52 protein-coding genes (1 of these 52 cut by a window edge) are annotated in these 56167 nt (G+C 65.9%); 21 read left to right on the top strand and 31 right to left on the bottom strand.

All coding sequences use genetic code 11. The annotated features are described in order from the left end of the window. Together capA and ACFW0B_RS03615 are read left to right on the top strand one after the other, a co-directional pair. On the top strand, nt 1-888 hold the 3' portion of the coding sequence (gene capA / locus ACFW0B_RS03620; RefSeq protein ID WP_449146586.1) for a caprolactamase subunit alpha. Its footprint begins 1197 nt before the window's first position; only the last 888 of its 2085 coding nucleotides appear in the window; the start codon falls outside the window, past its left edge; the stop codon is at nt 886-888. A gap of 146 nt (nt 889-1034) precedes the next feature. Continuing rightward, a complete protein-coding gene (locus tag ACFW0B_RS03615) occupies nt 1035-1991 on the top strand; it encodes an AraC-like ligand-binding domain-containing protein (protein ID WP_449146585.1) in 957 nt (318 codons plus the stop codon). Between the two features lie 30 nt (nt 1992-2021). On the opposite strand, the gene ACFW0B_RS03610 is transcribed toward ACFW0B_RS03615, so the two are convergent. After that, nucleotides 2022-3254, bottom strand: coding sequence for a multidrug effflux MFS transporter (locus ACFW0B_RS03610; RefSeq protein WP_449146584.1), 1233 nt, complete (start codon nt 3252-3254; stop codon nt 2022-2024). Next, nucleotides 3251-3391: a hypothetical protein gene (locus tag ACFW0B_RS03605; RefSeq protein WP_449146583.1), complete on the bottom strand. Its 141-nt coding sequence runs from the start codon at nt 3389-3391 to the stop codon at nt 3251-3253. The genes ACFW0B_RS03610 and ACFW0B_RS03605 overlap by 4 nt, the downstream gene beginning before the upstream one ends. Before the next feature lie 140 nt (nt 3392-3531). Here ACFW0B_RS03605 and ACFW0B_RS03600 point away from each other — a divergent pair, with 140 nt between their 5' ends. Continuing rightward, nucleotides 3532-4629, top strand: a complete 1098-nt coding sequence (locus ACFW0B_RS03600; protein ID WP_449146582.1) for an efflux RND transporter periplasmic adaptor subunit — start codon at nt 3532-3534, stop codon at nt 4627-4629. Between the two features lies 1 nt (nt 4630). Further along, the gene (locus ACFW0B_RS03595) at nt 4631-7714 is read left to right on the top strand and encodes an efflux RND transporter permease subunit (protein ID WP_449146581.1); all 3084 of its coding nucleotides are present in this window, start codon (nt 4631-4633) and stop codon (nt 7712-7714) included. A 481-nt stretch (nt 7715-8195) separates the two neighbouring features. On the opposite strand, the gene ACFW0B_RS03590 is transcribed toward ACFW0B_RS03595, so the two are convergent. Together ACFW0B_RS03590 and ACFW0B_RS03585 are read right to left on the bottom strand one after the other, a co-directional pair. After that, nucleotides 8196-8936 (bottom strand): DUF899 domain-containing protein, encoded by a 741-nt coding sequence (locus tag ACFW0B_RS03590; RefSeq protein WP_190827757.1) that lies wholly within the window; start codon nt 8934-8936, stop codon nt 8196-8198. Nucleotides 8937-9044: 108 nt separating this feature from the next. After that, complete coding sequence (locus tag ACFW0B_RS03585) at nt 9045-10055, bottom strand: AraC family transcriptional regulator (protein ID WP_449146580.1); 1011 nt, start codon at nt 10053-10055, stop codon at nt 9045-9047. Between the two features lie 454 nt (nt 10056-10509). Here ACFW0B_RS03585 and ACFW0B_RS03580 point away from each other — a divergent pair, with 454 nt between their 5' ends. From ACFW0B_RS03580 to ACFW0B_RS03535, 10 genes are all read left to right on the top strand, one after another. Continuing rightward, complete coding sequence (locus ACFW0B_RS03580; protein ID WP_449146579.1) at nt 10510-10767, top strand: hypothetical protein; 258 nt, start codon at nt 10510-10512, stop codon at nt 10765-10767. Beyond that, nucleotides 10751-12145, top strand: coding sequence for an anthranilate 1,2-dioxygenase large subunit (gene antA, locus ACFW0B_RS03575; RefSeq protein ID WP_449146578.1), 1395 nt, complete (start codon nt 10751-10753; stop codon nt 12143-12145). Before ACFW0B_RS03580 ends, antA begins: the two co-directional genes overlap by 17 nt. Further along, the gene (gene antB, locus ACFW0B_RS03570) at nt 12142-12633 is read left to right on the top strand and encodes an anthranilate 1,2-dioxygenase small subunit (RefSeq protein WP_449146577.1); all 492 of its coding nucleotides are present in this window, start codon (nt 12142-12144) and stop codon (nt 12631-12633) included. The genes antA and antB overlap by 4 nt, the downstream gene beginning before the upstream one ends. A gap of 19 nt (nt 12634-12652) precedes the next feature. Next, nucleotides 12653-13678 carry an anthranilate 1,2-dioxygenase electron transfer component AntC gene (gene antC, locus ACFW0B_RS03565; protein ID WP_449146576.1) on the top strand — a complete coding sequence of 342 codons (1026 nt, stop codon included), beginning with the start codon at nt 12653-12655 and terminating at the stop codon, nt 13676-13678. A 216-nt stretch (nt 13679-13894) separates the two neighbouring features. Further along, complete coding sequence (locus tag ACFW0B_RS03560) at nt 13895-15058, top strand: ABC transporter substrate-binding protein (protein ID WP_449146575.1); 1164 nt, start codon at nt 13895-13897, stop codon at nt 15056-15058. Nucleotides 15059-15119: 61 nt separating this feature from the next. Beyond that, nucleotides 15120-16031 carry a branched-chain amino acid ABC transporter permease gene (locus ACFW0B_RS03555; protein ID WP_449146574.1) on the top strand — a complete coding sequence of 304 codons (912 nt, stop codon included), beginning with the start codon at nt 15120-15122 and terminating at the stop codon, nt 16029-16031. A gap of 10 nt (nt 16032-16041) precedes the next feature. Continuing rightward, complete coding sequence (locus ACFW0B_RS03550) at nt 16042-17061, top strand: branched-chain amino acid ABC transporter permease (protein WP_449146573.1); 1020 nt, start codon at nt 16042-16044, stop codon at nt 17059-17061. Continuing rightward, nucleotides 17058-17807, top strand: a complete 750-nt coding sequence (locus ACFW0B_RS03545) for an ABC transporter ATP-binding protein (RefSeq protein ID WP_449146572.1) — start codon at nt 17058-17060, stop codon at nt 17805-17807. The genes ACFW0B_RS03550 and ACFW0B_RS03545 overlap by 4 nt, the downstream gene beginning before the upstream one ends. Continuing rightward, entirely contained in the window at nt 17800-18489 is a 690-nt protein-coding gene (locus ACFW0B_RS03540; protein ID WP_449146571.1) for an ABC transporter ATP-binding protein, read from the top strand. The genes ACFW0B_RS03545 and ACFW0B_RS03540 overlap by 8 nt, the downstream gene beginning before the upstream one ends. 132 nt (nt 18490-18621) lie before the next feature. Continuing rightward, complete coding sequence (locus ACFW0B_RS03535) at nt 18622-19875, top strand: OprD family porin (RefSeq protein ID WP_449146570.1); 1254 nt, start codon at nt 18622-18624, stop codon at nt 19873-19875. A gap of 147 nt (nt 19876-20022) precedes the next feature. Here ACFW0B_RS03535 and ACFW0B_RS03530 read toward each other — a convergent pair whose 3' ends face one another. From ACFW0B_RS03530 to ACFW0B_RS03515, 4 genes are all read right to left on the bottom strand, one after another. Beyond that, complete coding sequence (locus ACFW0B_RS03530) at nt 20023-20886, bottom strand: alpha/beta hydrolase (RefSeq protein WP_449146569.1); 864 nt, start codon at nt 20884-20886, stop codon at nt 20023-20025. A gap of 357 nt (nt 20887-21243) precedes the next feature. Then, on the bottom strand, nt 21244-22170 hold the full coding sequence (gene catA, locus ACFW0B_RS03525) for a catechol 1,2-dioxygenase (protein ID WP_449146568.1): 927 nt from the start codon (nt 22168-22170) through the stop codon (nt 21244-21246). A gap of 39 nt (nt 22171-22209) precedes the next feature. Beyond that, entirely contained in the window at nt 22210-22500 is a 291-nt protein-coding gene (gene catC / locus ACFW0B_RS03520) for a muconolactone Delta-isomerase (protein WP_003449325.1), read from the bottom strand. Between the two features lie 13 nt (nt 22501-22513). Continuing rightward, the gene (locus ACFW0B_RS03515; RefSeq protein ID WP_449146567.1) at nt 22514-23635 is read right to left on the bottom strand and encodes a muconate cycloisomerase family protein; all 1122 of its coding nucleotides are present in this window, start codon (nt 23633-23635) and stop codon (nt 22514-22516) included. A gap of 135 nt (nt 23636-23770) precedes the next feature. On the opposite strand from ACFW0B_RS03515, the gene ACFW0B_RS03510 reads away from it, so the two are divergent. Further along, complete coding sequence (locus ACFW0B_RS03510) at nt 23771-24655, top strand: LysR family transcriptional regulator (RefSeq protein WP_449146566.1); 885 nt, start codon at nt 23771-23773, stop codon at nt 24653-24655. Nucleotides 24656-24855: 200 nt separating this feature from the next. On the opposite strand, the gene ACFW0B_RS03505 is transcribed toward ACFW0B_RS03510, so the two are convergent. From ACFW0B_RS03505 to ACFW0B_RS03455, 11 genes are all read right to left on the bottom strand, one after another. Continuing rightward, entirely contained in the window at nt 24856-25479 is a 624-nt protein-coding gene (locus ACFW0B_RS03505) for an NIPSNAP family protein (protein ID WP_449146565.1), read from the bottom strand. Nucleotides 25480-25539: 60 nt separating this feature from the next. Then, the gene (locus ACFW0B_RS03500; RefSeq protein WP_449146564.1) at nt 25540-26817 is read right to left on the bottom strand and encodes an OprD family porin; all 1278 of its coding nucleotides are present in this window, start codon (nt 26815-26817) and stop codon (nt 25540-25542) included. Between the two features lie 385 nt (nt 26818-27202). Continuing rightward, the gene (locus ACFW0B_RS03495) at nt 27203-27703 is read right to left on the bottom strand and encodes a flavin reductase (protein WP_449146563.1); all 501 of its coding nucleotides are present in this window, start codon (nt 27701-27703) and stop codon (nt 27203-27205) included. 18 nt (nt 27704-27721) lie between these two features. Beyond that, nucleotides 27722-28681 carry a PDR/VanB family oxidoreductase gene (locus tag ACFW0B_RS03490; protein WP_449146562.1) on the bottom strand — a complete coding sequence of 320 codons (960 nt, stop codon included), beginning with the start codon at nt 28679-28681 and terminating at the stop codon, nt 27722-27724. Nucleotides 28682-28765: 84 nt separating this feature from the next. Further along, nucleotides 28766-29506, bottom strand: a complete 741-nt coding sequence (locus tag ACFW0B_RS03485; protein ID WP_449146561.1) for an SDR family NAD(P)-dependent oxidoreductase — start codon at nt 29504-29506, stop codon at nt 28766-28768. A gap of 10 nt (nt 29507-29516) precedes the next feature. Next, a complete protein-coding gene (locus ACFW0B_RS03480; RefSeq protein ID WP_449146560.1) occupies nt 29517-29993 on the bottom strand; it encodes an aromatic-ring-hydroxylating dioxygenase subunit beta in 477 nt (158 codons plus the stop codon). A 13-nt stretch (nt 29994-30006) separates the two neighbouring features. Next, nucleotides 30007-31281, bottom strand: a complete 1275-nt coding sequence (locus ACFW0B_RS03475; RefSeq protein WP_449146559.1) for an aromatic ring-hydroxylating oxygenase subunit alpha — start codon at nt 31279-31281, stop codon at nt 30007-30009. A gap of 61 nt (nt 31282-31342) precedes the next feature. Further along, nucleotides 31343-31849, bottom strand: coding sequence for a nuclear transport factor 2 family protein (locus tag ACFW0B_RS03470; RefSeq protein ID WP_449146558.1), 507 nt, complete (start codon nt 31847-31849; stop codon nt 31343-31345). Between the two features lie 5 nt (nt 31850-31854). After that, the gene (locus ACFW0B_RS03465; protein ID WP_449146557.1) at nt 31855-32217 is read right to left on the bottom strand and encodes an IacB protein; all 363 of its coding nucleotides are present in this window, start codon (nt 32215-32217) and stop codon (nt 31855-31857) included. A gap of 27 nt (nt 32218-32244) precedes the next feature. Beyond that, nucleotides 32245-33417, bottom strand: coding sequence for an acyl-CoA dehydrogenase family protein (locus tag ACFW0B_RS03460; RefSeq protein ID WP_449146556.1), 1173 nt, complete (start codon nt 33415-33417; stop codon nt 32245-32247). Between the two features lie 25 nt (nt 33418-33442). Beyond that, nucleotides 33443-34555, bottom strand: coding sequence for an amidase (locus ACFW0B_RS03455; RefSeq protein ID WP_449146793.1), 1113 nt, complete (start codon nt 34553-34555; stop codon nt 33443-33445). A gap of 737 nt (nt 34556-35292) precedes the next feature. On the opposite strand from ACFW0B_RS03455, the gene ACFW0B_RS03450 reads away from it, so the two are divergent. The 5 genes from ACFW0B_RS03450 (at nt 35293) to ACFW0B_RS03430 (ending at nt 40824) form a co-directional block, all read left to right on the top strand. Next, nucleotides 35293-36444: an ABC transporter substrate-binding protein gene (locus ACFW0B_RS03450; RefSeq protein WP_449146555.1), complete on the top strand. Its 1152-nt coding sequence runs from the start codon at nt 35293-35295 to the stop codon at nt 36442-36444. A 146-nt stretch (nt 36445-36590) separates the two neighbouring features. Beyond that, nucleotides 36591-37628 (top strand): branched-chain amino acid ABC transporter permease, encoded by a 1038-nt coding sequence (locus tag ACFW0B_RS03445; RefSeq protein ID WP_449146554.1) that lies wholly within the window; start codon nt 36591-36593, stop codon nt 37626-37628. Beyond that, nucleotides 37625-39424, top strand: coding sequence for a branched-chain amino acid ABC transporter ATP-binding protein/permease (locus ACFW0B_RS03440; RefSeq protein ID WP_449146553.1), 1800 nt, complete (start codon nt 37625-37627; stop codon nt 39422-39424). The genes ACFW0B_RS03445 and ACFW0B_RS03440 overlap by 4 nt, the downstream gene beginning before the upstream one ends. Beyond that, complete coding sequence (locus ACFW0B_RS03435) at nt 39424-40215, top strand: ABC transporter ATP-binding protein (protein ID WP_449146552.1); 792 nt, start codon at nt 39424-39426, stop codon at nt 40213-40215. The genes ACFW0B_RS03440 and ACFW0B_RS03435 overlap by 1 nt, the downstream gene beginning before the upstream one ends. Before the next feature lie 132 nt (nt 40216-40347). Then, a complete protein-coding gene (locus ACFW0B_RS03430; protein ID WP_449146551.1) occupies nt 40348-40824 on the top strand; it encodes a MarR family winged helix-turn-helix transcriptional regulator in 477 nt (158 codons plus the stop codon). A gap of 160 nt (nt 40825-40984) precedes the next feature. Here ACFW0B_RS03430 and ACFW0B_RS03425 read toward each other — a convergent pair whose 3' ends face one another. The 4 genes from ACFW0B_RS03425 to zwf form a co-directional block, all read right to left on the bottom strand. Then, a complete protein-coding gene (locus tag ACFW0B_RS03425; protein ID WP_449146550.1) occupies nt 40985-42607 on the bottom strand; it encodes an NADP-dependent glyceraldehyde-3-phosphate dehydrogenase in 1623 nt (540 codons plus the stop codon). 276 nt (nt 42608-42883) lie between these two features. Then, nucleotides 42884-43570 (bottom strand): bifunctional 4-hydroxy-2-oxoglutarate aldolase/2-dehydro-3-deoxy-phosphogluconate aldolase, encoded by a 687-nt coding sequence (locus ACFW0B_RS03420; RefSeq protein WP_449146549.1) that lies wholly within the window; start codon nt 43568-43570, stop codon nt 42884-42886. 16 nt (nt 43571-43586) lie between these two features. Continuing rightward, nucleotides 43587-44300: a 6-phosphogluconolactonase gene (gene pgl / locus ACFW0B_RS03415; RefSeq protein WP_449146548.1), complete on the bottom strand. Its 714-nt coding sequence runs from the start codon at nt 44298-44300 to the stop codon at nt 43587-43589. Continuing rightward, nucleotides 44287-45756, bottom strand: a complete 1470-nt coding sequence (zwf, locus tag ACFW0B_RS03410; RefSeq protein WP_449146547.1) for a glucose-6-phosphate dehydrogenase — start codon at nt 45754-45756, stop codon at nt 44287-44289. The genes pgl and zwf overlap by 14 nt, the downstream gene beginning before the upstream one ends. Nucleotides 45757-45929: 173 nt before the next feature. Here zwf and ACFW0B_RS03405 point away from each other — a divergent pair, with 173 nt between their 5' ends. After that, nucleotides 45930-46799 (top strand): MurR/RpiR family transcriptional regulator, encoded by an 870-nt coding sequence (locus ACFW0B_RS03405; protein ID WP_459251682.1) that lies wholly within the window; start codon nt 45930-45932, stop codon nt 46797-46799. A gap of 138 nt (nt 46800-46937) precedes the next feature. Here ACFW0B_RS03405 and ACFW0B_RS03400 read toward each other — a convergent pair whose 3' ends face one another. The 8 genes from ACFW0B_RS03400 to ACFW0B_RS03365 all read right to left on the bottom strand — a co-directional run bounded on the left by ACFW0B_RS03400 (nt 46938) and on the right by ACFW0B_RS03365 (nt 56021). After that, complete coding sequence (locus ACFW0B_RS03400) at nt 46938-48161, bottom strand: maltoporin (RefSeq protein WP_449146546.1); 1224 nt, start codon at nt 48159-48161, stop codon at nt 46938-46940. 90 nt (nt 48162-48251) lie between these two features. Further along, the gene (locus ACFW0B_RS03395) at nt 48252-49400 is read right to left on the bottom strand and encodes an ABC transporter ATP-binding protein (protein WP_449146545.1); all 1149 of its coding nucleotides are present in this window, start codon (nt 49398-49400) and stop codon (nt 48252-48254) included. A 24-nt stretch (nt 49401-49424) separates the two neighbouring features. Continuing rightward, complete coding sequence (locus ACFW0B_RS03390; RefSeq protein ID WP_449146544.1) at nt 49425-50270, bottom strand: carbohydrate ABC transporter permease; 846 nt, start codon at nt 50268-50270, stop codon at nt 49425-49427. Beyond that, complete coding sequence (locus ACFW0B_RS03385; RefSeq protein ID WP_449146543.1) at nt 50263-51171, bottom strand: carbohydrate ABC transporter permease; 909 nt, start codon at nt 51169-51171, stop codon at nt 50263-50265. Before ACFW0B_RS03385 ends, ACFW0B_RS03390 begins: the two co-directional genes overlap by 8 nt. A gap of 135 nt (nt 51172-51306) precedes the next feature. Next, on the bottom strand, nt 51307-52560 hold the full coding sequence (locus ACFW0B_RS03380; RefSeq protein ID WP_449146542.1) for an ABC transporter substrate-binding protein: 1254 nt from the start codon (nt 52558-52560) through the stop codon (nt 51307-51309). 253 nt (nt 52561-52813) lie between these two features. After that, complete coding sequence (locus ACFW0B_RS03375) at nt 52814-54253, bottom strand: ATP-binding protein (RefSeq protein WP_449146541.1); 1440 nt, start codon at nt 54251-54253, stop codon at nt 52814-52816. Then, the gene (locus ACFW0B_RS03370; protein WP_449146540.1) at nt 54246-54977 is read right to left on the bottom strand and encodes a response regulator; all 732 of its coding nucleotides are present in this window, start codon (nt 54975-54977) and stop codon (nt 54246-54248) included. Before ACFW0B_RS03370 ends, ACFW0B_RS03375 begins: the two co-directional genes overlap by 8 nt. A gap of 87 nt (nt 54978-55064) precedes the next feature. After that, entirely contained in the window at nt 55065-56021 is a 957-nt protein-coding gene (locus tag ACFW0B_RS03365; RefSeq protein WP_449146539.1) for a glucokinase, read from the bottom strand. Nucleotides 56022-56167 lie beyond the last annotated feature (146 nt).

Here is a 56167-nt window from a genome sequence, read left to right as displayed (position 1 = left end):
GCGGCGCTGGACGCCATCCGCAGCAGGATTGCCGATCCGCTGGGCATCAGCATCGAGCGCGCGGCCTTCGGCATCACCACCCTGGTCAACCTGAACATGGTCAACGGCATCCGCCGCGTGTCCATCGAGCGTGGCCACGACCCCCGCGACTTCGCCCTGATCGGCGCCGGTGGCGCGGCGGGCATGCACGTGGTGCGCCTGGCGGAAGAAATCGGCATCCACAGCGTACTGATTCCCAAGGTGGCCTCGGGTCTGTGCGCCTTCGGCCAGATCCTCTCGGACGTGCGCTACGACCAGCTCACCAGCCTGCCGATGCGCCTGGACCGGGACCACGTGGACCTGCCCCGCCTCAACCAGGCCCTCGCCGACCTGCGCCAGCAGGGCCTGGTGAACCTGCGCGACGACGGCTTCGGCGACGAGGCCAGCAGTTGTCACTACACCCTGGAAATGCGCTACCTCGGGCAGATCCACGAGTGCAGCGTGGAGCTGACGCGCCACCAGCTGGACGCGGCCGGGCTGGATGCGCTCATCGCCTCCTTCCACAGCCGCCACCAGACGCTCTACTCCTACGCCGAGCCGGACAGCCCGGTGGAGCTGGTGAACCTGGAGTGCTCGGTGATCGGCCACCTGCCGCGCCCGCCGCAGCCGGAACTGCAGGGCCCGGCCAACCCGCCGGCGGCCGTGCCGGAAAGCCTGCGGCCGATGCTCTTCAGCGCCGACGGCGACTGGCAGTCCACTGCGGTGTTCAATGGCAACCGCCTGCTGCCGGGGCAGACCGTGCAGGGCCCCTGCGTGATCGAGGAAGACACCACCAATATCGTGGTGCCCCCGGGCTGGCAGGCGACCCTGGAACCCTCCGCCACCTACCGGGTGACGCGCGGCGCTTGATGTTACGTACCAGCACGTCGATCATCGGCGTGCTCCCAGCCCGGCAGCCTTGCGCTGCCGGGCTGTTCGACAATAACAAGAGCTGCTTGAGTAGCTTGCTTGCAGTTCCTTTTTTCAATGCTGCCCTCTTTGAAAAAGGACGAACCATGCCTACAGAACTATCGACCCACGGCTGGTCGCAGTCTGAACGCCAGGTACGCTGGGCCGAGGCCATCAGCGATACCTATTTCGCCCTGAGCCTCGAATTCGCCCCCGAACAGCCCTTCGATGGCCACCTGCAGCGCTGGAGCACTCCCAGCACCCCTGTCAGCCTGTCGCGCCTGCGCTCCAGCCGGCTGGGCTATTCCCGCAGCAAGGCGCAGATCGGCCAGGACCATGAGGCCTTCTACCTGGTGACGGTACCCCGCCGCGCCGACGTGCACTTCGAGCAGGAAGGCCGCGAACTGAGCTGCAGCCCCGGCGGGTTCATCATCGAACGGGGCGACGCGCCCTACCGCTTTCACTACGGCGCGGACAACGACCTCTGGGTGCTCAAGCTGCCCGAGCGCGCCCTCAAGGGCCACCTGCGTGGCCCTGAACGCTACAGCCGCTACTGCTTCGACGCGACCCAGGGCCTGGGCCGCGTTTTCGTCGAGCAACTGGACCTCTGCGCCCGCCACTTCGAGGTCTGCTCGACGCCCGCCCGTCACCTGCTGCTGGAACAGGCCATGTCCACCCTGTTGCTGGCACTGCAGCAGGATGACCGGGTACTCGGCAGCGAAGGCTCCAACCTCAGCACCCTGCACCTGACGCGCGTCGAGCAGTACGTGCGACAGAACCTCGGCGACCCGGACCTTTCACCCCAGTCCATCGCCAGCGCCTGCGGCCTTTCCCTGCGCTACCTGCACAAGCTGTTTTCCAGCACGCCCTACACGCTGGGCGAATGGGTGCGCCAGCAACGCCTGGAGGCAGTCCACCGTCAGCTGCGGGACCCGCACTGCCACCAATCCATCGGCGAACTGGCCTTCCGCTGGGGCTTCAACGACCAGGCCCAGTTCACCCGGGCCTTCCGCCAGCAGTTCGGCTGTACCGCCCGAGAAGTGCGAGCCTCCCGCCCCCACTGAGCCCATCGCCTCCGGCAGCGACGCGCAGGATCACTCCGGCGTCGCGGGGGGCGTATCGAGGCGCAAGCCGGCGGCCGGTGCCGTTGCCCTGCGCGCCTTGCGGGTCATCAGGTTGAACAGGCTGAAGGCGCCCAGGGCGAATGCGCCCTGCAGGCCGATCATCGGCCAGGCGCTGCCGTCCTGCAGGGCGCCCAGCAACAGGCCGCTGCAGGTGGCACCAAGCATCTGCGCAAAGCCCATCAGACCGGCAGCCAGCCCCGCGCGGTGGGCGTTGGGCATGACCACGCCCGCCACCGACGCCGGAATCAGCATGCCGCCGCCCAGGGTCACCAGCACCTGCGGCAGGGAAAGACCCAGCACCGACAACCCGAGGGTGGCGTGCACCAGCATGGTGAGGGCGGCACCGGCAGCCACCAGGCTGATGCCGATGCCGACGATGCGCTGCGGCCCCAGCTGCATGATCTTGCGCTGGGTGAACAGCGCCCCGGCGATCAGGCCGGAGATGGTGGCGCCGAACGCCATGCCGTATTGCGCCGAGTTCAACCCCAGCAGGCCGATATAGACGGCCGACGAGCCGGCCACCACGACGAACATCGCGCCGTAGGTTCCCGCCAGGGTCAGGGCCAGGGCGCGGCTGGACGGTTGTTTGAGCAGGTCGAAGTAATCCCGCACCAGGGTCGCCGGGTGCCCGGCCCCGGGGTCGAGGCTGGGATTGGATTCGCGATAGCAACCCAGCACCGCCAGCAGCGCAACGCTGCCGATGGTCAGCGACGCCAGTACCGGCGCATGCCAGCCGCCCCACTGGGTCAGCAGGCCGCCCAGCATCGGCGCCAGGGCAATGGCGCTGAGCATGCCGATCACGGTCAACGCCAGGGCCGGCGCAGCCTGGGCCTTCCACACATCGCGGACGATGGCCCGCGCCAGCACCAGCGCGGCGCAGGCGCCGAAGCCCTGGGCGACGCGCCCGAGGATGAAGCCGGTCATGCTGTCGGCCAGCAGCATCCAGGCGGTGGCGGCCAGATAGAGAGCAAGACCGCCGATCAGCACCGGCCGGCGGCCAACGCGGTCGGACAACGGCCCCATCAGCAGTTGCCCGATACCGAAGGCGGCGACGAAGCCAGACAACGCGGCGAGGCTGGCGCCATGCACCGCGCCCAGGCCCTGCTCTATCCGGCCGAGGGCGGGAATCAGCAATTGGGTGGAAATTTCCCCCAGTGCGGTCAGCACCATGAGGATCACCAGCAGCAGGCGCGACGGGTTCATGGGCGCATTCCTTCTGCTTCGGTGCCCAGTGCCAGGGCCATCAGCTGCGACTTCAGGGCTTGCAAGTCAGCAACGCTGACGACCGACGGGGTGCCGCAATCCGCATCGCGTCGCACGGCTTGTTGTTCAGGGTTCATCGCTCACACCTCCACTGGTCGTGCCGCCCTTGGGCCGACGAATTAAATGACGAGTGACATATATACACAAAATTAGATTATGCCTATCATATTTTCGACCCGCGGTACTCCGCCCCGCCGCCCTACCCGAGGATCGCTCCATGAACCGCCCGCACCTTGCCCTGCTCGCCCTGATTCCCGCCGCACTGCTGGCCTTGAGCGGCTGCAACAGCCAGGCCGACACCTCGGTCACCGCGCCCCTGCCACGGGCGGTACTGGCAACAGACGTGCAGGCGGCTTCCCAGCAGGACGCGCTCTACACCGGCGTGGTGGCTGCGCGCACCGCCAGCGACCTGGGCTTTCGCGTCGGCGGCAAGGTGATCGCCCGCAAGGTGGACCCGGGCACCCGGGTCAAGCGTGGCGACGTGCTGCTGGTACTGGACAACACCGACTTCGAACTGGCCCTGCGCGCCGCGCGCAACCGCGTCACCGCCGCCGAGGCCGAATTGCGCCAGGCCCGCGACGACGAGGCCCGCTACCGCCGCCTGGCCGGCACCGGCGCCGTGTCCCGGCAGGTATACGACCAGGCCAGCACCCGTCTGCGGGTGGCCCAGGCCGAACAGGCCGCCGCGACCTCGGAAGCGGCCCAGGTGGAAAACCGCCGCAGCTACTCCACCCTGCGGGCCGACGCCGACGGCGTGATCACCGACGTGCGGGTGGACCGTGGCCAAGTGGTCGCCGAAGGCCAGGTCGTCGCCAGCCTGGCCCATGACGGCGCCCGCGAGGCAGTGATCGACATCCCGGAAACCCAGCGCGCCCTGGCCGACCACCCGGCCCGCGCTTACCCCTACGGCGCCTCCAGCGAGGCGGTGCCGGCCACCCTGCGTGAACTCTCCGCCGCGGCCGACGCCACCACCCGCACCTTCCGCGCCCGCTACACACTGGGTGGCGACTCCAGCGCCCTGGCCATCGGCTCCACCGTCACCCTGCACCTGGACGGCACCGCCCGCGAGCAATGGGTGCGCGTGCCCCTGGGCGCCTTGCATGACAGGGGCCAGGGCACCGGCGTCTGGGTCATCAATGCGGATGGCAAGGTGGAGCCGCGCAGCGTGCGCGTGGTGCGCCTGGAACAGGAAGAGGCGGTTCTCGAAGGCGGCGTGCAGCCGGGTGAACGCATCGTCGCCCTCGGCGCCCACCTGCTGAACCGCGGGGACAGCGTGCGTGAACTGCCGGCGCCATCGCTGGCCCTGGAGCAGTGAGATGAGCCGCTTCAACCTCTCCGCCTTCGCGGTGCGCAACCGGGCCATCACCCTGTTCCTGATCCTCGCCACCCTCGCTGCCGGCGCCATCGCCTTCAGCAAGCTGGGCCGTGCCGAGGACCCGTCCTTCACGGTCAAGACCATGACCATCACCGCCGCCTGGCCGGGCGCCACCGCGCGGGAAATGCAGGAGCAGGTGGCCGACCGTCTGGAAAAGCGCCTGCAGGAACTGGACCTGTACGACCGGGTGGAAACCATCGCCCAGCCCGGCTTCGTCTCCATGAAGCTGCAATACCTGGATTCCACCCGGCCGGCTGATATCCAGGAACTCTTCTACCAGACCCGCAAGAAGCTCACCGACGAAGCGCGGCGCCTGCCCCAGGGCGTCCTCGGGCCGTTCTTCAACGACGAGTATTCCGACGTCTACTTCGCCCTCTACGCCCTGGAAGCCGGGCAGCTGCCCCATCGCCAGCTGGTGCAGATGGCCGAGGACCTGCGCCAGGGCATGCTGCGCCTGCCCGGCGTGAAGAAGGTGAACATCCTCGGCGAACAGGCCCAGCGCGTCTTCGTCGAGTTCTCCTACGAGCGCCTGGCCACCCTCGGCCTCAGGCCGGAGCAGATATTCGAAGCCCTGGGCAAGCAGAACGGCGTGGCCCCGGCCGGCTTCGTCGAAACCAGCGGACCGCGCGCCTACATCCGCCTGGACGGCGCCTTCGACAGCCTGAAGCTGATCGAGAACGTGCCGATCAACGCCGGCGGCAAACTCCTGCGCATCGCCGACGTCGCCACGGTGAAACGCGGCTACGAAGACCCGCCGACCTACCGCATCCGCCACCAGGGCGAACCGGCGCTGATGCTCGGCGTGATCATGGACCAGCACTTCAACGGCCTGGAGCTGGACAAGTCGCTGCAGGCCGAGGAAGCGCGCATCCATGCCGAACTGCCCCTGGGCGTGAAGTTCGACAAGGTGTCCGACCAGGCCGAGAAGATCCGCCTGGCGGTGAACGAATTCATGCTCAAGTTCTTCGTCGCCCTCGGCGTGGTGATGCTGATCAGCCTGCTGGCCCTGGGCTTCCGTGTCGGCCTGGTAGTGGCCGCCGCCGTGCCGCTGACCCTGTCGATCGTGTTCGTGATCATGCTGATGACCGGCCGCGAGTTCGACCGCATCACCCTCGGCGCGCTGATCCTCTCCCTTGGCCTGCTGGTGGACGACGCCATCATCGCCATCGAAATGATGGTGGTGAAACTGGAAGAAGGCCTCGACCGCCTGCAGGCCGCCACCTTCGCCTGGACCTCCACCGCCGCGCCCATGCTCACCGGCACCCTGGTGACCGTCATCGGCTTCCTGCCGGTGGGCTTCGCCAAGTCAGGCGCCGGGGAGTACGCCGGCAACATCTTCTGGATCGTCGGCTTCGCCCTGCTCGCCTCCTGGCTGGTGGCGGTGTTCTTCACGCCCTACCTGGGGGTGAAGATGCTGCCGAAGATCCAGCCAGTGCCGGGCGGCCATGAAGCGCTCTACGCCACCCGCCTCTACCAGCGCCTGCGCGCCCTCATCAACTGGTGCGTGAACCATCGCAAGACGGTCACCGCCCTGGTGGTGGCGGCCTTCGTCGCCAGCGGGCTCGGCCTGGGCGCGGTGAAGAAGCAGTTCTTCCCCAACTCCGACCGTTCCGAGCTGCTGGTGGAGGTCTACATGCCGCCGGGCAGTGCCTTCAAGGCCACGGAAAGCGTGGTCGCCCTGGTGGAGAAGGCCCTGCTGGAAGAGCCCCAGACCAGACTGGTGGACGCCTACGTGGGCGGCGGCGCGCCGCGCTTCTTCCTCTCCCTGAACCCCGAACTGCCGGACCCGGCCTTCGCCAAGATCATCGTGCAGACCGCCGACTCCAAGGCCCGCGACGCCCTGCGCGAGCGCATGCAGGCACGCATCGCCGCCGGCGAATTCCCCTCGGCACGGGTGCGCGTCACCCAGCTGGTATTCGGCCCGCCGGTGCCCTTCCCGGTGGTGTTCCGCGTCTCCGGCCCGAACCTGGAACAGCTGCGGCAGATCAGCGAAGAGGTGCGCCAGGTGGTGGCCGCCAACCCCATGACCCGCGACAGTTTCGTCGACTGGGGCGAACGCACCAGCTCCTATCGACTGGTGCTCGACCAGGACCGCCTGCGCCTGCTCGGCTTCACCCCCAATGAAGTGAAGAGCCAGCTCAACGCCCTGCTCACCGGCAACCCGGTCACCGAGGTGCGCGAAGGGACCCGCACCGTGGCGGTGATGGTGCGCGCGCAGAACGCCCAGCGGGAAAACCTCGGCGGCATCGAGGGCCTGACCATCACCAACGCCGCCGGCGTCTCCGTCCCCCTGGAGCAGGTGGGCCGCTTCCAGCCGGTGATGGAGGAACCGATCCTCAAGCGCCGCGACCGCGAACTGACCTTCGAAGTGCGCGCCGACATCATCAAGGGCACCCAGCCGCCGGATGTGGAAAAGGCCGTGTACGCCGACCTGCAACCGCTGATCGCCAAGCTGCCGGCAGGCTACCGGGTGACCATCGGCGGCCCGGTGGAAGAAAGCGCCAAGGCTAACAAGGCACTGGCGGCGCTGTTCCCGGTGATGATCCTGCTGACCCTGGTGACGATCATGTTCCAGGTGCGCTCCTTCGCCCTGATGTTCATGGTCTTCGCCACCGCCCCGCTGGGGCTGATCGGTGCCGTTCCGGTGCTGCTGCTGTTCAACCAGCCCTTCGGCTTCAACGCCATCCTGGCGCTGATCGGCATCGGCGGCATCCTGATGCGCAACACCCTGATCTTCGCCGACCAGATCGGCCAGGAGCAGGCCCACGGCCGCCCCCTGCGCGAGGCCATCATCGAAGCCACGGTACGCCGCGCCCGCCCGGTGCTGCTCACCGCCCTGGCCGCCGCCCTGGCCTTCATCCCGCTGACCTTCTCGGTGTTCTGGTCATCCCTGGCCTACGTGCTGATCGGCGGCGTGCTGGTGGGTACCGTCCTGACCCTGCTGTTCCTGCCGGCGCTCTGTGCGCTGGTGTTGCGGGCGAAGAAGCCGGTGGCCAGCACCCAGGAGCATGTGGCACTGACGTAGGTTGGTGCCAAGCGCAGCGCGGCCCAACATCCAGGCCTCGTAGGCCCCCGCATTGGGTTTCGCTGCGCTCGCGGAACGCCGCCCGACCCAACCTACGATCGAAGCACTCGTAACCCGGTGCAATCCGGGAGCTCTTCTGTAGAAGGGGCGAATTCATTCGCCAAGGGCAACGCAGTTGCCCCCCGACATTCCCCAGAGCAGACCTTCGGCCTGCTTGGTGAATGAATTCGCCCCCACAAAAAAGCAGTGCCTCATTGGTCGAGCGTGGCGCTGGAGCTGATTCCCTGTAGGGGCGAATTCATTCTCCAAGGGCAACGCAGTTGCCCCTGGACACTCAACAGCGCAGACCTTCGGCCTGCTTGGCGAATGAATTCGCCCCCACAAAAGAACAGTGCCTCAATGGTCGAGCGCGACGCTGGAGGCGAGTTCCCTGTGGGGGCGATTTCAATCGCTATGCGGACCGCAGGTTCGCCCAACCCAATCACTCCGCGCAGCAGCTATGCACCACCTTGGCCGGCTCGTCCTCATAGCGGTCGTGGTAGGTCATCCAGTCCATGATCTCCTGCTCGTCCCGCCCCTTGGGCAACAGGTCGAGGAAGTTGTAGGCGCCTACCAGCAGGTCCAGGCCACGGGCGTAGGTGGAGTAGGTGTGGAAGATCTCCCCCGCTTCGTTGCGGTAGAACACGCTGAGGCCGGGCATGTCCTCGCCTGGGTCTTTGCTGGTGCCGTAATTGTAGCGGGCGGTGCCGGCGGCGATGTCCTCGGGCCGGGCGGCCACGCCGAAGTCCTCGTTGAAGGAACTGCCCTGGGACGACACCCACTTGAACTTCCAGCCCATGCGCTTGCGGAAGGCCTGGAACTCCCGCAAGGGCGCACGCGACACGCAGAGCAGCGTCACGTCGTGGTGCTTGAGGTGCTGGTTGGGCCCGTCGATGTGGTCGGCGAGGAAGGAGCAGCCGGGGCAACCTTCCTTCCAGTTGGGGCCGAACATGAAGTGGTAGACGACCAGGGTGCTGCGACCGTCGAACAGGTCGGCCAGGGTTTCCCAGCCGTCCGGCCCTTCGAAGGCGTAGACCTGGTCGATACGGACCCAGGGCAACGCCCGCCGCTCGGCGCTGAGCCGGTCCCGTTCACGGGTAAAGGCCTTTTCCTTGCGCAACAGTTCCTCGCGGGCATGCAACCATTCTTCGCGGGAAACCACGGGGTGTTTGTCGATATTCATATCGCACGCTCCTGAACCTGACGGAATTGAGGGACTCGCCCCTGGTAGTCGTCCAATTTCAGGCCCGTTCGACAATCACCCGCGTATTTCTCGACAGGCGGCAGCGCGTCAGAAGGATCGCCCGCGCCGTTCCTCCAGGCGCTGGATGGTCATGCTCGGGGTTTCGTCGAACAGCTTGCGGTACTCGCTGGCGAAGCGGCCGAGATGGTTGAAGCCCCAGCCCATGGCGATCGCCGAGATATTCCGGGCGCTGCGGTCTTCCAGCAGCTCCTGGCGCACAGCGGTCAGGCGGTGCCTCTTCAGGTAGGCCATGGGCGATTGACCGATATATCGCTTGAAGCCCTCGAACAGCTTGAAGCGCGACACGCCGGCGGCCCGCTCGATGTCTTCCAGGCAGATGTCCTCTCGGGCATGGGCATGGATGAAGTCCCGCGCCCGCACCAGGTAATGGGGCAGCTTGATCTCCAGCCGTTCGCGCAGCTCCTCCGAGTAATTGTTCGGCTGCGCCAGGATCAGCCCCTTGATCAGCGCGCTTTCCAGGTCGCGGGTGAAGAACAGCTGGCCGTAGAGGTCCCGGCTGCGTTCCAGCTCGTCGATCAGGTGCCGCGCCATGCGCCACCAGGACGCCGCGGCGCCCTCCACTGCGTTCATCTCCGCCTGGAAGCTCAGCGGCGTGTCCACGCTACGCTGCAGCAGGTCCTCCAGGGTCTGCTGCATGGCGGCGCGGGGAATGGCCACCTGCAGCTTGTGGCAATTGCCGGCGATGGTGAGTTCCTGGAACTCGTGGGGCGACACGATCACCCCCCAGTCGCGATCCGAACGCAGGAGATGGCCGGGCTTGACCAGCTCCTGCTCACCGGACAGCGGCAGGCTGACGCTGTAGCAATTGAGGTTCATCTCGTCGCCGACGCCGATGGTGACGTCGGTGCCGTACTCGACGTAGCCCAGGGTGGTGGACATGGAGGGCAGCACGTTGCCGCTGTGATGGAACTGGATCCGCTCGGGCTTCGCTGCCTTCAGGTGATGCGGGCCGCAGATGTTCGACATCCAGGAGCGAGCCCCGGCGAGGTCGTAGCGGTCGGCGGAAATGTCTCGGAATTGATGGTTTCTCGTACTCATCACGCGGCACCCAACACGGCTTCTGGAGATGCGCGCTCTGCGGCGCGTCAGCATGGACAAGGCAAGCTCCATGCCACGACCCGGCGGTCCGTCGCGACTCGAAACAAAAGGATAACACTGTGGTGAACCCACCCCGCCTGCAGTGCTCGCAAGGCCTGTTCCAGAGCGCTTCACCGCCCCGCCACGGAGCACCCCGCCACGCCATGGCGCCAGGTAGCCAGCACGTACCGGATGCCCCAGGAAGAGCCCTGCCGCCGCTACCTGGGCGAGCCGGTGGCCTTTGGGAATCACCGGTGTTACCGCCATTGGCCGGACACCGCCCGGAAGATGCCGAAGCCGAACCAGGCGGACAGCCTTCGCCAACTTTCCGGATAGCGTGCCAGAGGCCCTTCTGCTAGCCGCGCGGATAAAGCGTTACCCCGCGCCGCAGGCCGTTACTGCTGGCTCCGGCGGCATGGCAAAGGCAGATTTCAATCCTCTCCGGCCGCGCTTGGCCATCCGCTTTTTCGGCGAAGGCTATCCGTTTATTCAGGCTGCCCGTGACCCCTTGAAAGGCCCGGGTGACGGGGCTTTCAAGCGTTCGGTAGGCGGCCAAAATTTTTGGCGTTTGTTTGCCAACCAAGCGGATAGACCCGCCAGGGCAAGGCTCCTTCTAATGACCTCCACTGTTTCGCCCGATGTGGAAGGTGCCACCCATGAATACTTCGAATAAAAACATTGCGCAGTGGAGAGAGTACGTCAGCGGCTGCCTGGACTTCCGTCCCGACGAAGGCGTGTACCGCATCGCCCGCGACATCTTCACCGAGCCGGAACTGTTCGACCTGGAGATGGAACTGATCTTCGAGAAGAACTGGATCTACGCCTGCCACGAGAGCGAGATCCCCAATGCCCATGACTTCGTGACCCTGCGCGCCGGCCGCCAGCCGATGATCATCACCCGCGACGGCAACGGCCAGCTGAACGCGCTGATCAACGCCTGCCAGCATCGCGGCGCCACCCTCACTCGCGTCGGCAAGGGCAACCAGTCCACCTTCACCTGCCCCTTCCACGCCTGGTGCTACAAGAGCGACGGCCGTCTGGTGAAGGTCAAGGCGCCGGGCGAGTACCCGGAAGGTTTCGACAAGGCCACCCGTGGCCTGAAGAAGGCGCGCATCGAGAGCTACAAGGGCTTCGTTTTCATCAGCCTCGATGTTGCCGGCACCGACAGCCTCGAAGACTTCCTGGGCGACGCCAGGGTGTTCTTCGACATGATGGTCGCCCAGTCGCCCACCGGTGAACTGGAAGTGCTGCCCGGCAAGTCCACCTACACCTTCGACGGCAACTGGAAGCTGCAGAACGAGAACGGCCTGGACGGCTATCACGTCAGCACCGTGCACTACAACTACGTGGCCACCGTGCAGCATCGCCAGCAGGTCAACGCCGAGAAAGGCGGCGCCAGCAGCACCCTGGACTACAGCAAGCTGGGCGCCGGCGACGCCGCGACCGACGATGGTTGGTTCTCCTTCAACAACGGCCACAGCGTGCTGTTCAGCGACATGCCCAACCCCACCGTGCGCCCCGGCTACGCCAGCGTGATGCCGCGCCTGGTGGAAGAGTTCGGCCAGGGCAAGGCGGAGTGGATGATGCATCGCCTGCGCAACCTGAACATCTACCCCAGCCTGTTCTTCATGGACCAGATCAGCTCGCAGCTGCGCATCGTCCGCCCGCTGGCCTGGAACAAGACCGAGATCATCAGCCAGTGCATCGGCGTGAAGGGCGAGTCCGACGCCGACCGCGAAAGCCGCATCCGCCAGTTCGAGGACTTCTTCAACGTCTCCGGCATGGGCACCCCCGACGACCTGGTGGAGTTCCGCGAACAGCAGCGCGGCTTCCAGGGCCGCCTGGAACGCTGGAGCGACATCTCCCGCGGCTATGACAAGTGGGTCACCGGCGCCACCCCGAACAGCCAGACCCTGGGCATCGCCCCGGTGATGACCGGCACCGAATTCACCCATGAAGGCCTCTACGTGAACCAGCACGCCAACTGGCAGCGCTTCCTGCTCCGCGGCCTGGACCAGAAAGCCCTGAAACTGCAGGAGGTGCAGGCATGAACCCGCAGCTGCAATACCAGATCGAGCAATTCCTCTATCGCAAGTCCGAACTGTGCGACGCCCAGGACTGGGACGCCTACCTGGACCTGTTCGACGAGCAGTGCGAATACCACCTGCCGCAGTGGGACTCCGAGCACGAGTACACCAGGGACCCGAAGCGCGGCATGTCGCTGATCTACTACAGCAACCGTTCGGGCCTTGAAGACCGTGTGTTCCGCATCCGCACCGGCAAGGCCGCCTCGACCATCCCGATGCCGCGCACCCTGCACCAGATCAGCAACGTGCGCATCGCGGAACGCGACGACGGCCAACTGGAGGTGAAGGCCAACTGGCACACGCTGTATTACCGGCTGGGCCAGGCCGAGCAGTTCTTCGGCCATGCGACCTACCACCTCAAGCCAGCCGGCGAGAGCTGGAAGATCACCCGCAAGCACATGCTGCTGCTCAACGACACCATCAACGCGGTGCTCGACTTCTACCACCTCTGATTGCCCGGATGTACGCGCCATGAACCACAAGGTCGCCTTCAGTTTTGCCGACGGCAAAACCCTGTTCTTCCCCGTGCAGGGCAACGAGATCCTGCTCGATGCCGCCCTGCGCAACGGCATCAACATTCCGCTGGACTGCCGCGAAGGCGTCTGCGGCACCTGCATGGGCCGCTGCGAGTCCGGCCGCTACGCCATGGACTACGTGGACGAGGAGGCCTTGTCGGCCAAGGACCTGGAACAGCGCAAGATGCTCACCTGCCAGACCCGCGTGCAGTCCGACGCGTCCTTCTACTTCGACTTCGACTCCTCCCTCTGCGGCGCGGCGAAGACGGTGCAGGAACGCGGCATCGTCACCCATGTCGAGCAGGTGTCGCCGACCACCGCCATCCTCCACCTGGATGCCGGTATCGACGGCCAGCACCTGGACTTCCTGCCGGGCCAGTACGCCCGCCTGCAGGTGCCGGGCACGGACTCGAAACGCTCCTACTCCTTCGCCAACCGGCCGAATGCGGAGAACAAGCTGCAGTTCCTCATCCGCCTGCTGCCGGACGGGGTGATGAGCAACTACATCCGCGAGCGCTGCCAGGTGGGTGACGAGATCCACTTCGAGGCTCCGCTGGGTGCCTTCTACATGCGCCACATCGAGAAACCGCTGCTGCTGGTGGCCGGTGGCACCGGCCTCTCGGCCTTCCTCGGCATGCTCGACGAGATTGCCGAACGCGGTGGCTGCGGCCAGCCGGTGCACCTGTTCTACGGCGTGCGCCAGGTGGCCGACCTCTGCGAACTGCAGCGCATCCAGGACTATTGCGAGCGCATCCCGGACTTCAGCTTCACCCCGGTGATCAGCGACGAAGGCCAGGAGTGGAACGGCAAGCGCGGCTATGTGCCGGAGCACTTCGACGCCGCCGCCCTGCGCGAGGCGCCCTTCGACATGTACCTCTGCGGCCCGCCGCCGATGGTGGAGTCGGTGAAGACCTGGCTTGCCGACAACGGCATCGACAACGGCCACCTGTATTTCGAGAAGTTCACCGAGAGCAATACCTGAGGTCCCACTCCGACCTCCGTAGGAACTTGTAGGAGCCAGCTTGCTGGCGAATGCGCGGCGCGTTCGCGAGCAAACTCGCTCCTACGGGTCCGATGCACGCCCATCCCGGCGCGTGCCCATAACCACAACAAACACGCTCCACCCGCTTCACCAACTGCCCGAACAACAACTAAGCAGGCCGGGTCACGACGGCACTGCGCAACCAAGGCGGTAACCATGAAAAAGACCCTGCACCTTGCGATGCTCGGGGCCGCGCTGGCCTCTTCCCTCCCCGCCCTGGCACAGGACCCTGTGCGCATCGGCTTCATCACCACCCTTTCCACCCCCGCCGGTTACCTGGGCGAAGACGCCCGCGACGCCTTCCGCCTGGCCATGGACCAGGAAGGCGGCAAGCTCGGCGGCGTGCCGGTGGAACTGGTGGTGGAGGACGACGGCCTGCAGCCCGCCCGGGGCAAGCAGATCATCGACCGCATGAGCCTGGACGGCATCTCGCTCTACACCGGCGTGATGTTCTCCAATGTCCTCGCCGCCGTGGTCAACGGGGCCACCCAGGGCGACCGCTTCTACATCAGCACCAACGCCGCGCCCTCCAACCTGGCCGGTGCCCAGTGCAAACAAAACTACTTCGCCGCCTCCTACCAGAACGACGTGCCCCACGAGATGGCCGGCGTCGCCGCCAACGACCTGGGCTACCGGAAGATGGTCATCCTCGCGCCCAACTACCAGGCCGGCCGCGATGCCCTGGCGGGCTTCAAGCGCACCTTCAAGGGCGAGGTCACCGAGATCTACACCAAGCTCAACCAGCTGGACTTCTCCGTGGAGCTGGCGCGCATCCGTTCGCTGAACCCGGACGCGGTGTTCCAGTTCCATCCGGGCGGTGGCGGCATCAACTTCGCCAAGCAGTACGGCAGCTCGGGCCTGGCCAGGAGCATCCCGATGGTGGTGCCGGTGTTCTCCATGGACGAACGCATGCTCGCCGCCACCGGCAACGTGGCCGAGGGCGTCAACGTGGTCAGCGGCTGGAACCCGCAGTCCGACAACCCGGCCAACCAGGCCTTCGTCAAGGCCTTCACCGAGAAGTACAACCGCGCGCCCACCATGTATGCCGCCCAGGGCTACGACACCGCGCGCCTGATCGGCTCCGCCCTCAAGGCCACCAACGGCAACCTGGAAAACCCCGACGCCTTCCGCGCGGCCCTGCGTGAAGCGCGTTTCGACTCGGTGCGTGGCGACTTCCGCTTCGGCAGCAACCAGCACGCGGTGATCGACTGGCACCTGCTCAAGGTCCAGGCCGGCGCCGACGGCAAGCTCGCCGAAGTGCCGGTGAAGACCATCGCCAAGGCCCAGGTGGACAGCTACGCGCCCCAGTGCGCGCTCTGATCCCGACCTGAACCGCCAGCCCGCCGGCCATCCCGGCGGGCCATCACCGCAGGACTTCGCCATGCTGTTGCTCGAACAACTTCTCAACGGCTTGCAGTACAGCGCCCTGCTGTTCCTGCTCGCCTCCGGCCTGACCCTGATCTTCGGCATCATGGGCGTCATCAACCTGGCCCACGGCGCCTTCTACATGGTCGGTGCGTTCTGCGCCGCCTACACCGCCATCGCCAGCGGCTCCTTCTGGCTCGGCGGCCTGGCCGCCCTGGCCGGCGCCGCGCTCTATGGCCTGGTGATCGAAACCGGGATCATCCGCCGCCTCTACAACCGCGACCACCTCGACCAGGTACTGGCGACGCTGGCCGTGGTGTTCTTCAGCAACGAACTCATCACCCTGCTGTTCGGCCGCAGCCCGCCGGCCATGCCCACGCCGGACTGGTACAACGCCTTCGTCGAAGTGCTGCCCGGCCTGATGTATCCGGTCAGCCGCCTGCTGTTCATCGGCGCCGGCCTGCTGGTGGCCCTGGGGATGTGGCTGCTGATCAACCACACCCGCCTGGGGATGCTGATCCGCGCCGGCGCCGACGACCACGAAATGGTCGGTGCCCTCGGGGTCAACATCAGCCGCCTCTACACCCTGGTGTTCGTCTTCGGCTGCGTGCTCTGCGGCCTCGCCGGCTTCATGGCGGCGCCGCTGCTCTCGGTGGAAATCGGCATGGGCGAGAAGGTGCTGATCACCACCTTCGTGGTCATCGTCGTCGGTGGCGTGGGTTCGGTACGCGGCGCCCTGGCCGGCGCCCTGCTGATCGGCATGGTCGACAGCCTCGGTCGTGCCTACATCCCGCCGCTGCTGGACCAGTTGCTGCCGGCCGAGGCCAGCGGCGCCTTGAGTGGCGGCCTGATTTCAGCCAGCGCCTACATCGTCATGGCCCTGGTGCTGCTGGTGCGTCCACGCGGCCTGCTGCCGGCCCGTGCCTGAGGAGATTCCCATGTCCCGTCGACTGCTTATCGACCTGGCCTGCCTGGCCACCTTCGCGCTGATGCCGCTGCTGGCGGCGCTGCTCGACGAACCCTTCCTGGTCAGCCTGTTCACCCGCCTGGCCATCTACGGCATGGCCGCCGCCAGCCTGGACCTCCTGATCGGCTACGGCGCCCTGGTCAGCTTCGGCCACGCCGCCTTCTTCGGCCTGGGCGGCTACGTGGTCGGCATCATCGCCTTCCACACCTCCCAGGGCATGCCGCTGTGGGGCTGGGAAGGCAGCAACAGTGCGCTGCTGGTCTGGCCGCTGGCCCTGCTCTGCTGCGCCCTGCTCGGCCTGGTGATGGGCTACCTGTCGCTGCGCACCAGCGGCGTGCAGTTCATCATGATCACCCTGGCCTTCAGCCAGATGCTCTATTTCATCCTCGGCTCGCTGTCCCTCTACGGCGGCGACGACGGCATCCTGATGAACGAGCGCAACAGCCTTCCGGGCCTCGACCTGAATGACGCCAACCAGTTCTATTACCTCTGCCTGGCCCTGCTGGTGGCCTGGCTGCTGTTCTGCCGGCGCCTGGTGGGCTCGCGCTTCGGCTTCGTCCTGCGCGGCCTCAAGCAGAGCGAACGGCGCACCATCAGCCTGGGGCTGAAACCCCTGCGCTACCGCCTCACCACCTTCGTCATCGCCGGCCTCGGCGCTGGCCTTGCCGGCCTGCTCTGGGCCAACTACGCGCTGTTCGTCAGCCCCGACATGGCTTCCTGGCAGAAGTCCGGCGAGCTGATGGCGATGGTCATCCTCGGTGGCGTCGGCACCCTGCTCGGCCCGGTCCTGGGCGCGGCCGTCTACCTCGGCCTGGAGCAACTGCTGAGCCTGTGGACCGAGCACTGGCTGCTGATCTTCGGCCCGCTCCTGCTGCTGGTGGTGCTGTTCGGCCGCCAGGGCGTCCTCGGCCTGCTGCTGGGCGGCAGCAGGCCGCACAAGTCCGTGACCCGGCCCGCCCCCGTCGCCACCACCCGCGAGGTGCACCCATGAGCGCGCAACTGTCCATCCGTGGCCTGGAGAAGGCCTTCGGCGCGGTGAAGGCCACCAACGGCGCCAACCTGGAACTGGCCGCCGGCGAGCTGCACGCCATCATCGGCCCCAACGGCGCCGGCAAGTCCACGCTGATCTCGCAGATCGCCGGGGAAATCCGTCCGGACAAGGGGCAGATCCTCTTCGCCGGCCAGGACATCACCGACTTGCCCGCCCACGAGCGTCCGCGCCTGGGCCTGGCGCGCTCCTTCCAGGTCAGCCAGCTGTACCCGGATTTCAGCCTGCTGGAGAACGTTGCCGTGGCCATCGCCGCCCGCGAAGGCAAGAGCTTCGGCCTGTGGAAGCCGCTGTCCCGCGACCGCAGCCTGCTCGATCCGGCGCGCGGCTACCTGGAGCAGGTCGGCCTCGGCCCGCGCGCCGAAGACCGCGTGAGCGAGCTGTCCCACGGCGAACGCCGCCAGCTGGAACTGGCCCTGGCGCTGGCCCAGGAGGCCTCGGTACTGCTGCTGGACGAACCCATGGCCGGGATCGGCGCGGAGGAATCCGCGCGCATGACCGAGCTGCTCATGTCGCTCAAGGGGCGCTACGCCATCCTGCTGGTGGAGCACGACATGGACGCGGTGTTCGCCCTGGCCGACCGCATCACCGTGCTGGTCTACGGCCAGACCATCCTCACCGGCTCCGTCGCAGAAGTCCGCGGCAACGCGCAGGTCCGCGCCGCCTACCTGGGGGAAGAACATGCTTGAAGTCAGTGGATTGCAGGCCGGCTACGGCCTGAGCCAGGTGCTGTTCGACATGCACCTGAAGATCGAACAGGGCGAAGTGGTGTCGCTGATCGGCCGCAACGGCATGGGCAAGACCACCACGGTGAAATCCATCATGGGCCTGCTCAGGCCCAGCGCCGGCAACATCCGCATCCACGGCAAGGAAATGCGCGGCGCTACGCCCTACCGCATCGCCCAGGCCGGCCTCGGACTGGTGCCGGAAGGCCGCCGCGCCTTCGGCAGCCTGAGCGTGAAGGAGAACCTGCTGGCCACCGCCAGCAAGGGCGGCAAGTGGGACCTGGCGCGCATCTACGCGCTGTTCCCGCGCCTCGAAGAACGCCAGGAGCAACTGTCGAGAACCCTCTCCGGCGGCGAGCAACAGATGCTGGTGGTGGGCCGCGCGCTGATGACCAACCCGCAGCTGCTGATCCTCGACGAAGCCACCGAAGGACTGGCCCCGGTGATCCGCGAGACCATCTGGAACTGCCTGGCCACCCTCAAGGCCGAGGGCGAGACCATCCTGGTGATCGACAAGAACCTCAAGGAGATGGCGCGGGTGGTGGACCGCCATCACATCATCGAGAAGGGCCGCCAGGTCTGGCAGGGCACGCCAGCGGAACTGGCGGCCGCCCCCGAACTTTCGCACCGATACCTGGGCGTCTAGCGCGCCCCTGATCTGCCCGGCCCGTAGTCACGACGGACCGGCAACCCCGACGCAACCCGACTCCCGCCGGCTTCGCAACAAGCCGGCGGCGGACGGTTGCGCCCAAAAAACCAGAAGAAGAAGAGCCTTGCGATGATCGATAAGTCCCGTGCGTTACCCCTCCTCTTGAGCACCCTCCCCTTCAGCGCGCTGGCCGCGGAATCCGGCTTCATCGAGGACGCCACCGCCACCCTGCAGCTGCGCAACTACTACTTCAGCCGCGATTTCTCCGACATCGTCGGCCCGAACCAGCAGTCCAAGGCTGAGGAGTGGGCCCAGGGTTTCATCCTCAACTTCAAGTCCGGCTACACCCCAGGTCCGGTGGGCTTCGGCCTGGATGCCATCGGCACCCTTGGCATCAAGCTCGACAGCAGCCCGGACCGGGTCAATACCGGCCTGCTGCCGGTACAGGAGGATGGCGAGGCCGCCGACGACTACAGCCGACTGGGCGTGGCCGGGAAGCTGCGCCTGTCGAAAACCGAGCTGAAAGTGGGCGAACTGCAACCCAACCTGCCGGTGCTGATGTTCAGCGACATCCGCCTGCTGCCGCCCAGCTACCAGGGCGCCAGCGTCACCTCCAGCGAGCTTGCCGGGCTCACCCTGCAGGGCGGCCACCTGAAATCCACCAGCCTGCGCAACGAGGCCGGCGACGACAAGCTCCAGGCCCAGATCGCCTTCCAGCCGCAGCGCCAGGCGTCCAGCGACGCCTTCAACTACGCGGGCGCCGACTACGCCTTCAATTCCAACCGCACCACGCTCAGCGCCTGGTATGCCCAGCTGGAAGACATCTACGACCAGCGCTTCTTCGGCCTCAAGCACAGCGAGCCGGTGGGCGACTGGGTGCTGGGCGCCAACCTCGGTTACTTCGACTCCAGCGAGGATGGCAAGAAGCTGATCGGCGAAATCGACAACCAGGCCTTCTACTCGCTGTTCTCGGCCAAGCGTGGCGGCCACACCTTCTTCGTCGGCTACCAGGGCATGTTCGGCGATCAGGGCTTCCCCAAGGTGTTCGCCAACATCACCCCACTGGGCAACGAAGTGCCGACCTACGAGTTCGCCTCCGCCGACGAGCGTTCCTGGCAGGTGCGCTACGACTACGACTTCGCCGCCCTCGGCATTCCCGGCCTGGTGGCCAGCACCCGCTACATCACCGGCGATAACGTGGACACGGGCCTGGGCTTCGAAGGCAAGGATCGGGAGCGCGACCTGGACATCGGCTACGTGATCCAGAGCGGCGCCCTCAAGGGGCTGGGCGTGCGCGTGCGCAATGTCACCGCACGCTCCAACTACCGCACCGATATCGACGAGAACCGCCTGATCCTCAACTACACATTGGCACTGTTCTGACGAGCACTGCTGCCGGTGGATTTCCTGTGGGCTGCTTTTCCTGTGGGGGCGAATTCATTCGCGATGCAGGCCGCAGGTCTGCCTTTAGGGGCACTGCGTGCCCCTCAGCGATTGAAATCGCCCCCACAACAGATAGATCCACGCCCCTTACAACCCCATCAACTCCACCACCGCCCGATACAACGGCGTCCCCGGCTGCCCCAGCTCCAGCACCACATCGAAATGGTTCCTGCCGGGCGCTTCGACAAAGCGCCCCGGCAGCCCGCTCGTGCGCCAGGCCTCGAGGAACTCATGGGACTGCCGGGCGAACTCGGCAGTTTCCAATGCCCCATAGCTGATCACCAGTTCCGCTTCCCGCGTCGGCAGGTGGAAGGTCGGGCTATTGCGCCGCGCCGCCGCCTCGTCCATCCCCATCCAGCCGTTGATATGGGTGTCCAGCAATGGATGCAGGTCGAACAGCCCACTGATGGGCAGCGCGCCGCGCAGCACGTCGTCCGGCACGCCATGACTTTCATGCCAGCCGCCAGCCAGGAGCATGCCCGTCAGATGTCCACCGGCGGAACTACCGCTGGCGTAGAGCCGCCGCGGGTCGCCGCCGAACCCGGCGATATGGCGATACAGCCAGGCCAGTGCACGGCGGGTCTGGTCGACGATGTGGTCGAGGCTCACCGCCGGGGCCAGGTCGTAATCCAATACCGCCACGCACGCCCCGGCAGCCGTCAGCGCCGGCGCCATGAAGGCCGAGTCGGCCTTGGACAGCGCGCGCCAGTACCCGCCATGGATGAACAGCAACACCGGCGCATCCGGTCTTCTGGCGGGGAAGATATCCAGCCGCTCAGCGGCGCCCGGACCGTAGGGCACGTCCTTGAAGCAGGGCAGCGACGCGTGGGCGTCGTCGCTCAGCGCGCGGTACTGGCGCGGGTACTGGTCGAAGTCCTCGACGCTGGCGCGGGCGTTGTATTGCACGTCGTAGTAGGCGGCCAGTTCGGCCGGATCGCTGGGACGGGTCATGGGTACCTCCGATGGATGTTCGTCGATTAGGCGGCAATCGGAGGAAGCGGGAAATCCGGATAGTCGGGGATGGTTATCCGGGGAGTTGGGGCTGAAGACAGCAAGTTTGCAGGGCAAATTCATTCGCGATATCGAGCGAGCGATCAACTCCCCTCACTCCCGGCCCCTCTCCCAGGGGTAGAGGGGTGACTCGCGCCGGGTACTCCCTGGCAAACCTGCACGGACAGCACCTCTCCCTTTGGGAGAGGCTACGATTTGCCGCGAATCACCAGGCCTTTCGCGCGCAGAAAAAAGCCGGCCAAAGGGCCGGCTCAATGGGCGGGCGGGGGAAGTAGCCTCCCCCGCCAGGTCGGGGACTCAGGCTTCGGCGCGAACGCGGTCGCGGATGACTTCCAGCTCGGGGCTCGGGGCCTTTTGCAGCTGGAAGTCGAAGTCGATTTCGGCGAAGCGGCCTTCTACGCCACGGGCAGCGGCAGCGGCGGCGTCTTCGGTGAAGCGAATTTCGCCCACCAGGCCATCGCGAGTGGCGTAGGCGAAGTCGTCCCACAGGTATTCATCGCCCGACAGGTTGATCTGGGTGGTCAGATGGCGATAACCCGGCGCGGATATGAAGAAGTGGATGTGCGCCGGACGATTGCCGTGGCGACCCAGCAGGTCCAGCACTTCCTGGGTAGTGCCATCCGGCGGGCAGCCGTAGCCGGACGGCACGATGCTGCGGGCGCGGTAGCGGCCTTCGCTGTCGGTGACGATGCGGCGACGCAGGTTGTAGTCGGACTGGGTGGTGTCGAAGTAGGAATAGGTCCCCTTGGTGTTGGCATGCCACAGGTCGACGATGGCACCGGCGATCGGATTGCCCTCGGTGTCCTTCACCTGGCCCTGGAGGAACATCACGGTGCCTGCATCGGTACCGTCGTCCATACGGGTCTCGCCCTCGGAGATCGGCGCGCCGGCCACGTACAGCGGGCCTTCGATGGTGCGCGGCGTGCCGCCGGTCAGGCCGGCCTGTTCGTCCTGGGCATCCAGCAGCAGGTCGAGGTAGTGCTCCAGGCCCAGGCCGGCAACCAGCAGGCCGGCTTCGCCACGGGCCCCCATGCGATTGAGGTAGTCCACCGCTTTCCAGAATTCCTCGGTGGTGACTTCCAGGTCTTCGATGATCCTGATGGTGTCCATCAGGATGCGATTGACCAGCTTCTTCATGCGCTGGCTGCCCTGGTCGTTGTTGAAACCGCTGACTTCCTGGAAGAACTTCTGGACGCTTTCGTTGCTGGACAGTTTGATAGTCATGGCTATTTCCTCATCTTGTTTTTATCGGGCGCGAAACGATCAGCGATCGTCTTCGTGAATCGACGACGGGTGGCGGCAGAGACCGTCCACCTCGATCTCCATGTAGGGGAACAGCGGCAGCTGCATCAGGGTGTCATGCAGCTCCTCGACGCTGGCGAGGTCGAAGATGCTGTAGTTGGCGTAGTGGCCGGCGATGCGCCACAGGTGGCGCCACTTGCCCTCGCGCTGCAGGCGCTGGGCCAGCTCCTTCTCGTCGGCCTTGAGCTTGGCAGCCTTGGCCGGGTCCATGTCGACCGGGAGTTTCACGGTCATCTTCACGTGGAACAGCATGGGACGGTCTCCTTTACTTGCGGCGGAAGAACGCCAGGCGCTCTTCGTCCAGGGCCAGGCCAAGGCCCGGGGTACGCGGCACGTGCAGCTGGAAGTCACGGTAAACCGGCGCTTCGCTGACGATTTCCTCTGTCAGCAGCAGCGGGCCGAACAGCTCGGTGTGCCAGGTCAGTTGCTTGAGCGTGACGAACGCGTGAGCCGACGCCAGGGTGCCGATGGAGCCTTCCAGCATCGTACCGCCATACAGGGCGATACCGGCCGCCTCGGCGATCTGCGCGGTGCGCAGCACGGCACGCGGGCCGCCGTTCTTGGCGATCTTCAGGGCGAAGATGCTGGCAGCGCCGTCGGCGGCCAGGCTGAAGGCGTCTTCGACGCTTTCGATGGATTCGTCGGCCATGATCGGCGCCGGGCTGCGCTGGTTCAGGCGCACCTGCCCTGCACGGTTGATGCGCGAGATGGGCTGCTCGATCAGGTCGATACCGTTGTCGCCGAGGATGCGGCAGGCACGCAGGGCGACGGATTCGTCCCAGGCCTGGTTGACGTCGACGCGCACGCTGGCGTTGTCGCCCAGGGCCTGCTTGATGGCGATCACGTGCTTGAGGTCGCGGTTCACTTCACCGGCGCCGATCTTCAGCTTGAAGATGCGGTGGCGGCGGATTTCCAGCATGTGCTCGGCTTCGGCGATGTCCTTGGCGGTGTCGCCGCTGGCCAGGGTCCAGGCCACTTCCAGGCCGTCACGCACACGGCCGCCGAGCAGCTCGCTCACCGGCAGGCCAAGGCGCTTGCCCTGGGCATCGAGCAGCGCACTCTCCAGCCCGGACTTGGCGAAGGTGTTGCCCTTGGCGGCCTTGTCCAGGCGCAGCATGGCAGCATTGATGTTGCAGGCGTCCTGGCCGACCAGCAGCGGAGCGAGGTGGCTGTCGATGTTCTGCTTGATGCTCTCGGGGCTCTCGTTGCCGTAGGACAGGCCGCCGATGGTGGTGGACTCGCCGAGGCCCTCGATGCCGTCGGAGCAGCGCAGGCGGATCACCACCAGGGTCTGGTTCTGCATGGTGTGCATGGCCAGCTTGTGCGGGCGGATGGTCGGCAGGTCGACGATGATCGCCTCGACGCTTTCGATCAGGACTTGACTCACTTCAATACCCATCAGGTTCGTTTCATCTGGTCCCGATAGTGGCCGCGACAAATCGCGGGGTCCAATATAGAGTTTGTCTAGCTCGATACCTTTAAAGTATCGAGGCTCTCGCAAAGCCACCGCCCCGGAGTCTTCATGGAGCTTCGCCACCTTCGCTACTTCCAGGCGCTTGCCGAAACCCTCAACTTCACCCGCGCCGCAGAACGCCTGCACATTGCCCAACCACCGCTGAGCCGCCAGATCCAGCAGCTCGAAGAGGAGCTGGGAGTGCCCCTGCTGGACCGTGGCCGGCCCCTGCGCCTGACCGAAGCCGGGCGTTTCTTCCATGAACATTCCAGCGCCCTTCTCGAGCAGCTGGCCAAGGTCTGTGACAATACCCGCCGCATTGGCTCGGGGGAGAAAGCCTGGCTCGGCATCGGCTTCGCCCCCTCCACCCTGTACGGCGTGCTGCCCGACCTGATCCGCCGCCTGCGCAGCGATGCCGGCCTGGAACTGGGTCTGTCGGAGATGACCACCCTGCAGCAGGTGGACTCCCTCAAGGCCGGGCGCATCGACGTCGGCTTCGGCCGCATCCACATCAATGATCCGGCCATCCAGCAGGAGGTGCTCACCCTCGACCCGCTGGTGGCCGCCCTGCCCGCCGGGCACCCGTTGCTGCCGGGTCCGGTAAGCCTCACCGACCTCGCCCGGGAACCCTTCGTGCTCTATCCGGGCAACCCGCGGCCGAGCTACGCCGACCATGTGCTGTCGCTGTTTGCCGCCTATGGCCTGCAGATCGAGGTGGCGCAGTGGACCAACGAACTGCAGACCGCCATCGGCCTGGTGGCCGCCGGCATCGGCATCACCCTGGTGCCGGCCTCGGTGCAGGTGCTGCACCGCATCGACATCGGCTACGCCAGCCTGCAGGAAGCCCAGGCCACCTCGCCCATCATCATCAGCCGCCGCACGGGCGACGCCTCCCCGGCGCTGACCCATTGCCTGGCATTGATCGAAGAGCTGGCCGAGGGGCATATCGGTTAGCACAGCCGGTGAGTCGGTCATTTCTGTGGGGGCGAATTCATTCGCTGAGCAGGCCGCAGGTCTGCCCCGGGATACTCGGGGCAGCTTCGTTGCCCATAGCGAATGAATTCGCCCCCACAAAAAAGCAAGCGCCCCTACCGCAAGAAAAAAAGCCCGCAAAGGAGTGGAACGGGCCGAGGTAAAGCTAGAAAGAGTTTCGCCTACTGCAATGGCGAGAACTTCGCCGGCAGGTAGACGGTGGAATGCATTTCCCGCAGTTGCGGTCCGGAATTCTCTGGCGGCCATACACCGTCTTCGACCGCCCGCGTGCGAACGTCCAGGCGCTGTTCCAGGCTGGCGTAGGGCCAAATGTGCAGGTAGCGCGGCGTGCGGCCGTCGGTGGCGTAGAAGGCCGCGTAGACCTGTGAATAACTCTCGCCAGTACGCGGCCCGACGGCTTTTTTCCAGCCTTCCAGGGTGGGCGTCAGACCGGAGGGAATCAGGTTGTATTCGCGCAATTCGTAGAAGGGGCCGTGGGCACCCGGCAACAGGGGCTCGAGGAAGGGGAAGAGGCTGTAGTTCTCCACCTTCATATCCAGCATGAATTCTTCGATGCCGAAGGCATCCCGTGCCAGCAGGAAGCGCTCGCGCTCGGTCTGGCGGGCGTTCTCGTCGGCGAAGCCACGCAGTACGGCGATCTGGTTCAGCGGACCGATTTCCGAGGCCCAGCAGCCCACCAGGGTGCAGCCCGGCAGCGCCTCGGCCAGGGTGGATTCCAGGCGCGCCAGGGCTGCAGCCGGGGTGCGCACGCGCAGGGTGAAGGTGATGAGTTCGAAGAGTCGCATCGGGGTCTCGCTGCCAGTCAAAAAATGCGGGACCGACCGTTTCCGGTCGGCCCGGGCGGGTCAGAACTTGAAGGTGTAGGTGGTGATCAGGCGGTTCTCCTGATAGTCCGGCCCGGAGGCGGCGCCGTTGCCGTAGCGGGTTTTGACGTCGATGTTGCGCCACTCGAAGCCCACGCCCCTGAGCGGGCCGCTCTGCACCACGTAGCTGAGGTAGAAGTTGCGTTCGCTCTCCACGTTCTGCTCCAGGGCGTTGTTGCCCCGGTCGATGCCGGTGCCGCGCAGGTAGCGGGTCATCAGCTTGAGGCCGGGCACGCCGTAGGCGGCGAAGTCGAGGTCGTAGCGCAGCTGCCAGGAGCTTTCGTTCGGCTTGACGAAACCGACGGTGGACCAGTTCACCAGGTAGGGCTGCGGGGCGAAGCCGTTGAGCGTCGGGAAGGCGCTTTCGCCGAGCATGCGCTGGTAGCCGACGCCGATGGCATGGGCGCCCTTGCGCAGGGTGGCCATGGCACCGTAGGAGCGGTTGTCGATGTCGCCGTAGAGCGCCTTGCCGTCTTCGCTGTTGTCGAAGTAGCGCAGGTCGGTCTTCAGGCCGTAGCCGCCACCCAGGTCGGCGTTGTGGGTCAGGCCCAGGTAGTGCTGCTGGTAGATGTCTTCCAGCTGGCCGTAGAAGTAGCTGGCATTCAGCGCCGGGCTGAACGCATAGGTGGCGCCGCCGAAGTTCAGGCCGTCGCTGCGGCGTTTGATGTCCGGGCCGTTGAACAGGTACATCTTCTCGCGGCCGGAGGATTCGCGGCTACTGATCTCGGTGAAGCGCCCGGCGGTGAGAGTGAGCCTGTCCACCTCACGGGACTCCAGCAGGAAGCCGTGGTAGGTGGTGATCAGTTGGCGGGAGTCGTCGTAGAAGGCTACCGGCAGCATCGGGCGGTGTTCGCCGACCTTCAGTTCGGTCTTCGAATAACGCATCTTGCCGGTCAGCGCGGCGCGGCCATATTCGTGGGTCTGCTCGCCCTTGCTGTCGTCGTAGGGAATGATGCTGTCCGGGCCACGGCCACCGCCGCCATCGAGGCGGAAAGCATATTGTCCGGATATATCGAGACCGAACTGCACAGTGCCTTCGGTATATCCGGAGATGGCGCGCAAGTCGAAACCCTGGGTCCAGCTTCCGAGGCGCGACTTCGGCGCATCATCCTGTTTGAAGTCACGGTCGATATAGAAGTTGCGCAGGCCAAGGCTGATTTGCCGATCCTTCACGAAGTCCGCCTGGGCGGATATCGGCATGAACATCCCCATCAGGCCTGCGGCAGCGACGCCGCGGGCCAGCCAGCTGTTCTGAAACATGGACGTGATCCTTATTACATGTGCACGCAATGCACATTGAGTGGGAGCGGATCAATTACCGAAAAGAGCAACTTCGGCAGTTGATCCGCCTATTGTTTTTATAACCACTTACTGCAAAAAGGTCGTAGCAAGGCCCGCCACCCGAACATGTACGGGCACCCTCGATTTCTAGTTATGGGCAAAACTTCTAAACGGATGAATTACAACTTCACCCGATATTCCGGAGTGACTCCGAAATTCCTTTCAACACCGTTTGTTGGGCTTCGCGTAGCTCAGCCACAACCTACGAAGTTCGCCGTAGGAGCCAGCTTGCTGGCGAACATCCCTGCGACGATCCTTCGCGAGCAAGCTCGCTCCTACATCAACCCAGCCCACCGCACCCGGATCAGCAGGCCGAGCGCGAGGCGTCTCCCAGGCGGTGGTAGGCGCGGTTGAAATACACCAGGCCTTCCTGGCTCTTGCCATGACGGATGCCCAGCACCTCGCAGTAGAAGATGGTGTGGGAACCCACTTCATGGGCCTGGGCGATGCGGCAGTCGAAGCTCACCAGGGCGTCGTCCAGCAGCGGCGACCCGCTTTCCAGGGTGCTCCAGCTGGCGCGGGCGAAGCGCTGTTCGGAGTCCAGTTCGCGGTTGGCGAACACGGCGGAGATGTCCTTCAGTTCGGCGGTCAGCACGTTCACGCTGAGCACGCCGTTCTGCTTGAAATGTCCGTTGGCGAACGAGGAGCGGTTCATGCACACCAGCAGCGTCGGCGGCTGGTCGGTGACGCTGCACACCGCCGAGGCGGTAAAGCCCCAGCGCCCGGCTACGCCATCGGTGGTGATGACCGAAACGGCGCCGCCCAGCAGCGCCATGGCATTACGGAATCCAGTGGTATCGACCATGGTCTTGCCCCTTCGCTGTCAGATGTCCAGCACCAGTTTTTTCGACTTGGCACGCGAGCAGCAGACCAGGATCTGGTCGTTGGCGGCCTTCTCTTCATCGGTCAGGTAGACGTCGCGGTGGTCCGGTTCGCCTTCCAGCACGTCACACAGGCAGGTACCGCAGACGCCCTGCTCGCAGGAAATCTCGATCTTGATGCCGGCACCGGCCAGGGCGTCGAGGATGCTCTGGCCCTCGACCACCTGGACCGTCTTGCCGCTACGCTGGGCGACCACTTCGAAGCCCTCGCCGCTGGCATCCACCTGCACCTGGAAGTACTCGCGGTGGATGTGATCCTCAGCAAAGCCGGCCTTGCGCGCCTCGCTGATCACCCAGTCCATGAACCCGGCCGGGCCGCAGACGTACACATGCACACCCTCCGCGGGCTGCCCCAGCACGGCGGGCAGGTCGAGCTTCTGCGCGGCGTCTTCATCGTCGAAATGGGTGTGCACGCAGGCAGCGAAGTCAGCGTCGGCCAGTTCGTCGAGAAAGGCGCTACGGCTGCGCGAACGGCCGCAGTAGTGCAGCTCGAAGGCGCTGTCTTTGGCGGCCAGCTCGTGGGCCATGGCGATCATCGGGGTGATGCCGATGCCACCGCCGATGAGGATCGAACGGCTCGCGCCGGGCGCCAGCGGGAAGAGGTTGCGCGGGGCGCCGACGGCGACTTCACTGCCTTCCTGCAGCAGTTCGTGCACCGCCACCGAACCGCCACGGGAATCCGGGTCGCGCAGTACGCCCAGGCGGTAGACCGAGGCGTTGGCCGGGTCACCGCACAGGGAGTACTGGCGCACCAGGCCGGGTTTCAGGTGGATATCCACATGGGCGCCGGCCTCGAACGCCGGCAGGTTCTTGCCCGAAGGGTCGGCGAGGTCGAGGATCACCACGCCCTCGCCCTGCTCCACCCGCTTGCGGACCACCAGATTCAACACTTGCTCATTCATACCGGCCTTCCCGCACCTTTCGAGGTGCTGCTTGTTCTCGTTCGTTTCACAGACCGCGGGGCACGCACCCGCGGCGTTCTTTCATCAGCGCATGAAGAGGCCGCCATTCACATCCCAGGTCGCCCCGGTGGTGAAATAGGCTTCCGGACGCGCCAGCTGCACCACCAGATCGCCGAGGAAATCGGCATCGCCCAGGCGCTTGACCGGGATATTGGCCAGCAGCCCTTCCATGCGTTCCGCCGGCACCGCCGCGCGCACCGCCGGGGACTCGATCGGCCCCGGGGCGATGGCATTCACGGTGACGCCAGCGGCCGCCAGCTCCCTGGCGAAGATCTTGGTCAGGGTGACGATGGCGCCCTTGGACGCGGCGTAGTGCGCGCCGGTGGCGGTGCCGCCGTTCTGCCCGGCGAGCGACGCCATGTTGACGATGCGCCCGTAGCCAGCCGCCGCCATGTGCGCGCCGAACACCTGGCAGCCGACGAACACGCTGCGGGTGTTGAGGCTGAGGACACGGTCGAATTCCTCAGGGCTGATCTGCATCACAGGCGTGGTCATGGTCATGGCGGCGTTGTTCACCACCACGTGCAGGGCGCCGAAACGTTCCAGGGTCGCTGCCAGCGCCAGCTCGAAGTCGGCCTTGCTGGCCACGTCGAGCTTCAGCGCCAGGCTGCGCTGGGCGCTGGGGTCGAGCCTGTCGGCGGCAGCCTGGGCGCGTTCCAGCGAAAGGTCGGTGATCACCACGGCGTAACCTGCTGTGAACAGGCGGTTGGCGATGGCGAGGCCGAGGCCCTGGGCGGCGCCGGTGACCAGTGCAATCTGGTTCATGGCGGCGCCCTTACAGGATGTAGCCAATACCCGCGAGGGTATCGGTGGAGTTGATGAGTTGGATCAGCTTGCGCTGGATCTTGAAGCCCTCGCCTTCGCGCTTGAGCTGGAAGGTGATGTCGGCGGTGTAGTGCTTGAGCACGTCCTTGCGGAATTCCCGCAGGTTCTGTGCACAGCGCACGGTCACCAAGCCGTCGTCCTCGCCCAGCACGCGGAAGCGCGACAGGTCGCGCACAGTACGGGCGCGCGGGCTGGTGGAGATGGACTCGCCACCGATCAGGCGCTGCACGCGCAGCTTGCGCATGTGGTGGTCGTCGTAGGCGTAGTTCAGGGTGTTCTCGAAGTCGGTCTCGGTGGGATCGATGGGGATGATGTAGGTGCCCTTGTCGGTCCACAGGTTCAGCCAGGCGTCGAATTCGCCGTGGTCGAGCATGTCCGCTTCCTGCCAGATGAAGGCGCTGACGTGGTTGAGCAATTCAAGGTTCATCGTTCTCTTCTCCTTACGCCGACATCATCTTTTTCCACTGCTGATAGGCCGCGCGCATACCGGTCTCGGCGCTCACGTCGCTGATCAGCCCGTCCTCGCTCGGCTTCTCGCCAGGCAGGCCGCGGTTGAGCATGATCCAGAGGTCGGTGCCGGCCTGGGCGCCCTTCTGCACGCGCTCCCAGGCCTCGGAATCGTCCGGGGTGCCGAAGCCCATGGGGCCCTGGAAGTGTTCGTGCAGGCGCAGGCGATAGCGGTTGGCCACGGCGGGGCCGCCGTCCATGGTGATCACCGCGTGATGGATCTCGGTCTCGTTCACCGAGATCGGTTGCAGCACGCGGAAGAAGGCCATGGAGCAGGCCACGTTGGGGAACAGGTTGAGGTTGAAACCGGAACCACCCACGGCGCGGACGATGCGGCGCACCTGCTGTTCCTCGATGCCCTCGGCGCGCAGATCGATGGCCAGGGCCTCGAAGCGCTCGGGGATCGGTTTGTCCAGGTCGGCTTCCAGGTCCACCAGTTCGGGGATCATCACCATCACGCTGTGGCCGTTGCCGAGGTCTTCGACATAGCCCGGGCCCTTCACGAAATCGAAGAGTTCCAGGGTCTGCTCGTCCACCGAGGACAGGAACGACTTGTGCACCAGCGGGAAGTGGTAGGCGTCGGTGGTGTTTTCCAGCTGGATCTTCCAGTTGCCGGGGAAGCGGAAGCGGTGCTCGCCGGACACCTTCACGCCGTAGCCGGCGCCCTGCTTCATGAACAGGTCGATCCACTTCCTGGCCGGGCCGAGGAAGTCGGAGAGCGGCTCGATATCGTCCTTGAAGGTGGCGAAGATCATGCCGTTGTATTGCTCGACCCGCAGGCTCACCAGCGGCAGTTCGCCCTTGTCCAGGCAGTCGGCGTAGCTTTCCGGGTGCGGTACGCCGCGCAGGCTGCCGTCCAGGGCATAGCTCCAGCCGTGGTAGGGGCAGACGAAGCTCGCGGCCTTGCCCTTCTTGTGCTCGCAGACGGTGGCGCCACGGTGGCGGCAGCGGTTGAGCAGCACGTGTACGTCCTTCTTGCGGTCACGCACGACGATCACCGGCTGCTTGCCGATGTAGGTGCTCTTGTAGCTGCCGGACTCGGGAATCTCGCTGGCGTGGGCAACCCAGACCCAGGTGCTGTAGAAGACCTTCTCCAGCTCTTCGTCGAAGATGCGGGCGTCGGTGTAGAGGGAGGTGTGCACGCGGTCGTGCAGCACCAGGTCGGCCGGCGAGCTGGCCAGGTTCACGGTTTCGATCAGGTTGGTCACGATCACTCCTCGTCGGCGCGGTACGCCGACTCACAAAATGTCCTGTTGGCGGTTGCCATCGTCATTTGCCGGGCACCGGCAGGTGCGCGTCGCTGTTCCACGCCTCCACCGGGCGGCTGAACAGGTTCTCGGTCTGGAAATGCGCCATGCGCCAGGTGCCCTCCTCCTCGCGGAACTTCACCGTCAGGCGCGCCGCATTGAGGTGCGAGGCGCCGCTGGCGAAGGTGGAGGTCTGCAACATCACCCAGCTGCCGATGGCCTCCACGCCCTCGACACGGATCAGCTCCGAGCAGAGGAAGTGCACGTTCAGGGCGAAGTGCGCCGGCTCCACCCTGTACGTGTCGAACATGGCGGCTATGGCTTCGCGGCCCTGGTAGCCGCCGAAGCTGCTGGCGTACCTGGCGCCCTTGCCTTCCCAGACCGCGTCGGCGGTGAACAGTCCGGCCAGTTCGTCCAGCGGCGTGCTGGCGTCGAGGGCATCGCACAGCTCCATGTAGCGGTTCATGCAGGCCCGCACGGCGTGTTCGCTTTCCAGCTGGCGCAGACGGGCTTCGAGGGTTTGGCTCATGGCGGTCACGCGCGCTGGATGATCAGTTCGCGGCCGGTGCGGGCCTCGACCTTGGCGTAGCGCCACAGCTTCCAGGTGCCATCACCCACCGGCGTGGTGCGGAACAGGTTGCAGGCGGCGTGCACGGTTTCGATGTCCGGCACGTCGGCCAGCAGGTAGGTGGTCCAGGGATAGCCGGTACTGGGACCGACCATGCTCTGGTCGTCGTCCATGTTGCCGAACACCTTCACCCCGGGCAGGTCGTGGATGCCGTTCCACATCTCGCTGAAGGCGGCCCAGACCTGCAGTTGCTCCTCGCGCGGGGCGTCGAAGAAGTTCTGGTTGATCCCCATGCAGAACAGGACGCGCAGGGCTTTTTTCTCACTCATCACAATCACCGATCAGTCAGTTGGTATTCACAGGTAGCCGGGCAGCGGCTTGTTGCCGAAGAAGATCGCCCCGGCGTTCTGGTAGGTCATGTCGCCCATGAAGGCGTGCTGGGTAATCACCAGGGTGTCGTTGACGAAGCGCGACAGCGGGTTGTCCCGGTACACGCCGGTCATGCCGGAGAGCATCTGCGCGGTGCGCGCCACTTCGGCGGACACGCGGGTGGCGTGGGTGGAGGACAGGCGCAGCAGGTTGGTCTGCTCCACGCTCACCGGATCGCCCGCCAGCAGGCTGGCCCAGGCGCTTTCCATGGCCTCAAAGAACCAGGCGCGGGCGGCGCGCAGTTCGGCTTCGGCCTTGGCCATCTGCATCTGCGCCAGCGGGCGGTCGGCCAGGGCCGGGGCGCCGGTGACGGAGAAACGGCCGCTGGCCATACCGGACAGGTAGTCCAGGGCGGCGCGGGCCACGCCCAGGCCCACCACCGAGAGCACCTGGGTGGCAAAGGACAGGGACGGGTAGCGGAACATCGGCTCGTCGAGGTTGGCCGGACCGCCGCGAACGAAGGTCCATTCTTCGGGCACCACCACGCCTTCGATGACCACGTCATGGCTGCCGGTGCCGATCAGGCCGACCACATCCCAGGTTTCTTCGATCTTCACCTTCTCGCGCGGCATCACGGCCAGGCGCGGCAGGCCGACGGTGTCGCCGTTCTTCGGGCTGATGCCGACGCCGATCAGGTTGGCGCCCATACAGCCGCTGGAGAACTTCCAGCGACCGTTGACTTCCAGGCCGCCCTCGACGAATGCGGCCGGCTGCGGCGGGAAGATGCCGCCGGCGAAGACCACGTCCGGACCGTTGGCGTAGACCTTCTCCAGCGTGGCCAGGGGCAGCGCCGCCAGGTACACCGGGTTCATGCCGAAGCTGGCGACCCAGCCAGCGGAACCGTCGGCGGCGGAGATGTCCTCCACCATCTGGCAGAAATCCATGGGCGTGCGCTGGTCGCCGCCGAAGCGGGCAGGCACCAGTGCGCGGTAGACGCCCAGTTCCTTGAAGCGCTCGATCACGTCATGGGAAATGAATTTCTGCCGGTCGAATTCCTCGCGCCGGGCACGCTCGCGGATATCGGCGAGCAGCGCCTGGAATCCTTCACTCGCGGTAATGGGGGCGGGGCGCTGGTAATCCAGCTCGCTTAGCGCAGACATGGGGCTCTCCAGGTGGGCTTCTTGGTTATTGTTCGAGGCGCCGCACCAGCTCGCGGGCGACTGCCAGCAGCAGTTCGTCCGCGCCCTTGGCGGCGATGAGTTGCAGACCGACCGGCAGCTTCGAGGCACCCTCGAAGGGAATGCTCAGTGCCGGGTGGCCGGTGAGGTTGAACGGTCGCACGAAGGCGGTCATGCCGATGGCGGCGCGGGTGTCCGCGGCATCCGCCACCCGCGCCGGGTAGTCCGGCATGGTCGGCAGGGCGAGGATCGGGCAACGCGCCAGGGCGGCATCCACTTCGGCGGTGAAGGCAGCACGTACCGCTTCGGCCTCCGCGAGCTCGGCATCGCTGGTGTCCCGCGCCGCCAGCAGGCGGGCGGCGATATCGGCGCCCAGCAGACCGGTTTCCAGCAGATGGCCGCAGGCGTTCCAGGTTTCCCGGTTGATCACCGCCAGGCCCGCGTCGTAGGCGGCCTGCATGCCGGGCAGCGGCGTGCTTTCCAGGGGGAAATCCGCAGCTGCCAGCACGGTGTCGAGGGCGGCCCGCACTTCCGGGTTGGCCGCCACCGGCACGACGCCGATGCGGATGGCGCCGACGTCCGGCAATGCCTTGCAGGTGGGGTCGATGGCGGCCATGGCTTCGATCAGCAGGTCGATGCTGGCGGCGAAGGGCCCCACGCAATCCAGGGAAGTCGCGGCGGGCATCACGCCGGCGCGGCTGATGCGGCCAAAGGTGGGCTTGAGGCCAAACACGCCGCAGCAGGCAGCGGGCACACGCACCGAACCGCCGGTATCGGTGCCCAGGGAGAAGTCGCAGAGGCCGGCGGCCACGGCGGCGGCGGAACCGCTGGAGGAACCGCCGGGAATGCGGCCGGGATAACGCGGGTTTTCCGCAGTGCCGGTCCAGGCATTCAGGCCGGTGGTGCCGAAGGCCAGTTCATGCAGGCTGGTCTTGCCGGTGAGGCGGCAGCCCGCATCCAGCAATGCCTGGACCACATCCGCGTGGCGCTCGGCGTCGGGCGCGTCTTCCAGCGCGCGGCTGGAAGCACGGGTGGGATGGCCGGCGACATCGATGGTGTCCTTCACCATCACGGTCCTTCCGCTGCCACCCAGTTCCAGCCTCTCGACCACTATCGTCATCTGCATCACCCATTGGCGTTCTTGTTGGGGCTCGTCCACCCCTGTGCGGGGTGCCGATTGCGTAAATCCAGAATTAGAAGAATTACGTGAAATGTCAATTGAATTATCACTGGAAAATGAATGTGTAGATTCGGTGCATTTTCACGTAACCGAGCACCCTTTCCGTGCAGATCGGTAACAGGTTTGATTTCTCAAAAACGCCCAACCAATCAATTAAATTGCTTATATTTCAATTATTTATTAACAAACTGAGAAATATTCACATCCACGAAAGCGGAAACACCGTCCAATTCAGCACCTGCACGCCGTGCGTTTATCGAACAGAATATTTGCAATTGGAGTCGAAATAATTGGCGCTAAAACATGGATTTTTTAGCTCAAAAAATCGTGTTTTTTGAATAAAAAAAGACCCTCTCAAGCGCCCTTGAAAGGCTTGCCATAGAGGGTGTGAAGCGGCATTCGGGGAAGGCCCAAAAGGCTCACTGGATAACCCTGAAGGAAAGGGCTGGTGGAACCGGCGAACAGGCTGTCGCCGACGTTGCACCGGCAGGGCGCAGGTTTTTCTGGCACGGGAGCTGCACTTTCACTTCCGTCGGGCGGGACACCCGCCGGCAGCGCCACCAGGCGCCAGAACAACAAAAAAGGCGGCGAGCCATCCGCGCATCCATCCCCTCCGGGCCTGGAGCGCCCTGCGGACCATTGCCTGCCGAATAGCCTTGCAACCCTCGGAGAACGTCATGCTCTTCAAACAAGCCGTGTCCACCCTGCTCCTCAGCGCTGCCTGCATCTCCTTCGCCCAGGCCGAAGTGAAGGTCGGTGTCATCACCTCCTCCACCGGGCCGCTCGCCCTGGTCGGGCTGCCCCAGAAAAACTCGACGCCGCTGCTGCCCACCCAGGCCGGGGACCAGCAGGTGAAGTACATCGCCCTGGATGACGGCAGCGATCCCACCGCCACCGTCAAGGCGCTGAAGAAACTGATCAGCGAAGAAAACGTCGACGCCATCATCGGCCCAAGTGGCTCACCGAACGCGATGGGGGTGATCCAGTTCGCCGCCGAGGCCGGGGTGCCCCTGCTGGCGCCGGTGGGCACGGCGGCCGTGGTGCTGCCGATGAACGAGCAGAAAAAATGGGTGTTCAAGACCACCCAGAACGATGACCTGATCGCCAAGGCCCTGGTGCAGGACATGGCCACCCGCGGCGTGAAGACCTTGGGTTTCATCGGCACCGCCGATCCCTATGGCGAGAACTGGGCCCGGGTGATGTCCGCCATGGCCGCCGAACACGGCATCAAGCTGGTGGCCAGCGAGCGCTTCCAGCGCCAGGACACCTCCGTCACCGGCCAGAGCCTGAAGGTGCTGGCCTCCCGCCCCGACGCCGTGCTGGTGGCCGCGCCGGGCAGCGCCGCGGTGCTGCCGCAGACCACCCTGTTCGACCAGGGCTATCGCGGGCAGATGTACCAGACCCACGGCGCCGCCCTGCCGGACTTCCTCAAGCTCGGCGGCAAGAAGGTGGAAGGCACCATCCTCGCCGCCAGCCTGATGCTGGTGCTGGACCAGGTGCCCGACAGCCACCCGTCCAAGGCCATCGCCGGCGAGTACGTAGCCGCCTACGAGAAGCTCAACGGCAGCAAGCCCGCCACCTTCGGCGCCAACACCTACGACGCCGGCCTGCTGCTGCAGAAGGCCATTCCCCAGGCCGCCGCCAAGGCCCAGCCGGGCACGCCGGAGTTCCGCAGCGCCCTGCGTGACGCCCTGGAAGCCAGCCACGAAGTACCGGCCACCCAGGGCGTCTACAACATGACCGCCGAGGACCACAGCGGCTTCGACGAGCGCGGCCGCGAGCTGATCCAGGTGAAGAACGGCGCCTGGACCCTGCTCGGCCGCAACTGATCCTTGTGGGGGCGATTTCAATCGCTATGCGGGCCGAAGGTCCGCTCCACAGCCCCAAGGGTGGGCTTCAGCCCACCGCCCGATTGTGGGCTGAAGCACCACCCTACGCATTCACGCGCCCACTTATCGCAACAAGAGTTCCCGCCATGAATCTCCAGATAGCCCTGCTGCTAGGCCAGGACGGCATCACCAACGGCGCGATCTATGCGCTGCTGGCCCTGTCGATCCTGCTGGTCTTCACCGTCACGCGCATCCTGCTGATCCCCCAGGGCGAGTTCGTCACCTACGGCGCCCTGGCCATGGCCAGCCTGCAGGCTGGCCAGCCCACCGCCCTGGTCTGGCTGCTCCTCGCCCTGACCCTGGCCGACTGCGCCATGGACCTGTTCGATGCCACCCGCGCCAGCCGCGGCTTCCGCTTCCCGAAGCGGGTCCTTGCCAAGCTCGCCTACGCCCTGGCCATGCTCGGCCTGGTGCGAAGCCTGCCACTGGCCGACCTGCCCATGGCGACCCAGGCCCTGCTCACCCTCGCCCTGGTGGTCCCGCTGGGTCCGCAGCTCTATCGCCTGGTGTTCCAGCCGCTGGCCTCGGCCAGCGCCCTGGTGCTACTGATCGTCTCCATTGCCGTGCACGTGGCGATGGTCGGCCTCGGCCTGCTGATGTTCGGTCCGGAAGGCGCGCGTACTGCACCCTTCTCCGAAGCCGGCCTGACCCTCGGCCCGGTGACCTTCAACAGCCAGACCCTGTGGGTGATCGCCGTCTCCCTCGGGCTGATCATTGGCCTGTTCCTGTTCTTCGAGCGCAGCCTCTATGGCAAGGCCCTGCGCGCCACCGCGGTGAATCGCCTGGGCGCACGGCTGATGGGCATCTCGCCGACGCTCGCAGGCAAGGCCACCTTCGCCCTGGCCACCTTCATCGGCGCGCTGTCGGGCATCCTCATCGCCCCCATCACCACTCTCTACTTCGACTCAGGCTTCGTCATCAGCCTCAAGGGTTTCGTCGGTGCCATCATCGGCGGCCTGGTGAGCTACCCGGTGGCCGCCCTGGGCGCACTGGGCGTGGGCCTGATCGAGGCCTTCTCGATGTTCTGGGCCAGCACCTACAAGGAGATCATCGTCTTCACCCTGATCATCCCCTTCCTGCTCTGGCGCTCCCTCACCAGCCGTCACGTGGAGGACGATGAATGAAACCGCGTTACCTGATCCTCGCCCTGGTGGCCGTGCTCGGCGTGGCGCCGCTGGTGCTGCCGCCCTACTACGTCACCCTGCTCAACTACATCGGCCTCTACACCCTGGTGGTGCTCGGCCTGGTGCTGCTGACCGGCGTCGGCGGCATGACCAGCTTCGGCCAGGCCGCGTTCGTCGGCCTGGGTGCCTACACCAGCGCCTACCTGACCACGGTGCAAGACCTGCCTGGCTGGCTGGCCTGGGCCAGCGCCTCGCCCTGGCTGACGCTGCTGGTGGGCCTGATTCTCACCGGCGCGGTGGCCCTGCTACTGGGCGCCCTGACCCTGAAGCTTTCCGGCCATTATCTGCCGCTCGGCACCATCGCCTGGGGCCTGTCGCTCTATTACCTGTTCGGCACCGTCGAATCCCTCGGCGGCCACACCGGGGTCAGCGGCCTGCCGTCCATCTCCCTGGCGGGCTGGGAGCTGAACAAGGGCGAGGAAATCTACTACCTGATCTGGGCGGTTTTGCTGTGCGCCATGCTGATCACCCGGAACCTCCTCGACTCCCGCTTAGGCCGCGCCATCCGCGCCCTCAAGGGCGGCCAGCTGATGGCCGAATCCATGGGCGTGAACACCTTCCGCGCCAAGCTGGTGATCTTCCTCATCTCCGCCCTGTTCGCCGCCATCTCCGGCTGGCTCTACGCCCACACCCAGCGCTTCGTGAACCCCACCCCCTTCGGCCTGCACATGGGCATCGACTACCTGTTCATGGCGCTGATCGGCGGCGTGGCCAGTGTCTGGGGCGCGCTGCTCGGCGCCGGTGTGCTGACCATGCTCAAGCAGTGGCTGCAGGACCTGCTTGCGCAACTGCTGGGCAGCACCGGCAACTATGAAGTGATCGTTTTCGGCATCGCCATCGTGCTGCTGATGCAGCGCGCGCCGGGCGGCCTGTGGCCGCTGCTGCTGCGCCTGGTGCCGGATGCCTGGAAACCGCGCCCGTCGTTCAAGGCTGTGGATGCCGCCGCCGAACTGCCGCGCCGCGAGCTGCCGCCGGCCGGCGAAGTGCTGCTGGAAGCCCGCAACCTGACCCGTCGCTTCGGCGGCCTGGTGGCCAACAACGAAATGAACCTGGACGTCCGCGCCGGAGAAATCCTCGCCCTGATCGGCCCCAACGGCGCGGGCAAGAGCACCCTGTTCAACCAGCTCTCGGGGGTGGACACTCCCACCTCGGGCGAGGTGCTGTTCCGTGGCCGGCGCATCAACGGCATCCCCTCCCGCGACATCGCGCGCATGGGCATGAGCCGCACCTTCCAGCACGTGAAGCTGCTGCCGGAAATGAGCGTGCTGGAGAACGTCGCCATCGGCGCGCACCTGCGTGGCCACAAGGGCGTGCTATCCGCCGCCCTGCGCCTGGACCGACGCGAAGAGGCCGAACTGCTCGCCGAAGCCCGCCGCCAGCTGGAGCGCGTCGGCCTGAGCGACTACCTGCACGTGGAAGCCGGCAGCCTGGCCCTGGGTCAGCAGCGCATCCTCGAAATCGCCCGCGCCCTGTGCGCCAACCCCTGCCTGCTGCTGCTCGACGAGCCGGCCGCCGGTCTGCGCCACAAGGAGAAGGAAGCCCTGGGGCTGCTCCTCAGCCGCCTGCGCAGCGAAGGCATGGCGATCCTCCTGGTGGAGCACGACATGGACTTCGTCATGGGCCTGGTGGACCGCGTGGTGGTGATGGAATTCGGCCAGCGCATCGCCCATGGGCTGCCAGCCGACGTACAGAAAGACCCGGCGGTGCTGGAAGCCTATCTCGGAGGTGCTGAGTGATGAACATGCCGATGCAAGACCTGAAACAGCCGGAAAACCGCGTCGCCAACCCGCTGCTGGAAGTCAGCGACCTGTGTGTCGCCTACGGCAAGGTGGAGGCCCTGAGCAACGCCAGCCTGAGCGTCGGCCAGGGCCAGATCGTCACCGTGATCGGCCCCAACGGCGCCGGCAAGACCACCCTGCTCTCCGCCATCATGGGCGTGCTCGGTTCCCGTGGCCGGGTGGCCTTCGACGGCAGCCTGGAGGCGGTCCCGGAAGTGGAGGTGATGGTGTCGAACGGGCTTGGCCTGGTGCCGGAAAAGCGCGAGCTGTTCGGCAGCATGACGGTGGCCGACAACCTGCTGCTGGGCGCCTTCCAGCGCCACCGCAGCGGCAGGCGCGACCACGGCGAAACCCTGAAGGAGGTCTACGACCTGTTCCCGCGCCTGTGGGAGCGCCGCGACCAGCTCGCCGCCACCCTTTCCGGCGGCGAGCGGCAGATGCTCGCCGTGGGCCGGGCGCTGATGGCCAGGCCCAGGCTGCTGATGCTGGACGAACCCAGCCTGGGCCTGGCGCCGCTGATCACCCGCGAGATCTTCCGCATCATCGCCAGCCTGCGCCAGCAGGGGGTTTCCATCCTGCTGGTGGAACAGAACGCCCGCGCCGCCCTGCGCGTGGCCGACTACGCCTACGTGCTGGAGACCGGGCGGATCGCCATGCAGGGCCCCGCCGCCCGGCTGGCCGACGACCCGCGCGTGATCGAGGCCTACCTGGGCCTGGCCAGCAAGCACCAGGAGATGCTCGCGGGCTGACGCACGCCGGCTGCCCTCGCGGCAGCCGGCAGGTCCTGATCGGGGTCAAGGTTGTGCAATGTGGCTGTCGACAGCCCACGCGCAACCCCCTATAACTCTCCCCCTGTCAGCCGTAACCTTGCCCCACTCGCAATGAGCACCCCGAAGAAGCGCCTCAACCGTTACAACCCCGCCAGCGACGACTTCAAGAAGGAGGAATTCCCCTTCTACTGGATCGCCCGCGTCTATGGCCGCTACAACATGGCCATGGAAAAGACCCTGAAGAAGATCGACCTGGACATTCCGCGCTGGCGCATCCTCTTCATCCTCAAGGAAAACGGCCAGTCGAGCATCTCGGAAATCTCCGAGCACGCCATCGCCAAGCTCTCCACCGTCACCAAGATCGTCTACCGCATGAAGGACGACGGCCTGGTGGACACCGCCCCCTGCAGCAACGATGGCCGGGTGACCCAGGTGACCATCACCGACAAGGGGCGGCGCATGGTGGAAGAGATCCAGATGAACACCGCGCACATCTTCACCAACAGCTTCAAGGGCCTCACCGAAGCCCAGATCGCCAAGCTCAACGGCACCCTGGAAAAGATCTACGCCAACCTGCCGGAGGATTGATTCCTCCAGCGGTGTTTTTCCTGTGGGGGCGAATTCATTCGCTATGTCGGCGTTAAGTGTTGCTGGAACCGCTGAGCCCGGCTGATTACCGAGTTCTGCGGAGGTTTCTGGTTTCGCCCTCCCGGGCAAGTCCTTTTCCAATCGCCCTCTGCCGAAAACCTCAGAAAATGTAATCGGTGGTCAGGAAGTTCGATTCGCGGTTGCGGATGATCTCGCTGACCAGCGCCTTGTTGTCTTCCTGGAATTTCGTCGCCACCAGGGTGCGGATGGAGAACACCCGCAGGGCGTCATGCACCGATAGCGTGCCTTCAGCCGAGTTCTTGCGGCCGTTGAAGGGGAAGGTGTCCGGGCCGCGCTGGCACTGGGCGTTGATGTTGATGCGGCCCACCTGGTTGGCGAAGGCATCCACCAGGCGGCCGATCTGCGCCGGGTCGTTGCCGAACAGGCTGAGCTGCTGGCCGTAGTCCGAATGCAGCACGTAGTCGATCACCTCTTCCAGCTCGCGATAGGGCACCACCGGGATCAGCGGACCGAACTGTTCCTCATGGTAGAGGCGCATGTCCGGGCTCACCGGGCTCAAAACAGCGGGATAGAAGAAGCTCTGCCGGTGGCTGCCGCCGCCCGGGTTGACCACCCTGGCGCCCTTGGCCACGGCGTCCTCCAGCAAGGCATTGAGGTAGTCGACCTTGCCCGGTTCGGGCAGCGGCGTCAGGGCCACGCCGTCTTCCCAGGGCATGCCGGGCTTGAGGCTGGCCAGCCTGGTGCAGAACTTGTCGAGGAAGGGTTCGAGCACATCCTCGTGGACGAAGAGGATCTTCAGCGCCGTGCAGCGCTGGCCGTTGAACGACAGGGCGCCGGTGATGGCTTCATTGACGGCGTTGTCCAGGTCCACCCTGGGCAGGACGATGCCGGGGTTCTTCGCGTCCAGGCCCAACGCCGCGCGCAGGCGGTGCGGGCGCGGGTGCAGTTTCTTCAGCTCGGCGGCGCCGGAGTGGGTGCCTATGAAGGCGAACACATCCACCTTGCCGCTGGCCATGATGGCGCTGACGGTCTCGCGGCCACGGCCGTAGATGACGTTGATGACGCCGGCCGGGAAGCTGTCGCGGAAGGCTTCCAACAGCGGGCGGATCAGCAGCACGCCGAACTTGGCCGGCTTGAACACCACGGTGTTGCCCATGATCAGCGCCGGGATCAGGGTGGTGAAGGTTTCATTCAACGGGTAGTTGTAGGGCCCCATGCACAGCGCCACCCCCAGCGGCACGCGGCGGATCTGGCCGAGGGTGCCCTGCTCCAGCTCGAAGCGGCTGGAGCGGCGGTCCAGTTCCTTGAGCGCTTCGATGGTGTCGACGATGTAGTCGCAGGTGCGGTCGAACTCCTTCTCGGAATCCTTGAGGTTCTTGCCGATCTCCCACATCAGCAGCCTGACCACCGCCTCGCGCTGTTCGCGCATGCGGGCGAGGAACTTCTCCACATGCTGGATGCGCTCGGCCACACGCATGGTCGGCCAGGCACCCTGCCCGTGGTCGTAGGCGGCGACGGCGGCGTCCAGCGCCGCCAGCGCGGCATCGGCATCTAGCAGCGGCGTGCTGCCCAGCACCACCTGCTCATCACCCTGCTCGCCCGCCAGGAACACCGGGCTGCGCACCGCCGCCATCGGCCCCTGCCAACTCAGCAGCTCACCGTTGACCAGGTACTCGCGCTGCTCGATGGGCGCGCCGGGGCGGTAACGCTCGGGAATCTGGCCGGCAGTGGGGAACAGGGCTTGGAGGTTGTTGTTGGTCATTGCACTTTCCTCAGGATCGGGACCACTGGAAGTCGGTTCTTATGGGGTTTCATTGCCTGATAAAACGTTTCAGCAAACTGTTTGGCGGAATTCGGTCGCAACCGGGTGCGATATGGAAATGGGTTAGGAGGTGACTGGGGGGTACGAAAAACCTGTGGGGGCGAATTCATTCGCAATGGGGCACGCAGTGCCCCAGGGTGGTTTGATAGGCAGGCCTGTGGCCTGCATAGCGATTGAAATCGCCCCCACAAAAAGCAGAACGCTCTCTGCCTGGCCTCAGCCCAGCAACTCTAGCGCCTGGGCCGTGGTTTCCTGGATGCGCTGCCAGTCGCCGCTGCGGATCCATTCCTTGTTCATCATCCAGGTGCCGCCCACGCACATCACGTTGGGCAGGGCCATGTAGTCGCGCAGGTTGTCGGGATTGACCCCGCCGGTCGGGCAGAAGCGGATGCCCGGGAAGGGACCGCCGAAGGCCTTGAGGGCCTTGATGCCGCCGCAGACTTCCGCCGGAAAGAGCTTGAAGCGGCGATAGCCCAGGGCGTAACCGAGCATGATTTCCGAGGCGCTGCTGATACCCGGCAGCACCGGCAACGGGCTGTAGACACCGGCACGCAGCAGTTCGGCGGTGCAGCCGGGGGTGACGATGAATTGCGAACCGGCGGCCTCGGCCTCGGCGAGCATCCACTCGTCGAGCACGGTGCCGGCACCGACGCACAGCTCCGGGCGCTGCTCACGCAGGATGCGGATCGCGGACAGGCCATGCTCGGAGCGCAGGGTGACTTCCAGGGTGCGCAGGCCACCGGCGGCCAGGGCATCGGCCAGCGGCAGGGCGTCCTGCTCGCGCTCGATAGTGATCACCGGAAGGATGCGTGCCGCACCGCAGAGAATGTCGATCAGGGCTGCCTTGTCGGCCATGCTCGGCACGGCTTCGCGGCTGGTGGCCCGATTGGATGGGATGGTCATGGGCGTTCCTTCGGGCTCAGGGGCACCAGTGGATTTCCAGGGGACGGCGGAGGAAAGCGCGGATCGGCATGGCCGATTCGTCATCCCCCGCCAGGGCGGCGGCCAGGGTGGACAGTTTGGCCTGGCCCTGTACGGCCAGCAGGGTCAGCTGCGCGCTGGCCAGCAGCGGCAGGGTCATGCTCAGGCGCTGACGCGGCACGCTGGGGGCCTGCATCGGCAGGCAGCGGCGCTCGCAGTCGGCGCTCAGGGCCAGTTCGAGGTTCGGGCTGCCGGGGAACAGCGAAGCGGTATGGCCGTCCTCGCCCATGCCCAGCACCAGCACGTCGATGCCGCCCAGTTCGGCCAGGGCTCTATCGGCCAGGCGGGCGGCTTCCTCCAGGTTCGGCACGCTGTGATAGAGGCCGAAGAAGCGTGCGCTGGCGGCCTCGCCCCGCAACAGGTGGCGGCGCACCAGGCCTTCGTTGCTGTCGGCGTGACTGACCGGCACGAAGCGTTCGTCGGCCAGGCTGATGGTCACCTTCGACCAGTCCAGGGCCTGGCCGCACAGGCGTTCGAAGAACGCGACCGGGCTGCGTCCGCCGGACACCACCAGCACCGCCGCACCGCGGGCCTCGATGGCCGTACGCAGGGCGTTGGCAACGGTGATGGCCAGCTCGCCGGCCAGTTGTTCGGGGCTGTCGAGGCTGAGCCCGGTGACCTGCTTCGGCAGGTCGAGATTAAAGATCGCCATACCAGCTCCTACCATCACGGGTGATCAATGCGATGGAGGCCGTCGGCCCCCAGGTTCCCGCCGCGTAGGGCCTGGGCGCGTCGCCCTGCTGCCGCCACCCGGCGATCAACTGGTCGCACCACCTCCAGGCGTATTCGATTTCGTCCTTGCGCACGAAGAGGTTCTGCTTGCCCTTCATCACCTCCAGCAGCAGACGCTCGTAGGCGTCCGGAATCCGCGCACTGCGATAGGTGTTGGAGAAACTCAACTGCAGCGGGTCGCTGCGCAGCTGCATGTCCTTGTCCAGGCCCTGCTCCTTGGTCATCACCTGCAGGGAAATGCCTTCGTCCGGCTGCAGGCGGATGACCAGGCGATTGCTGATCAGCGGCCGCTGCTCGGGGGCGAAGATGTAGTGCGGCGGTTCCTTGAAGTGTATGACGATCTGCGAAAGCTTCTGCGGCATGCGCTTGCCGGTACGCAGGTAGAAGGGCACGCCCGACCAGCGCCAGTTGCGGATTTCCGCACGCAGGGCGACGAAGGTCTCGGTGTCGCTGTGGGTATTGGCGTGTTCTTCCTCCAGGTAGCCGGGCACCGTCTTGCCGAGGATGTTGCCGGCCACGTACTGGCCGCGCACCACCTGCTGCCCGAGCTGTTCCGCAGTGATGGGCGCCAGGGCTTTCAGCACTTTCACCTTTTCGTCGCGGATGCTGTCGGCGGAGAGGTCGCTGGGCGGGTCCATGGCGATCAGGCAGAGCAGTTGCAGCAGGTGGTTCTGGATCATGTCGCGCAGCTGGCCGGCCTGGTCGAAATAGCCCCAGCGGCCCTCGATGCCCACCTGCTCGGCCACGGTGATTTCCACGTGGGAGATGTGGTGCTGGTTCCACTGCGTCTCGAGCAGGCTGTTGGCAAAGCGCAGGGCGATCAGGTTCTGCACCGTTTCCTTGCCCAGGTAGTGGTCGATCCGGTAGGTGCGGTTCTCCGGGAAGTGCGCCGCCACCGCGTCGTTCACCGCGCGGGAGGATTCCAGGTCGTGGCCGATGGGTTTTTCCAGCACCACGCGGGTGCGCCCGGCCAGCCCGGTGGCGGCCAGGCCTTCGCAGATGGCGCCGTACACGGCGGCGGGCGTGGCGAAGTAGGCGATCAGCCGGCCCACCGGACCCAGCTTGTCGGCCAGGGCCGGGTAGGCCTCGGCGTCGAGGAAGTCCATGGCGAGGTAGTCGAGCCGGGCCAGGAAGCGCTGCACGGCGCCCTCCTCCAGCTCGCCCGCCGGCACGTAGTGGCGCAGGTGCTCGCCGATCACCGCGATATGGCGGGCCGGCTCGCCGCTTTCGCGGCCCAGGGCGAGGATGCGTGTATCGGCGGCCAGCAGGCCGGCACGGTCCAGTTGATAGAGCGCGGGAAACAGCTTGCGCAGCGCCAGGTCACCAAGGCCGCCAAACAGGGCCAGGGTGCAGGATTCGACAGGTTGCGAGGCCATGATATTTGTTCTTCTTTCAAACATGAGCTTATGAATACACCCAGATAGCGCTTACAGCAAGACAAAATGTAGTAATAAAACTACATTTTCCGACATACGAGATTACGGTGGCCCAGCCTGAGTACGCTCAGTACGATAAGCCACCGATTGCAGGCCCCTTCCCAGGAATCCCAATGGACCGCGTGCACAACCTGCTGGAGCAGATCCAGAACCGCCTCGACGAACTCAACAAGGCCGAGCGCAAGGTCGCCGAAGTCATCCTGCGCGACCCGCAGCAGGCCACCCGCTACAGCATCGCGGCCCTGGCCCAGGCGGCGCAGGTCAGCGAGCCGACGGTGAACCGCTTCTGCCGCTCCTTCGGCGTCAACGGCTACCCGGAACTGAAGATGCAGCTGGCCCAGAGCCTGGCCAGCGGCGCCGCCTACGTGAGCCAGGCGGTCGCCGCCGACGACGGCCCCGAGGCCTACACCCGGAAGATCTTCGGCAGCGCCATCGCCTCCCTGGACAGCGCCCTGCAGAGCCTCGACCCGCAACTGATCAGCCGCGCCGTGGACCTGATGATCCAGGCCCGGCAAATCCACTTCTTCGGGCTCGGCGCCTCGGCCTCGGTGGCCCTGGACGCCCAGCACAAGTTCTTCCGCTTCAACCTCGCGGTATCCGCCCATTCCGATGTGCTGATGCAGCGGATGCTGGCGTCGGTGGCCCACACGGGCGATCTCTTCGTGATCATTTCCTACACTGGCCGCACCCGCGAACTGGTGGAGGTGGCGCGCCTGGCGCGGCAGAACGGTGCCTCGGTGCTCGGCCTCACCGCCGCCGGCTCGCCGCTGGCCAAGGCCTGCACCCTGAGCCTCGACATCCCGCTGCCGGAAGACACCGACATCTACATGCCGATGACCTCGCGCATCATCCAGCTCACCGTGCTCGACGTGCTCGCCACCGGCATGACCCTGCGCCGCGGCGTCGACTTCCAGCCGCACCTGCGCAAGATCAAGGAAAGCCTCAATGCCAGCCGCTATCCGGCGGATGAGGAGCCGTCCTGACGCTCCCTCTCCCCCGCCCCCTCTCCCTGAGGAGGAGAAGGAAGACAAGCAGGCAGCCCGGATGAAATCCGGGGAAGCTCCAACCACCGCTCGCGGAATTCATCCCCGCCTTCAGCCAATGCGGCCTGGCGCTGCGCATCACTTCCACCAGTACTCCAGCTGCACGCCGAAGTTGGAGCCGTGCAGCGCGTCGCCGAAGGCGCCGGTGTCGGACAGCGCCGAGCCCGCAGCCAGTTCGCTGGCCGCGCGCTGGGCCGCCTCGTTCCAGCTGGCGTAGGTGTAATACAGGCGGATTTCCGGACGCTGCCAGAAGCCGGGGCCGGCCGGCGACCAGGTGGGCGCGACGGTGAACTTGGTCAGCTTGCGAGTGCCACCGGGAGCTTCCACCTGGTCCCGGCCCAGCTCGGTGACCAGCTTGAACTGCTCGGTAATGGCATAGACCGGACGCACGCCCACCGATAGCCAGTTCTGGTCGTCGCCATCCGGACGCTTGTCCTTCTGGTAGATCACCTCGAACTGGCCACCGAAGCGCGGCGTCACCTGCCAGTCGAAGAACTCCACCACGCGCCAGCTCTGGTTGCTGTTGTCCAGGGTGGGATCGCCGGTATAGCCCAGCGCGGTGCCCGGCCCACGGCCGTATTGCAGAGCGAAGGTGTTCACCCCGCCGAGGAACTCCTTCTGCTTGTGCTGCGCCGCCACCGACCAGCCGCTGTGGGCATCGGTGCTGTCGGGCTTGTCGAGGTAGCTGACGCCCAGCTCCAGCTCGCCGCCGGGGTTGGTCTGGAAGCCGGCCACGTTGAAGTCGTGACGATTGATGTAGGGGTCCTGGAAGACGTTGTCCTTGCGCGAAAACACGTAGCTGTACTTCAGGTCACCGATGCCGACGCTGTCCAGGCCGAAGCCGGTGGCGCTCTGGTTCCAGTAGTAGTAGTCGGAGATGTGGATGTCGTTACGCTTGTAGAAGCGGCGCCCCGCCCAGAAGGAGCCGCCGCCCAGAGCCGGCATGTTGCTCCACTCGGCATACATCTGGTTCATCCGCGTGAAGCCGTGGTCGCCGGTGAACTCGGGGGTATGGCCGTATTCGTTGAACAACTGCGCCATCCCCTCGACGCTGATCACCGAGCCGTCATCGAGCCTGGCCAGGTCCTGGCGCAGGTCCAGTTCGATGTACTGCTCGCACTCGTTGCCCAGGCGGTACTTAGATTGCGCCCCCGGCAACTGGAAGCAGGATTGCGTGCCGCCTTCGCTGGACCCGCCGGCGCCGCTGCGCATGTAGCCGGAGAACTCCAGCGCCTGCGCAACCCCCGAAACCGCAAACAGCGCGCAGGGCAGTACCCACAAACCTTTGATCGTCGTGCTCATGTCCACTCCAGATTTTTATTGTTGTTGCGATGGATCGCTGCTCCGGAACCACCCGGGCTACGGTTCTTGCTTCGCGAGCAGAGCTCGCTCCTACAGGACCTTGAGGTGCGCCACCCTGGCTCGCTCGGGGCTCGCCTCCTGTTCCGGCGCACACAGGCGCTCGCCGCTCTGCGCGTCGAACAGCAGCACCTTGTCGGGGGCGAATTGCAGGTCGAGGGTGTCGCCCACGCGCGCCGGCGAATCGGGCGCCAGGCGCACGCAGGCCTTGGTCTGGTTGATCTCGACGAAGGCCAGGGTGTCCGGCCCGGTGGGTTCCAGCACCTGCACCCGGGCGCGAATGGCCGGCAAGCCGCCGGCGCCGAGCAGCACCTGCTCCGGGCGGATGCCGAGAATCAGCTCGCGCCCTTCCAGCTCACCCTCGGCCCCGCCCAGGGGCAGTTCGCAATGGCCGTCGGCACTGTCCAGCAGGCCCACCAGGCGGCCGTCGCGGCGCTGCAGGCGCAGGGGAATGAAGTTCATCGGCGGTGACCCCATGAAGCCGGCGACGAAGAGGTTGGCCGGGTCGTTGTAGATCTCTCGCGGGGTGCCGAACTGCTGGATGATGCCGTCCTTCATCACCGCCACCTTGTCGCCCAGGGTCATGGCCTCGATCTGGTCGTGAGTGACATAGACGGTGGTGGTCTTCAGCCGCTGGTGCATCAGCTTGATCTCGGTGCGCATCTCCACCCGCAGCTTGGCATCGAGGTTCGACAGCGGTTCGTCGAACAGGTAGATCTTCGGTCGCCGCGCCAGGGCCCGGCCCATGGCCACGCGCTGCTGCTGGCCACCGGAGAGCTGGCCGGGCTTGCGCTGCAGCAGGTGCTCGATCTGCAGCAGCCTGGCCACGCGGGCGACCTCCGCATCGATCTCGGCCTGGGGCAGCTTGCGGATCTTCAGGCCGAAGGCGATGTTCTCGCGCACGCTCATGGTCGGATACAGCGCGTAGGACTGGAACACCATGGCGATGTCCCGGTCCTTGGGGCTCATGCCGCTGATGTCCTGGCCGTCCACCAGGATCGCACCGCCGCTGATGTCTTCCAGGCCGGCGATGCAGTTCATCAGGGTCGACTTTCCGCAGCCCGACGGGCCGACGAGGATCAGGAACTCGCCGGAGTCGATGGACAGTTCGATGTTCTTCAGGGTGTCCGCCAGGCCGCTGCCGTAGGACTTGTTCACATTGCGCAGTTCAAGGGTTGCCATGTCGTTTCTCCAGTCTTGAAGGCGTCAGCCTTTCACCGCGCCAGCCGTCAGGCCACGCAGGAAGTATTTGCCGGCCAGTACGTAGACCAGCAGGGTGGGCAGGCCGGCGATCATCGCGGCGGCCATGTCGACGTTGTATTCCTTGACCCCGGTGCTGGTGTTCACCAGGTTGTTCAGGGCCACGGTGATGGGCTGGGTATCGCCGCTGGCGAACACCACGCCGAAGAGGAAGTCGTTCCAGATCTGGGTGAACTGCCAGATCAGGCAGACCATGATGGTCGGCACCGACATCGGCAGCAGGATGCGCCCGAAGATGGTGAAGAACCCCGCCCCGTCCAGCCGCGCCGCCCGCACCAGGGCGTCCGGGACGCTCACGTAGAAGTTGCGGAAGAACAGCGTGGTGAAGGCCAGGCCGTAGACCACGTGCACCAGCACCAGGCCGCCGGTGGTGTTGGCCAGGCCGAACTGGCCGAGGGTGAAGGACGCCGGTAGCAGCACCACCTGGAACGGCAGGAAGCAGCCGAACAGCAGCAGGCCGAAGAACAGCTGCGAGCCGCGGAAGCGCCACATCGACAGCACGTAGCCATTCAGCGCGCCGAGCAGCGTGGAAATGATCACCGCCGGCACGGTGATCTTCACCGAGTTCCAGAAGTAGCCGCCGACGCTGGCCCAGGCCTTGGCCCAGCCGATCAGGGTGAACACGTCCGGAATCGACAGCAGGTTGCCGCTGCGGATGTCGTCGGGCGTCTTGAAACTGGTCAGCAGCATCACCACCAGCGGCACCAGGTACAGGGCGCAGGCGAAGAACAGCGTGGCGTGGATGGCCAGGCGGCTGACACTGAAGGCGGATTTTCCGGCCAGGCTAGTCATGGCGCTTGCTCCTCAGTTCGGAATACAGGTAGGGCACGAGGATCGCCAGCACCGCGCCGAGCATGAGCATCGCGCTGGCGGCGCCGAGGCCCATCTGGCCACGGGTGAAGGTGTGGGCGTACATGAACATCGCCGGCAGGTCTGAGGCGTAGCCGGGGCCGCCGGCGGTCATCGCGGCGACCAGGTCGAAGCTCTTGATGGCGATGTGGGCAAGGATCATCAGCGCGCTGAAGAACACCGGGCGCAGGCTCGGCAGGACGATGCGCAGGTAGATGCTCGGCAGGCTCGCGCCATCCACCTGGGCGGCGCGGATGATCGACTGGTCCACCCCGCGCAGCCCGGCCAGGAACAGCGCCATGACGAAGCCCGAGGACTGCCACACGGCGGCGATCACCAGGCAGTAGACGACGCGGTCCGGGTCCACCAGCCAGTCGAGGCGAAAGCCCTCCCAGCCCCAGTCGCGCAGCAGCTTGTCCAGGCCCAGGCCAGGGTTGAGCAGCCACTTCCAGGCGGTGCCGGTGACGATCATCGACAGCGCCATGGGGTAGAGGTAGACGGTGCGGATGAAGCCTTCGCGGCGGATGCGCTGGTCCAGCAGTACCGCCAGGAACACGCCGATCGCCAGGCTGAGGGTGATGAACAGTCCGCCGTAGACCAGCAGGTTGTGGCTGGCCACCCACCAGCGGTCGTTGTCCAGCAGGCGCTCGTACTGCTGCAGCCCGACGAACTTGTAGCTGGGCATGAAGCGCGAGTTGGTGAAGGACAGCAGGAAGGTCCAGAGGATGTAGCCGTAGAAGCCGACCAGCACGATCAGCACGCTGGGCGCCAGCACCAGTTTGGGTAACCAGCGTTGCAGCGCGTCCAGCGGCGAGGGCCTGGCGAAGGCTGTGGTTGAGCTCATGGGAGACTCCGACATAGCGAGTTGCACGGATAACCCCCTCTCCCATAGGGAGAGGGGAGCAGATCGCGGCGCGGCCGATCCCGAGGCGCAGTCCCTGGAGACTGCACCGGTATAGGAATCAGGTACTGGAGAGGCTTACTGCACCGCTTCTATCGCGGCGGCCAGTTGCTGCGCGGCCTTCTTCGGGTCGGCGGCGGGGTCGTTGAAGAAGTTGGTGACCACATCGAACACCGCGCCCTGCACATAGCTGGAGGCGGCCATGCCGTGGGCCAGGCTCGGCTGCAGGCCTCCGCCCGACGCCGCGGCCTTGAAGTCCTTCATGGACTCTTGGGCGCAGGCGTCGAAGCTCGACATGTCCTGGTCCAGGCGGACCGGAATGGAGCCCTTGTTCTGGTTGAAGAACTGCTGGAACTGCGGTTCGAGAACGGTGCGCGCCAGGTCGTTCTGCGCCTGGATGCTGGCGTCGTCCTTGAGCCTGAACATCGCCAGGGAGTCGATGTTGTAGGCGAAGCTGCCCTGGGTGCCGGGGAACGGCAGGCACTGGTAGTCCTTGCCCGCTACCTTGCCGGCGGCGCTCCACTCGCTCTTGGCCCAGTCGCCCATGATCTGCATGCCGGCCTTGCCGTTGATGACCAGCCCCGTGGCGCTGTTCCAGTCACGCCCTGCGGCGTCCGGGTCGACATAGCCGTGCAGCTTCTTCAGTGCGGCGAAGGCCTGCACCATCTGGTCGCCGGTCAGGGTCGCCCTGTCCTGCTCGACGAAGGCCTTGTGGTAGCCCTGCGGACCGAGGATGCCGAGCACCAGGTCCTCGAACACGGTTCCGTCCTGCCAGGGCTGGCCACCGTGGGCAATCGGGATGTAGCCGGCGGCCTTGAGCTTGTCGGCGGCGGCGAAGAATTCATCGAGGGTGGTCGGCGGCGTCGCTCCGGCCTTCTGGAACACCTCGGGATTTATCCACAACCAGTTGACCCGGTGCACATTGACCGGCACGGCGACGTAATGGCCGTCGTATTTCATGATGTCGGCGACCTGCGGAGACAGCAGCGAATCCCAGTTGCCCCTGGCGGCGGCATCGTCCAGTTCGGCCAGCAGGCCCAGCTCGCCCCACTCCTGGATATCCGGTCCCTTGATCTGCGCGGCGGACGGCGGGTTGCCGGAGACGGCACGGGTCTTCAGCACGGTCATCGCCGCCTCGCCGCCACCACCGGCAACGGCGAAATCCTTCCAGGTATGACCCTTCTCTTCGACAAGCTTCTGCAGGGTATCGGCGGCACGCTTCTCGCCACCGGACGTCCACCAGTGCAGGACTTCCACTTCGCCGGCGAGGGCAGACAGCGGGAACAGGGAGGCGAGGGAAACGACAGCGGCCAGGCGGGACATGGCATTCATGGATGGGGATACCTTCTTGTTGTTATGACTGTGCAAGTCGGTGCTTGCGCTTGCCTGCAGTCTAACCACGGCCTTCAAGCCCGCGGGTAACAAAGGGATAGCGGATGGTCACGGGGTGGTTACAAAAGCCGCTGCACGAACCCCAGGCAGCAGAGCGGTGCCTCCGTAGGATGGGTTTCGCTTTGCTCTACCCATCCTACGGGCTGACAACCCCCTCTCCCTTCAGGGAGAGGGTTGGGGAGGGGGCAACAGACTACCCCGCATGCCTCGGCAGCCACAGCGTCACCCGCAGCCCGCCGTCGCGCAGATTCTTCAGGCTCAATTCACCGCCATGGCTGTGGGCGAGGTTGCGCGCGATGCCCAGCCCCAGCCCGTAGCCCTGCTGATGCCCGGCCAGACGGAAGTGGGGTTCGAACACCTGCTCCAGCTTCTGCTCCGGAACGCCGGGGCCTTCGTCGTCCACGTGCAGGACGAAAGCCTCATCGCTGTCTTCGATCTGCAGGTGCGCCCGTTCGCCGTATTTCAGCGCGTTATCCACCAGGTTGCCGATGCAGCGGCGCAGGGCCAGGGGCTTGCCGGGGTAGCACTCGGCCGCCTCGCCTTCCAGGGTCACCTGCCCGGTGCCGAGGTAGGGTTCCACCAGGCCGTGCAGCAGGTGGTTGAGATCCACCGGCTGGATGTTCTCGTGGATGTCGGTGTCCTTCACGCACTGCAGCGCGCCTTTCACCAGCAACTCCAGATCGTCCAGGTCGCGGCTGAACTTGGCTTGCGCGGTTTCGTCCTCCAGCAGTTCCACCCGCAGGCGCAGGCGGGTGATGGGGGTGCGCAGGTCGTGGGAGATGGCGCTGAACAGCTGGCTGCGTTCGTTGAGATAGCGGCTGATGCGCTCGCGCATGCTGTTGAAGGCGCGACTCACGTCCGCCACTTCGCTGCCGCCGGCTTCCGGCAAGGGCTCCACCTCGGCCCCCAGGGACATTTCCCGCGCCGCCCGCGCCAGGCGCTTCAGCGGCCGGCTCTGCCAGTGCACCAGCAGGCCGATGAACAGCAGCAGGAAGCAGCTGGTGAGGATGATGAACCACAGCTGCTGGGTCGGCAGGCCCTCGTCTTCCAGGCTGGCGTAGGGCTCGGGCATCAGCGAGGCGAGGTACAGCCACTCGCTGGGGCCGATCTGGATCTGGGTGACCAGGATCGGCGGATTCACCGGCTCCAGGGTCAGCGCGTAATGGGCCCAGGAACGCGGCAGTTCGTCGAGACTGACGCCGCTGTTGAAGATGCGCAGGTCGTCCGGATCGACGAAATGCAGCGACAGGTCCACCTGCTTGCCCAGGCGTTCGCGCAGCACCGACTCCACCTGCTCCAGCACCGCACGCTTGCGCGGGGTTTGCGGCAGCACGCGCATTTCCAGCGGCTTGTCGTTGAGGGAGACGAAGAAGCGCGTACCGCCCATGGAGCGCAACTGGTCCAGCACCATGGGGCGATAGCCGATCGGCAGCGAACGGATGTAGCTGACGCTGGCGACCATGGATTGCGCCAGGCTGCGGGCGCTGGTGAGCAGGCCTTCCATCTGGCTGGCGCGCAGTTGCGAAACCCAGATGACGCTGGACAGCGCCTGGGCCAGCAGCACCACCAGCAGGGTGAGCAGGAGCATGCGCCCGAGCAGCGAGCGCGGGATCAGGCGCAGGCGGCTAGGCATGCTGGTGCGGCGTGACCTGGGCCGCCAGCAGGTAGCCTGCGCCACGCACGGTGCGGATCAGCCGCGGCGCCTTGCCGGTGTCGCGCAGGCGCTGGCGCAGGCGGCTTACCGCCATGTCGACGATGCGCTCCAGGGGCAGCACTTCGCGGCCACGGGTGGCATTGGCGATGGTGTCGCGGTCGAGGATCTGCTGCGGGTGGTCGAGGAAGAGTTTCAGCAATGCGAAGTCGGCGCCGGAGAGGATCACCTCTTCGCCATCGAGGTGGAACAGGCGGTGGCTGATCATGTCCAGGCGCCAGTCATCGAAGGCCAGCACCTCCACCACCGAGCGCTCCTGGCCGAAGCCGACGCGGCGCAGCAGGGCCTTGATCCGCGCCAGCAGCTCGCGGGGGCTGAAGGGCTTGCCCAGGTAATCGTCGGCCCCCAGCTCCAGGCCGATCACCCGGTCGGCTTCATCGGAGCTGGCGGTGAGCATGATGATCGGCACCTGGGCCAGGCGCTGGTGCGCGCGCACCCAGCGGCACAGGCTGAAACCGTCCTCGTCGGGCAGCATCACGTCGAGTATCACCAGGTCCGCCGCTTCTTCGGCCATGGCGTGCCGAAAGCCTTCGCCATCGGCGACGCTGCGCACCTGGAAGCCGGCACGGCTCAGGTAGGTTTCAAGCAGTTCGCGGATTTCCTGGTCGTCGTCCACCAGGACAATGGATTTGCCGGATTGGCTCACAATGGCCGTCCTTTGTTGTTCTCTATCGCTTCGTAGGGTGCGCCATGCGCACCACGAACCTGGAGGGTGCGCGCAGCGCACCCTACGTCATCGCGCGGTCTGCCGAAGGGCCACCCCCGCCCCTTCCAGGCCGGGATACTCGGCCGTCACCAGCCACACCGGAATCCCCTCGAAATACCCGCTCATGCAGCCCTTGCTGGCGAGGTTGCGGGCGAAGCTGCTGTTCTGGAAAAACGCCGCAAAGCGCGGCACCACGCCGCCGACTATATACACACCGCCACGGCCGCCAAGGGTCAGCACATTATTGCCGGCTACCCGGCCGAGCCAGCCGCAGAACAGCTCCAGTACGTCCTCGGCGAGCGGATCGCCCGCCAGCGCCGCCGCGCTGACCTCGGCCGGCGACGCCAGGCGCGGGGTATGGCCGTCCACGGCGCACACGGCACGGTAGAGCTGCAGCAGGCCGTTGCCGCTGAGCACGCTTTCCGCACTGACATGGCCGAGCTGACCATGGAGCTGCTGCCAGAGCGCCGCCTCGCGCAGGTTGCCCACTGGCAAGTCGACATGGCCGCCCTCCCCCGGCAGCGCCTGCCAGCGTCCTTCTCCCTGGGGCAGCAACGCGCCGACGCCGAGGCCGGTGCCCGGCCCGATCACCACCGCCGGGCTGTCGGGATCGGCGACGCCGGGGCAGATCTGCAGCTTCTCGTGCTCACGCAGGCGGGTCATGCCCAGGGCCATCGCGGAAAAGTCGTTGATCAGCAGCAGCTCGTCCACCTGCAGGGTGCGGCAGAAGGCCGAACGGCTCAGCCGCCAGTGGTTGTTGGTAAAGCGGAAATGCTCGCCACTCACCGGCCCCGCCACCGCCAGGCAGACGGCCCCAAGGCTGCCCACCGCTAGGCCGAGGCCGGCCAGGTAATGACCGATGGCCTGCTCGGGACTGGCGAAGTCGGCGGTGGCCAGCACCCGTACCGACTCCAGCCTATCGTCGCGCCAGAGGGCGAAGCGCGCGTTGGTACCACCGATATCCCCAACCAGTGCCAGCTTCACTTCAGGCCCTCCAGGCTTTGGGTGAAGGCGCTGGCGCCCTGCTCCGCCGTGCTGAAGGACTCGCGCATGAAGGCGAACAGCTCGCGGCCGGTGCCGACGTTGGGCTCCAGGTCCCAGCGCGCCGGTTCACGGGCGGCGAACTCGGC

This window comes from Metapseudomonas phytobenefica (genome assembly GCF_043392685.1).
Taxonomy (GTDB): Bacteria; Pseudomonadota; Gammaproteobacteria; order Pseudomonadales; family Pseudomonadaceae; genus Metapseudomonas.
The sequence above is the reverse complement of the archived record's forward strand: the minus strand, read 5'-3'. Positions and strand labels throughout refer to the sequence as shown.

Bases quoted from the DNA above. Each gene is read 5' to 3' on its own strand.
- ACFW0B_RS03500 (WP_449146564.1), bottom strand. From the start codon at position 26,817: ATGTTTCAGAACAGCTGGCTGGCCCGCGGCGTCGCTGCCGCAGGCCTG.
- ACFW0B_RS03605 (WP_449146583.1), bottom strand. From the start codon at position 3,391: ATGAACCCTGAACAACAAGCCGTGCGACGCGATGCGGATTGCGGCACC.
- zwf (WP_449146547.1), bottom strand. From the start codon at position 45,756: ATGGCCTCGCAACCTGTCGAATCCTGCACCCTGGCCCTGTTTGGCGGC.
- antC (WP_449146576.1), top strand. From the start codon at position 12,653: ATGAACCACAAGGTCGCCTTCAGTTTTGCCGACGGCAAAACCCTGTTC.
- ACFW0B_RS03405 (WP_459251682.1), top strand. From the start codon at position 45,930: ATGGACCGCGTGCACAACCTGCTGGAGCAGATCCAGAACCGCCTCGAC.
- ACFW0B_RS03435 (WP_449146552.1), top strand. From the start codon at position 39,424: ATGAACATGCCGATGCAAGACCTGAAACAGCCGGAAAACCGCGTCGCC.
- ACFW0B_RS03380 (WP_449146542.1), bottom strand. From the start codon at position 52,560: ATGAATGCCATGTCCCGCCTGGCCGCTGTCGTTTCCCTCGCCTCCCTG.
- ACFW0B_RS03440 (WP_449146553.1), top strand. From the start codon at position 37,625: ATGAAACCGCGTTACCTGATCCTCGCCCTGGTGGCCGTGCTCGGCGTG.
- ACFW0B_RS03545 (WP_449146572.1), top strand. From the start codon at position 17,058: ATGAGCGCGCAACTGTCCATCCGTGGCCTGGAGAAGGCCTTCGGCGCG.
- antA (WP_449146578.1), top strand. From the start codon at position 10,751: ATGAATACTTCGAATAAAAACATTGCGCAGTGGAGAGAGTACGTCAGC.
- ACFW0B_RS03390 (WP_449146544.1), bottom strand. From the start codon at position 50,270: ATGACTAGCCTGGCCGGAAAATCCGCCTTCAGTGTCAGCCGCCTGGCC.
- ACFW0B_RS03510 (WP_449146566.1), top strand. From the start codon at position 23,771: ATGGAGCTTCGCCACCTTCGCTACTTCCAGGCGCTTGCCGAAACCCTC.
- ACFW0B_RS03490 (WP_449146562.1), bottom strand. From the start codon at position 28,681: ATGAATGAGCAAGTGTTGAATCTGGTGGTCCGCAAGCGGGTGGAGCAG.
- ACFW0B_RS03470 (WP_449146558.1), bottom strand. From the start codon at position 31,849: ATGAGCCAAACCCTCGAAGCCCGTCTGCGCCAGCTGGAAAGCGAACAC.
- pgl (WP_449146548.1), bottom strand. From the start codon at position 44,300: ATGGCGATCTTTAATCTCGACCTGCCGAAGCAGGTCACCGGGCTCAGC.
- ACFW0B_RS03585 (WP_449146580.1), bottom strand. From the start codon at position 10,055: ATGAGTACGAGAAACCATCAATTCCGAGACATTTCCGCCGACCGCTAC.
- ACFW0B_RS03615 (WP_449146585.1), top strand. From the start codon at position 1,035: ATGCCTACAGAACTATCGACCCACGGCTGGTCGCAGTCTGAACGCCAG.
- ACFW0B_RS03425 (WP_449146550.1), bottom strand. From the start codon at position 42,607: ATGACCAACAACAACCTCCAAGCCCTGTTCCCCACTGCCGGCCAGATT.
- ACFW0B_RS03550 (WP_449146573.1), top strand. From the start codon at position 16,042: ATGTCCCGTCGACTGCTTATCGACCTGGCCTGCCTGGCCACCTTCGCG.
- ACFW0B_RS03580 (WP_449146579.1), top strand. From the start codon at position 10,510: ATGGCAAAGGCAGATTTCAATCCTCTCCGGCCGCGCTTGGCCATCCGC.
- ACFW0B_RS03540 (WP_449146571.1), top strand. From the start codon at position 17,800: ATGCTTGAAGTCAGTGGATTGCAGGCCGGCTACGGCCTGAGCCAGGTG.
- ACFW0B_RS03455 (WP_449146793.1), bottom strand. From the start codon at position 34,555: ATGACGATAGTGGTCGAGAGGCTGGAACTGGGTGGCAGCGGAAGGACC.
- ACFW0B_RS03555 (WP_449146574.1), top strand. From the start codon at position 15,120: ATGCTGTTGCTCGAACAACTTCTCAACGGCTTGCAGTACAGCGCCCTG.
- ACFW0B_RS03450 (WP_449146555.1), top strand. From the start codon at position 35,293: ATGCTCTTCAAACAAGCCGTGTCCACCCTGCTCCTCAGCGCTGCCTGC.
- ACFW0B_RS03385 (WP_449146543.1), bottom strand. From the start codon at position 51,171: ATGAGCTCAACCACAGCCTTCGCCAGGCCCTCGCCGCTGGACGCGCTG.
- ACFW0B_RS03375 (WP_449146541.1), bottom strand. From the start codon at position 54,253: ATGCCTAGCCGCCTGCGCCTGATCCCGCGCTCGCTGCTCGGGCGCATG.
- ACFW0B_RS03495 (WP_449146563.1), bottom strand. From the start codon at position 27,703: ATGGTCGATACCACTGGATTCCGTAATGCCATGGCGCTGCTGGGCGGC.
- ACFW0B_RS03465 (WP_449146557.1), bottom strand. From the start codon at position 32,217: ATGAGTGAGAAAAAAGCCCTGCGCGTCCTGTTCTGCATGGGGATCAAC.
- ACFW0B_RS03420 (WP_449146549.1), bottom strand. From the start codon at position 43,570: ATGACCATCCCATCCAATCGGGCCACCAGCCGCGAAGCCGTGCCGAGC.
- ACFW0B_RS03480 (WP_449146560.1), bottom strand. From the start codon at position 29,993: ATGAACCTTGAATTGCTCAACCACGTCAGCGCCTTCATCTGGCAGGAA.
- ACFW0B_RS03530 (WP_449146569.1), bottom strand. From the start codon at position 20,886: ATGACCCGTCCCAGCGATCCGGCCGAACTGGCCGCCTACTACGACGTG.
- ACFW0B_RS03600 (WP_449146582.1), top strand. From the start codon at position 3,532: ATGAACCGCCCGCACCTTGCCCTGCTCGCCCTGATTCCCGCCGCACTG.
- ACFW0B_RS03590 (WP_190827757.1), bottom strand. From the start codon at position 8,936: ATGAATATCGACAAACACCCCGTGGTTTCCCGCGAAGAATGGTTGCAT.
- ACFW0B_RS03445 (WP_449146554.1), top strand. From the start codon at position 36,591: ATGAATCTCCAGATAGCCCTGCTGCTAGGCCAGGACGGCATCACCAAC.
- ACFW0B_RS03595 (WP_449146581.1), top strand. From the start codon at position 4,631: ATGAGCCGCTTCAACCTCTCCGCCTTCGCGGTGCGCAACCGGGCCATC.
- ACFW0B_RS03610 (WP_449146584.1), bottom strand. From the start codon at position 3,254: ATGAACCCGTCGCGCCTGCTGCTGGTGATCCTCATGGTGCTGACCGCA.
- ACFW0B_RS03430 (WP_449146551.1), top strand. From the start codon at position 40,348: ATGAGCACCCCGAAGAAGCGCCTCAACCGTTACAACCCCGCCAGCGAC.
- catC (WP_003449325.1), bottom strand. From the start codon at position 22,500: ATGCTGTTCCACGTGAAGATGACCGTGAAACTCCCGGTCGACATGGAC.
- ACFW0B_RS03560 (WP_449146575.1), top strand. From the start codon at position 13,895: ATGAAAAAGACCCTGCACCTTGCGATGCTCGGGGCCGCGCTGGCCTCT.
- antB (WP_449146577.1), top strand. From the start codon at position 12,142: ATGAACCCGCAGCTGCAATACCAGATCGAGCAATTCCTCTATCGCAAG.
- ACFW0B_RS03460 (WP_449146556.1), bottom strand. From the start codon at position 33,417: ATGTCTGCGCTAAGCGAGCTGGATTACCAGCGCCCCGCCCCCATTACC.
- ACFW0B_RS03485 (WP_449146561.1), bottom strand. From the start codon at position 29,506: ATGAACCAGATTGCACTGGTCACCGGCGCCGCCCAGGGCCTCGGCCTC.
- ACFW0B_RS03400 (WP_449146546.1), bottom strand. From the start codon at position 48,161: ATGAGCACGACGATCAAAGGTTTGTGGGTACTGCCCTGCGCGCTGTTT.
- ACFW0B_RS03535 (WP_449146570.1), top strand. From the start codon at position 18,622: ATGATCGATAAGTCCCGTGCGTTACCCCTCCTCTTGAGCACCCTCCCC.
- catA (WP_449146568.1), bottom strand. From the start codon at position 22,170: ATGACTATCAAACTGTCCAGCAACGAAAGCGTCCAGAAGTTCTTCCAG.
- ACFW0B_RS03395 (WP_449146545.1), bottom strand. From the start codon at position 49,400: ATGGCAACCCTTGAACTGCGCAATGTGAACAAGTCCTACGGCAGCGGC.
- ACFW0B_RS03505 (WP_449146565.1), bottom strand. From the start codon at position 25,479: ATGCGACTCTTCGAACTCATCACCTTCACCCTGCGCGTGCGCACCCCG.